The sequence below is a fragment of the Bradyrhizobium sp. KZN70725 genome, from assembly GCF_055264925.1.
This window is the reverse complement of sequence record NZ_JBUYWT010000017.1, coordinates 54,513-109,827: the sequence shown is the minus strand read 5'-3', so window position 1 is coordinate 109,827 and position 55,315 is coordinate 54,513. Positions and strand designations below refer to the sequence as shown.

General features: G+C 65.3%; 57 protein-coding genes and 1 pseudogene (2 of these 58 only partly in view). 33 read left to right on the top strand and 25 right to left on the bottom strand.

The genetic code is table 11. The features are described 5' to 3' along the window. Positions 1–1,420, top strand: the 3' portion of a protein-coding gene (locus ACZBJS_RS18660) for an ABC transporter ATP-binding protein (RefSeq protein WP_316398469.1). 113 nt of this gene lie to the left of the window's left edge; 1,420 of the gene's 1,533 nt are visible here — the last part of the coding sequence; the start codon falls outside the window, past its left edge; it ends in the stop codon at positions 1,418–1,420. A 13-nt stretch (positions 1,421–1,433) separates the two neighbouring features. Here ACZBJS_RS18660 and ACZBJS_RS18655 read toward each other — a convergent pair whose 3' ends face one another. From ACZBJS_RS18655 to ACZBJS_RS18645, 3 genes are all read right to left on the bottom strand, one after another. Beyond that, positions 1,434–2,585: a mechanosensitive ion channel family protein gene (locus ACZBJS_RS18655; RefSeq protein ID WP_253640429.1), complete on the bottom strand. Its 1,152-nt coding sequence runs from the start codon at positions 2,583–2,585 to the stop codon at positions 1,434–1,436. Positions 2,586–2,726: 141 nt separating this feature from the next. Further along, positions 2,727–3,665 carry an allantoinase PuuE gene (gene puuE, locus ACZBJS_RS18650; RefSeq protein WP_057015251.1) on the bottom strand — a complete coding sequence of 313 codons (939 nt, stop codon included), beginning with the start codon at positions 3,663–3,665 and terminating at the stop codon, positions 2,727–2,729. A gap of 1 nt (position 3,666) precedes the next feature. Beyond that, the gene (locus tag ACZBJS_RS18645) at positions 3,667–4,080 is read right to left on the bottom strand and encodes a DUF3830 family protein (RefSeq protein ID WP_016843084.1); all 414 of its coding nucleotides are present in this window, start codon (positions 4,078–4,080) and stop codon (positions 3,667–3,669) included. A 196-nt stretch (positions 4,081–4,276) separates the two neighbouring features. On the opposite strand from ACZBJS_RS18645, the gene ACZBJS_RS18640 reads away from it, so the two are divergent. The 4 genes from ACZBJS_RS18640 to ACZBJS_RS18625 all read left to right on the top strand — a co-directional run bounded on the left by ACZBJS_RS18640 (position 4,277) and on the right by ACZBJS_RS18625 (position 8,497). Next, positions 4,277–5,011 (top strand): SDR family NAD(P)-dependent oxidoreductase, encoded by a 735-nt coding sequence (locus tag ACZBJS_RS18640; RefSeq protein WP_316398471.1) that lies wholly within the window; start codon positions 4,277–4,279, stop codon positions 5,009–5,011. Between the two features lie 1,124 nt (positions 5,012–6,135). After that, positions 6,136–6,984 carry an Npun_R2479 family HD domain-containing metalloprotein gene (locus tag ACZBJS_RS18635; RefSeq protein WP_076824479.1) on the top strand — a complete coding sequence of 283 codons (849 nt, stop codon included), beginning with the start codon at positions 6,136–6,138 and terminating at the stop codon, positions 6,982–6,984. A gap of 227 nt (positions 6,985–7,211) precedes the next feature. Beyond that, positions 7,212–8,213, top strand: a complete 1,002-nt coding sequence (gene trpS, locus ACZBJS_RS18630; protein ID WP_463438972.1) for a tryptophan--tRNA ligase — start codon at positions 7,212–7,214, stop codon at positions 8,211–8,213. An 83-nt stretch (positions 8,214–8,296) separates the two neighbouring features. Further along, positions 8,297–8,497, top strand: coding sequence for a hypothetical protein (locus tag ACZBJS_RS18625; protein WP_057015248.1), 201 nt, complete (start codon positions 8,297–8,299; stop codon positions 8,495–8,497). A gap of 12 nt (positions 8,498–8,509) precedes the next feature. Here the strand turns inward: ACZBJS_RS18625 and ACZBJS_RS18620 are convergent, their stop codons facing one another. The 3 genes from ACZBJS_RS18620 to ACZBJS_RS18610 all read right to left on the bottom strand — a co-directional run bounded on the left by ACZBJS_RS18620 (position 8,510) and on the right by ACZBJS_RS18610 (position 10,770). Next, entirely contained in the window at positions 8,510–9,379 is an 870-nt protein-coding gene (locus ACZBJS_RS18620) for an aldose 1-epimerase family protein (RefSeq protein WP_463438971.1), read from the bottom strand. Positions 9,380–9,490: 111 nt separating this feature from the next. Beyond that, on the bottom strand, positions 9,491–10,258 hold the full coding sequence (locus ACZBJS_RS18615; protein ID WP_076824424.1) for an enoyl-CoA hydratase-related protein: 768 nt from the start codon (positions 10,256–10,258) through the stop codon (positions 9,491–9,493). 77 nt (positions 10,259–10,335) lie between these two features. After that, on the bottom strand, positions 10,336–10,770 hold the full coding sequence (locus ACZBJS_RS18610; RefSeq protein WP_057015246.1) for a MarR family winged helix-turn-helix transcriptional regulator: 435 nt from the start codon (positions 10,768–10,770) through the stop codon (positions 10,336–10,338). Between the two features lie 310 nt (positions 10,771–11,080). Here ACZBJS_RS18610 and ACZBJS_RS18605 point away from each other — a divergent pair, with 310 nt between their 5' ends. The 8 genes from ACZBJS_RS18605 (at position 11,081) to ACZBJS_RS18570 (ending at position 19,560) form a co-directional block, all read left to right on the top strand. Next, a complete protein-coding gene (locus ACZBJS_RS18605) occupies positions 11,081–11,980 on the top strand; it encodes a CHAD domain-containing protein (RefSeq protein ID WP_253587520.1) in 900 nt (299 codons plus the stop codon). Between the two features lie 165 nt (positions 11,981–12,145). Beyond that, positions 12,146–12,418, top strand: coding sequence for a helix-turn-helix domain-containing protein (locus ACZBJS_RS18600; protein WP_050421592.1), 273 nt, complete (start codon positions 12,146–12,148; stop codon positions 12,416–12,418). After that, complete coding sequence (gene hyfB / locus ACZBJS_RS18595) at positions 12,415–14,430, top strand: hydrogenase 4 subunit B (RefSeq protein WP_463438970.1); 2,016 nt, start codon at positions 12,415–12,417, stop codon at positions 14,428–14,430. Before ACZBJS_RS18600 ends, hyfB begins: the two co-directional genes overlap by 4 nt. Continuing rightward, positions 14,421–15,377, top strand: a complete 957-nt coding sequence (locus ACZBJS_RS18590) for a respiratory chain complex I subunit 1 family protein (RefSeq protein WP_229192883.1) — start codon at positions 14,421–14,423, stop codon at positions 15,375–15,377. Before hyfB ends, ACZBJS_RS18590 begins: the two co-directional genes overlap by 10 nt. Beyond that, a complete protein-coding gene (locus ACZBJS_RS18585; protein WP_016843065.1) occupies positions 15,377–16,039 on the top strand; it encodes a hydrogenase-4 component E in 663 nt (220 codons plus the stop codon). Before ACZBJS_RS18590 ends, ACZBJS_RS18585 begins: the two co-directional genes overlap by 1 nt. Beyond that, positions 16,036–17,484 (top strand): hydrogenase 4 subunit F, encoded by a 1,449-nt coding sequence (locus ACZBJS_RS18580; protein WP_456815775.1) that lies wholly within the window; start codon positions 16,036–16,038, stop codon positions 17,482–17,484. The genes ACZBJS_RS18585 and ACZBJS_RS18580 overlap by 4 nt, the downstream gene beginning before the upstream one ends. An 18-nt stretch (positions 17,485–17,502) precedes the next feature. Further along, positions 17,503–19,014 (top strand): hydrogenase large subunit, encoded by a 1,512-nt coding sequence (locus tag ACZBJS_RS18575; protein WP_463438969.1) that lies wholly within the window; start codon positions 17,503–17,505, stop codon positions 19,012–19,014. A gap of 12 nt (positions 19,015–19,026) precedes the next feature. Then, positions 19,027–19,560 (top strand): NADH-quinone oxidoreductase subunit B family protein, encoded by a 534-nt coding sequence (locus tag ACZBJS_RS18570; RefSeq protein WP_057015240.1) that lies wholly within the window; start codon positions 19,027–19,029, stop codon positions 19,558–19,560. Between the two features lie 210 nt (positions 19,561–19,770). On the opposite strand, the gene ACZBJS_RS18565 is transcribed toward ACZBJS_RS18570, so the two are convergent. Both ACZBJS_RS18565 and ACZBJS_RS18560 read right to left on the bottom strand, forming a co-directional pair. Continuing rightward, the gene (locus ACZBJS_RS18565; RefSeq protein WP_463438968.1) at positions 19,771–20,796 is read right to left on the bottom strand and encodes a fatty acid desaturase family protein; all 1,026 of its coding nucleotides are present in this window, start codon (positions 20,794–20,796) and stop codon (positions 19,771–19,773) included. Beyond that, positions 20,793–21,509 carry a TetR/AcrR family transcriptional regulator C-terminal domain-containing protein gene (locus ACZBJS_RS18560; RefSeq protein ID WP_141343068.1) on the bottom strand — a complete coding sequence of 239 codons (717 nt, stop codon included), beginning with the start codon at positions 21,507–21,509 and terminating at the stop codon, positions 20,793–20,795. Before ACZBJS_RS18560 ends, ACZBJS_RS18565 begins: the two co-directional genes overlap by 4 nt. A 345-nt stretch (positions 21,510–21,854) precedes the next feature. Between ACZBJS_RS18560 and rpsF the strand changes: the two genes are divergently transcribed. The 4 genes from rpsF (at position 21,855) to rplI (ending at position 24,317) form a co-directional block, all read left to right on the top strand. Beyond that, positions 21,855–22,322: a 30S ribosomal protein S6 gene (gene rpsF, locus ACZBJS_RS18555; RefSeq protein WP_026192679.1), complete on the top strand. Its 468-nt coding sequence runs from the start codon at positions 21,855–21,857 to the stop codon at positions 22,320–22,322. Positions 22,323–22,328: 6 nt separating this feature from the next. Further along, complete coding sequence (gene rpsR / locus ACZBJS_RS18550) at positions 22,329–22,568, top strand: 30S ribosomal protein S18 (protein ID WP_016844287.1); 240 nt, start codon at positions 22,329–22,331, stop codon at positions 22,566–22,568. A 126-nt stretch (positions 22,569–22,694) separates the two neighbouring features. Then, positions 22,695–23,663, top strand: coding sequence for a hypothetical protein (locus ACZBJS_RS18545; protein ID WP_229193298.1), 969 nt, complete (start codon positions 22,695–22,697; stop codon positions 23,661–23,663). 51 nt (positions 23,664–23,714) lie between these two features. Then, the gene (rplI, locus tag ACZBJS_RS18540) at positions 23,715–24,317 is read left to right on the top strand and encodes a 50S ribosomal protein L9 (protein ID WP_057019875.1); all 603 of its coding nucleotides are present in this window, start codon (positions 23,715–23,717) and stop codon (positions 24,315–24,317) included. 49 nt (positions 24,318–24,366) lie between these two features. Here the strand turns inward: rplI and ACZBJS_RS18535 are convergent, their stop codons facing one another. The 3 genes from ACZBJS_RS18535 to ACZBJS_RS18525 all read right to left on the bottom strand — a co-directional run bounded on the left by ACZBJS_RS18535 (position 24,367) and on the right by ACZBJS_RS18525 (position 26,479). After that, entirely contained in the window at positions 24,367–24,828 is a 462-nt protein-coding gene (locus tag ACZBJS_RS18535; protein WP_028344793.1) for a PaaI family thioesterase, read from the bottom strand. Further along, entirely contained in the window at positions 24,825–25,430 is a 606-nt protein-coding gene (locus ACZBJS_RS18530) for a TetR/AcrR family transcriptional regulator (protein ID WP_057019874.1), read from the bottom strand. Before ACZBJS_RS18530 ends, ACZBJS_RS18535 begins: the two co-directional genes overlap by 4 nt. A gap of 89 nt (positions 25,431–25,519) precedes the next feature. Then, positions 25,520–26,479 (bottom strand): hypothetical protein, encoded by a 960-nt coding sequence (locus ACZBJS_RS18525; protein WP_316399297.1) that lies wholly within the window; start codon positions 26,477–26,479, stop codon positions 25,520–25,522. Positions 26,480–26,737: 258 nt separating this feature from the next. Between ACZBJS_RS18525 and ACZBJS_RS18520 the strand changes: the two genes are divergently transcribed. Continuing rightward, a complete protein-coding gene (locus ACZBJS_RS18520) occupies positions 26,738–27,991 on the top strand; it encodes a class I SAM-dependent methyltransferase (RefSeq protein ID WP_316399296.1) in 1,254 nt (417 codons plus the stop codon). A 20-nt stretch (positions 27,992–28,011) separates the two neighbouring features. Here ACZBJS_RS18520 and ACZBJS_RS18515 read toward each other — a convergent pair whose 3' ends face one another. Continuing rightward, entirely contained in the window at positions 28,012–28,182 is a 171-nt protein-coding gene (locus tag ACZBJS_RS18515) for a hypothetical protein (protein WP_194295401.1), read from the bottom strand. A gap of 184 nt (positions 28,183–28,366) precedes the next feature. On the opposite strand from ACZBJS_RS18515, the gene ACZBJS_RS18510 reads away from it, so the two are divergent. The 13 genes from ACZBJS_RS18510 to ACZBJS_RS18450 all read left to right on the top strand — a co-directional run bounded on the left by ACZBJS_RS18510 (position 28,367) and on the right by ACZBJS_RS18450 (position 42,629). Then, positions 28,367–28,489, top strand: coding sequence for a hypothetical protein (locus ACZBJS_RS18510; RefSeq protein ID WP_256520498.1), 123 nt, complete (start codon positions 28,367–28,369; stop codon positions 28,487–28,489). Between the two features lie 292 nt (positions 28,490–28,781). Then, complete coding sequence (locus ACZBJS_RS18505) at positions 28,782–30,284, top strand: replicative DNA helicase (RefSeq protein ID WP_057019871.1); 1,503 nt, start codon at positions 28,782–28,784, stop codon at positions 30,282–30,284. A gap of 48 nt (positions 30,285–30,332) precedes the next feature. Beyond that, the gene (gene alr / locus ACZBJS_RS18500; RefSeq protein ID WP_456784724.1) at positions 30,333–31,637 is read left to right on the top strand and encodes an alanine racemase; all 1,305 of its coding nucleotides are present in this window, start codon (positions 30,333–30,335) and stop codon (positions 31,635–31,637) included. Between the two features lie 30 nt (positions 31,638–31,667). Continuing rightward, the gene (locus tag ACZBJS_RS18495; protein ID WP_057020052.1) at positions 31,668–32,438 is read left to right on the top strand and encodes an exodeoxyribonuclease III; all 771 of its coding nucleotides are present in this window, start codon (positions 31,668–31,670) and stop codon (positions 32,436–32,438) included. Between the two features lie 358 nt (positions 32,439–32,796). Beyond that, entirely contained in the window at positions 32,797–33,522 is a 726-nt protein-coding gene (locus ACZBJS_RS18490; protein WP_463438967.1) for a sulfite exporter TauE/SafE family protein, read from the top strand. Positions 33,523–33,964: 442 nt separating this feature from the next. Next, on the top strand, positions 33,965–34,252 hold the full coding sequence (locus ACZBJS_RS18485; RefSeq protein ID WP_057019868.1) for a hypothetical protein: 288 nt from the start codon (positions 33,965–33,967) through the stop codon (positions 34,250–34,252). Positions 34,253–34,424: 172 nt separating this feature from the next. After that, positions 34,425–35,039: a hypothetical protein gene (locus ACZBJS_RS18480; RefSeq protein WP_141343103.1), complete on the top strand. Its 615-nt coding sequence runs from the start codon at positions 34,425–34,427 to the stop codon at positions 35,037–35,039. A gap of 99 nt (positions 35,040–35,138) precedes the next feature. Then, a complete protein-coding gene (gene radA / locus ACZBJS_RS18475; RefSeq protein WP_168856962.1) occupies positions 35,139–36,608 on the top strand; it encodes a DNA repair protein RadA in 1,470 nt (489 codons plus the stop codon). Positions 36,609–36,813: 205 nt separating this feature from the next. Beyond that, positions 36,814–37,449 (top strand): CvpA family protein, encoded by a 636-nt coding sequence (locus tag ACZBJS_RS18470; protein ID WP_026192677.1) that lies wholly within the window; start codon positions 36,814–36,816, stop codon positions 37,447–37,449. A 25-nt stretch (positions 37,450–37,474) separates the two neighbouring features. Continuing rightward, entirely contained in the window at positions 37,475–39,025 is a 1,551-nt protein-coding gene (gene purF, locus ACZBJS_RS18465; RefSeq protein ID WP_430641119.1) for an amidophosphoribosyltransferase, read from the top strand. A gap of 154 nt (positions 39,026–39,179) precedes the next feature. Next, complete coding sequence (locus ACZBJS_RS18460; protein WP_057019864.1) at positions 39,180–39,920, top strand: SDR family NAD(P)-dependent oxidoreductase; 741 nt, start codon at positions 39,180–39,182, stop codon at positions 39,918–39,920. A 193-nt stretch (positions 39,921–40,113) separates the two neighbouring features. Beyond that, positions 40,114–41,253, top strand: coding sequence for an NHL repeat-containing protein (locus ACZBJS_RS18455; protein ID WP_463438966.1), 1,140 nt, complete (start codon positions 40,114–40,116; stop codon positions 41,251–41,253). A 149-nt stretch (positions 41,254–41,402) separates the two neighbouring features. Next, positions 41,403–42,629: an ABC transporter substrate-binding protein gene (locus ACZBJS_RS18450; RefSeq protein ID WP_463438965.1), complete on the top strand. Its 1,227-nt coding sequence runs from the start codon at positions 41,403–41,405 to the stop codon at positions 42,627–42,629. Between the two features lie 48 nt (positions 42,630–42,677). Here ACZBJS_RS18450 and ACZBJS_RS18445 read toward each other — a convergent pair. The 4 genes and pseudogenes from ACZBJS_RS18445 to ACZBJS_RS18430 all read right to left on the bottom strand — a co-directional run bounded on the left by ACZBJS_RS18445 (position 42,678) and on the right by ACZBJS_RS18430 (position 45,483). Then, a pseudogene (locus tag ACZBJS_RS18445) lies at positions 42,678–43,246 on the bottom strand (DUF2147 domain-containing protein). A 51-nt stretch (positions 43,247–43,297) separates the two neighbouring features. Next, positions 43,298–43,960, bottom strand: a complete 663-nt coding sequence (locus ACZBJS_RS18440) for a DUF3313 domain-containing protein (protein ID WP_463438964.1) — start codon at positions 43,958–43,960, stop codon at positions 43,298–43,300. A 387-nt stretch (positions 43,961–44,347) separates the two neighbouring features. Further along, entirely contained in the window at positions 44,348–45,022 is a 675-nt protein-coding gene (locus ACZBJS_RS18435; RefSeq protein ID WP_283061833.1) for a TetR/AcrR family transcriptional regulator, read from the bottom strand. A gap of 158 nt (positions 45,023–45,180) precedes the next feature. After that, a complete protein-coding gene (locus tag ACZBJS_RS18430) occupies positions 45,181–45,483 on the bottom strand; it encodes a hypothetical protein (RefSeq protein WP_463438963.1) in 303 nt (100 codons plus the stop codon). Positions 45,484–45,633: 150 nt separating this feature from the next. Between ACZBJS_RS18430 and ACZBJS_RS18425 the strand changes: the two genes are divergently transcribed. Further along, positions 45,634–46,026: a nuclear transport factor 2 family protein gene (locus ACZBJS_RS18425; RefSeq protein WP_141343241.1), complete on the top strand. Its 393-nt coding sequence runs from the start codon at positions 45,634–45,636 to the stop codon at positions 46,024–46,026. Positions 46,027–46,059: 33 nt separating this feature from the next. Here the strand turns inward: ACZBJS_RS18425 and ACZBJS_RS18420 are convergent, their stop codons facing one another. The 9 genes from ACZBJS_RS18420 to ACZBJS_RS18380 form a co-directional block, all read right to left on the bottom strand. After that, positions 46,060–47,307 (bottom strand): MFS transporter, encoded by a 1,248-nt coding sequence (locus ACZBJS_RS18420; RefSeq protein WP_057019856.1) that lies wholly within the window; start codon positions 47,305–47,307, stop codon positions 46,060–46,062. Then, positions 47,304–48,689 (bottom strand): ribosome biogenesis GTPase Der, encoded by a 1,386-nt coding sequence (der, locus tag ACZBJS_RS18415; RefSeq protein WP_463438962.1) that lies wholly within the window; start codon positions 48,687–48,689, stop codon positions 47,304–47,306. Before der ends, ACZBJS_RS18420 begins: the two co-directional genes overlap by 4 nt. A gap of 152 nt (positions 48,690–48,841) precedes the next feature. Then, entirely contained in the window at positions 48,842–49,399 is a 558-nt protein-coding gene (locus ACZBJS_RS18410) for a hypothetical protein (RefSeq protein ID WP_076831906.1), read from the bottom strand. Between the two features lie 37 nt (positions 49,400–49,436). After that, complete coding sequence (locus tag ACZBJS_RS18405; RefSeq protein WP_028335134.1) at positions 49,437–50,093, bottom strand: tetratricopeptide repeat protein; 657 nt, start codon at positions 50,091–50,093, stop codon at positions 49,437–49,439. A gap of 268 nt (positions 50,094–50,361) precedes the next feature. Next, positions 50,362–51,960 (bottom strand): class I adenylate-forming enzyme family protein, encoded by a 1,599-nt coding sequence (locus ACZBJS_RS18400; protein ID WP_316396185.1) that lies wholly within the window; start codon positions 51,958–51,960, stop codon positions 50,362–50,364. Positions 51,961–51,970: 10 nt separating this feature from the next. Next, entirely contained in the window at positions 51,971–52,792 is an 822-nt protein-coding gene (gene panB, locus ACZBJS_RS18395; RefSeq protein ID WP_018271260.1) for a 3-methyl-2-oxobutanoate hydroxymethyltransferase, read from the bottom strand. Positions 52,793–52,794: 2 nt separating this feature from the next. Next, entirely contained in the window at positions 52,795–53,379 is a 585-nt protein-coding gene (locus tag ACZBJS_RS18390) for an NnrU family protein (RefSeq protein ID WP_057019851.1), read from the bottom strand. Between the two features lie 193 nt (positions 53,380–53,572). Beyond that, on the bottom strand, positions 53,573–54,184 hold the full coding sequence (locus tag ACZBJS_RS18385) for a hypothetical protein (RefSeq protein ID WP_463438961.1): 612 nt from the start codon (positions 54,182–54,184) through the stop codon (positions 53,573–53,575). A 99-nt stretch (positions 54,185–54,283) separates the two neighbouring features. Then, positions 54,284–54,970 (bottom strand): TetR/AcrR family transcriptional regulator, encoded by a 687-nt coding sequence (locus tag ACZBJS_RS18380; RefSeq protein ID WP_168855622.1) that lies wholly within the window; start codon positions 54,968–54,970, stop codon positions 54,284–54,286. A gap of 79 nt (positions 54,971–55,049) precedes the next feature. On the opposite strand from ACZBJS_RS18380, the gene ACZBJS_RS18375 reads away from it, so the two are divergent. Beyond that, positions 55,050–55,315, top strand: partial view of an FAD-dependent oxidoreductase gene (locus ACZBJS_RS18375; protein ID WP_456785639.1) — the 5' portion only. The gene runs 880 nt beyond the window's last position; the window shows 266 of its 1,146 coding nt (coding positions 1–266); the start codon lies at positions 55,050–55,052; its stop codon lies beyond the right edge, outside the window.

Below are 55,315 nucleotides of genomic sequence, written 5' to 3'. Positions count from 1 at the left end.
TCCCGGCTCGTTCCACGCGCTGCTCGGTGAGAATGGCGCGGGCAAGAGCACGCTCGTCAAATGCATCATGGGCTATTACCACGCCACCGAAGGCGACATCCTCGTCGGCGGCCGCCAGCAGGCCATTGCCAATCCGAAGGACGCGCATGCGCTCGGGCTCGGCATGGTCTACCAGCACTTTACACTAGTGCCGGCGATGACGGTCGCCGAGAATTTGGTGCTGGCGCGCGACGACGTGCCTGCCGTGGTCGACTGGCGCAAGGAGAAGAAGGAGCTGGAGGCCTTCCTGGCGCGGATGCCGTTCAAGGTGCCGCTCGATGCAAAGGTCTCCGACATCTCCGCCGGCGAACGGCAGAAATGCGAGATCCTTAAGCAGCTGTACCTGAAGCGCCGCTTCCTGATCCTGGACGAGCCGACCTCGGTGCTGACGCCGGGCGAAGCCGACGAGGTGCTCGGCATGCTGCGCGCGATGGTGGTCGCGGGCGAGCTCACCATCCTGATGATCACGCACAAGTTCCGCGAGGTGATGGCCTTTGCCGACGAGGTGACCATCCTGCGTCGCGGCAAGCTTGCCGGCAGCGGCCGGGTCGCCGAGCTGACGCCGGACGAGATGGCCCGCACCATGATCGGCGCCGAACAGCTGACGGTACAACCGCCGCGCACCGGCGAGACCGGAGCGGCCCGGCTCGAGCTCGACAAGCTCACCGCGCTTGACGATGCCGGCGCGATTGCCGTGCACGGCGTATCGCTGACCGTGAAAAGCGGCGAGATCGTCGGCATCGCCGGCGTCTCCGGCAACGGCCAGCGCCAGCTCGTGGAGGTCCTGGCCGGCCAGCGCGAGGCCGAGAGCGGCGTGATCCGCGTCCAGGGCGAGACCTATGCGGCGAGCCGCGCGGAGATGCGGCGCCACAGGATGTCGCTGTTGCCGGAAGAGCCGCTGAAGAACGCCTGCGTCGGCGGCATGAGCGTCGCCGACAACATCGCATTCCGCGAGTTCGATCGCGCCCCGTTCGCGCGCGGCGGCTGGTGGCTGAACCGTGCCGCCTTCCGCAACGACGCCGAGCGCAAGATCAACCGCTACAAGATCAAGACCCGCACGCCGGAGACGCCGATCGCGGCGCTGTCGGGCGGCAATGTGCAGCGCGCGGTGCTGGCGCGCGAGCTTTCGGGCGACGTCGAGGTGCTGATCGCCGCCAATCCCTGCTTCGGGCTCGACTTCGCGGCGGTGGCGCAGATCCACGCCGAGATCATGGCCGCCCGCAACCGGGGCGCGGCGGTGCTGTTGGTCAGCGAGGACCTCGACGAGCTGCTGGAGCTGTCGGACCGGCTGGTCGTGATGTTCCACGGCGCGTTCGTGCATGAGGCCCGCGCCAGCGAGGCCGATCTCACCGAGATCGGCCGGCACATGGCAGGGCACTAGAGCGGATCACGGATCAGCTGCGCGCCGGCGCCGCCGCGCGCTGCCGTGCCGGCGCTCCGCGCAGGAACGCCCGGCCGAAATCATCGACCGCGGGCGCCAGGATCGCCCGATCGCGCGGCAGCGCGTCTGGCATCTCGTCACGGATGAACGCCAGCAGCTTCTCGCGGATCTCGCAACGCAGGTCCCAGGATTGCGGTGCATTCCGTGCACTGATCAGCGCGCGCAGCTCGATGGTGCGCGGGTGGGTGTCGATCACCTGCAGATTGACCACCGCGCCGTCCCAGAGCCGCGACTCCTTCGCCGCCTGCTCCAGCCTTTTGCGGATCGCCGGCACGTCGGCGCTATAATCAACATGCAGCGCAATCGCACCGATCAGGGATTGCGCGTCGCGCGTCCAGTTCTGGAACGGGCGCTCGATGAAATAGGACAGCGGTACCACCATGCGCCGCCAGTCCCACAGCCGGATCACGACATAGGTTGAGGCGATATCCTCGACCCAGCCCCATTCGTTTTCGATGATGACCGCGTCCTCGATCCGGATCGGCTGGGTGACGGCGATCTGCACGCCGGCGATCAGATTGCTCAGCAACGGCCTTGCGGCAAGACCGACGATCAGGCCGGCGGCGCCGGCGGAGGCGAACAGGCTGACGCCGTATTGCCTGACCGAGTCGAACGTCATCAGCGCGGTGGAGACCGCGATGATGACGATCAGCGTGTCGGTGACCCGCTTGAAGACGCGCACCTGGGTGACGTGCTTGCGTGCCAGGAAATTCTCGGCAACGTCGAGGCGAAATTTATCGAGATATCTAGCCGACGCCATGTCGACGGCGCGGATCGAGATCCAGCCGATCAGCGCGATGACGGCGACGCCGAAGAAATGGCTGAGTGTCAGCCGCAGCAGATCGTTGAGCGGCGCCAATGGCAACACCAGCGCGACGGCGGCAAGACACAGCGCCAGCCGTGACGGACCGGCTGTCCGGTCAAGCAGCATCGGCGCGACGGAATTCTTTGGTCCCACCATGCGATGGACGATGCGTTGCGCGATGGAGTGAACGATGAGCGCAACGGCGATCGCAGCCGTGATCAGGACGAGGCCGACCACCCAATCCGGAACCCAGCGAAATGTGTGTTCCAATCCGGTTACGATCTCCTGGACGTCTTGCATGAAACCCGCCTGCTCCCGCATTGCAGGCTGCTAACGCGTGGAATCCGGGATCGCTTCTGACGTCTGTGCAACGCAGCAATTCACCCGATGCAATTCGAATGCGCAGGATGTTGCGTCAATTCGGCTGGAGTGGCACCGGCGCTAGCCGATCTCAAACGCTTCCGCGGCGAGATGCTTCATATTGGCGTGCCAATGCTCGGCGATCTGAAGCCGGGTCGGCGCCCAGACGTGCTCGTGCTTCTGGATGTAGTCGAGAAAGCGCATCAGCGCGGCGGCGCGGCCGGGACGCCCGACGACGCGGCAATGCAGACCGATCGACATCATCTTCGGTGAGGTTGCGCCCTCGGCATAGAGCACGTCGAAACTGTCCTTCAGGTAGGTGTAGAACTCCTCGCCGCCGCCGAAGCCCTGCGCGTTGATGAAGCGCATGTCGTTGGCATCGAGCGTATAGGGGATCACGAGATGCGGCTCGGTGCCGGCTGCCTTGATCCAGTACGGCAGATCGTCGGCATAGGAATCGCAGAGATAGCGCAGGCCGCCCGCCTCCATTAGAAGCCGCAGCGTGTTGATCGAGGAGCGGCCGGTGTACCAGCCGAGCGGCCGCGCGCCGGTCGCCTCGGCATGCACGGCAATGGCGCGGGCGATCTCCTCGCGCTCCTCGTCCTCCGACATGTCCTTGTGCTCGACCCAGCGCAGGCTGTGGCTCGCGATGTCCCAGCCCGCCTCCTGCATCGCGGCGACGACGTCCGGATTGCGCTTCAGCGCCATCGCGACGCCGAACACCGTGGCCGGCAGCTTCCGCTCGGTGAATATCCGCCACAGCCGCCAGAAGCCGGCGCGCGCGCCATATTCGAACATCGTCTCGATATTGGCGTGCCGCCGGCCGACCCAGGGCTGCGCGCCGAGCACGTCGGACAGAAACGCTTCCGAGGCGCGATCACCGTGCAGGATGTTGTTCTCCCCGCCCTCCTCGAAATTGACCACGAATTGCACGGCGATGCGCGCCGCGTCGGGCCATTTCGGATCGGGCGGATTGCGGCCGTAGCCGCGGAGATCGCGCGGATAGCGGGCCTCGGTCACATCAGATTTCCTCGAAGCGGATGTTCTGCGCGCCCTTCCACAACACGGTCTTGCCGAACGCGGTGAGGTTCTCCAGCCCCGAGGTCAGCGTGATGAAGTGATTGCCGGCGAGCTGGCCCATCTTGCTGGCGAAGTGCACGCCGCCATAGGCGAGCAGGATCTCGGTCTCGCTGATGCCGCCCGGATAGAGGATGATCTGGCCCGGCGCCGGATAGCTGGTGTGGTTCTCGTAGGACACGCCGAAGTCGAGATCGCCGAGCGGCATCCAGACGCCCTCGCCGCTCCAGCGCACGTGGATCGCCTGGCTCTCGAACGGCATCGCCTTGCGGAACGCGGCGACCGTCTTCGGCGCGAGCTGCTCCTCGAAACGGGCGTCAAAGGTGAACTCGCCGGCGCGGACAATCAGTTTGCTCATCGATCTCTCGTGGGTGCGCAAAGAAGTGATGTCCCAACCATTGCCGCCGGCCCGGGCCGGACGCAAGGCCGATTCCGGCCCCGGAAGCCGGTTTTTCGCCGCGCAGCGGCCTTCAACGCAGATTTGAGCAGAGTTGCGTTGCGCCGCGCCTTCCCGTTTGCGAGCCTGCGAGGGGACGTCGAACAGGGTGACCTTGATGACAACAAGCAGTCTGCACGGACATGTGGCGCTGGTGACCGGCGGATCGCGCGGCATCGGCGCGGCCATCGTCAAGATGCTGGCGGATGCCGGCGCCGCCGTCGGCATCAATTATCGCGAGCGCTCAGCCGAGGCGGAGACGCTGGCGAAGGGCATCATTGCCGCCGGCGGCCGCGCCGTCGCGATCGCCGCCGACGTCTCGGAAGCTGCCGCCGTCACCGCGCTGGTCCAGCGCGCCAAATCCGAGCTCGGCCCGGTCGACATCCTCGTCAACAATGCCGGGATCGCGATCGTCAGGGGTGTCGACGACCTCACCGAGGAGGATTTCGACCGCACCATCACGGTCAATCTCAAATCGGCGTTTCTCTGCACGCAAGCGGTGCTGCCGATGATGCGCACCCGGAAATGGGGCCGCATCGTCAACATCTCCTCCGGCGCGGCGCGCGGCGCCGGCTCGATCGGGCCGCACTACAACGCATCCAAGGCGGCGATGGAGGGGATGACCCGCGGCTATGCCGCGCGCCTCGTCAAGGAGGGCATCACCGTCAACGCCGTCGCGCCCTCGCTGATCGAGACCGACATGATGAGGGGACAGAGCGAGCTGGTCAGCCGCATCCCGGTCGGCCGTTTCGGCACCGCCGAGGAGGTCGCGCAAGCCGTGATGCTGCTGGTCAACAATCCCTACATGACCGGACAGACCATCGCGATGAGCGGCGGCATGGCGTTCAACTAGGGCACGTACCATAAACACAGTGGCGTCATGCGATGAAGCTTACGTCCGCGTTGTCCTTATAGCGGTCATTTGTGCAGCATCGGAACATGTCGCGATGGGCCAACTCCGGACTCTTGCATCGCAAGTGTCCCGCAAAATGACGGGCCAATTCAAATGTCCGTCCGGAGTGGTGCCTGCTACTTGCAGCCGCGGCAAATCGTAAGCTTGCCCTTTAGTTTGTCATCGTCCCCGGGATCGACCGATTGCTGCCGAGAGACACGATCCGCTTCTTGATCGAGCTTGGGCTGCTTTGCCCGGTGTGACCTGACGGGTCGCGTCGTCCGGCTTGACGTGTCGTCGTCGATGCCGACGCTAAAACCATCGTAATCGGGGACCGGTCTAGCCGACGGCGGCGACCTGTCGATCACTTGTGCTGGCGAAGCGCTGCCTGACTCTACCGGCGTGTGTTCGACAGTGGCAGATCGCGGGGCAGTGGAGCGTGGCAAAGAATCTTCAGCGGCCCGGGGCGGTACCGAACTCTTAGCGGTCGCCGTCGGCGGCCAGACGCTGTTGGTTGCGCCCGGAGATGCCGATCTCTCATCCGGCGGCGGCGGCGCAAGCGAAAGCGGAGGGGAAAGCGAGGTCTGACATCTCGCGCTGTCTTGTGACCAAACTCCCGCCGCCAACAAACCAAGGGCCAACAGTGTTGCGTTCTTCATTACTCGTCCTGCAAATCACTTGGAATGAAAGCATTGATCGCGTGACTCCTATCGCCACGCTTCGGCAAGAATTTCCACATCTGACATGGCGATCAAAAATTGACGGAAGTTGGGAGCCATGGGCGGATACATGCGCGCTTCGGTCCACCCTCGTTCTGGCCCCACTGCCCGCTTCGGGTCCAATCGCGACCGCTTGGCCCGGTCTCGGTAAGATCCGGTATGCACCTCACAGCGGACCGTTGGCGGTCGGCTGCATTGATCGCGATGGGCCATCCGCGGTGGTTCAGCCCTGCCTCATCCCGGGTAGCCCCCAAAACCAGGGCTCGACAGGCCTCCGGGCCACCAGGCTCCGGCCCAATTCGCGGGACCAACAACCCGGTGACGAAATACCCAAACCGGCATAGCATCCGCGCATTGGAGGCGATCATGTTCAACCCAACTCAAATTGTCATCCAAGCGTTTGTCGATCAGCTTAAGGGTACATACGGCCAAATCTACGGAATCCTCGAGCCCGCCTATCCGGACATCATCGGTTTCGTTGGGCGCCTCGCGTTGGAGAATATTGCCAATAGCGATGCGGCCTACCACGACATGAACCACACCATCATGGTGACGCTGGTCGGACAGAACATTTTACTCGGGAAGCATACGAGCGAAGGCGGCGTCAGGCCGCGCGACTGGCTCCATTTCATGATTTCGCTCTTATGCCACGACATCGGCTATGTACGCGGTGTATGTCGAGGCGACCGGGACGGACTTTATGTTTGTAACGAAAACGGTGATCGCGTCCGGATATCTGCTGGAGCCACGGACGCATCCTTGACCCCCTATCATGTGACACGATCCAAGCTCTTTGTCCGCGAGCGTTTCGGCAAGGTGAGCTTGACCTCCATCGACACAAAGGAAATCGAGGCGAACATCGAGCACACGCGCTTTCCGGTACCGGGGGAAGAGGAGCATACCAGTACGGCGGATTATCCCGGCCTGCTTCGTGCCGCGGATTTGATCGGCCAATTGGCCGACATTGACTATTTGCGGAAGACGTCAGCCTTGTTTGCCGAATTTCGGGAGACTGGCGCAAGCGAGAAACTCGGATATCAGACCCCCGATGATCTACGTGCAGCGTACCCTGCTTTCTTCTGGAAGGCCGTCTGCCCCTATATCGGCGACGCACTTCGATATCTGCGGGTCACGCAGGAAGGTAAGCAATGGATCGCCAACCTTTACGCGCACGTGTTCTCGGAGGAGCACAGGGGAGCGATTACTCGAGCATAACCGGGTGGAAGAATAACTGGCTATGCCGTCTTGACCGGCTCGTTCGATTGCCTTACGCCTCACGCCATGAACCGCTCGATCCTGATCGCCAATCTCTGGTGGCTCGCCGACTGACAGGCGGGCCGAACGCGTTCATGCATTTCGGGGCCGCCGCATTGGGCGGCCTTTTTCTTTCACCTCATCCAGCCCGCATGCGGTGTCCCCATTCAAACGAATGGAGATAAGCCGTGACCAAACCGATCATCCTCACCGGCGACCGCACCACCGGGCCGCTGCATCTCGGCCATTACGTCGGCTCGCTCAGAAGCCGTCTCGCGTTTCAGGACAGCCATGAGCAGTTCCTGCTGCTCGCCGACATGCAGGCGCTGACCGACAACGCGCACGACATCGGCAAGGTCCGCGGCAACGTCATCGAGGTCGCACTGGATTATCTCGCCGTCGGAATCGATCCCGAACGAACCTCGATCTGCCTGCAGTCGCAGCTTCCGGCGCTCGCGGAATTGTCGATGCTCTATCTCAACCTCGTCACCGTCGCGCGGCTGGAGCGCAATCCCACCATCAAGGACGAGATCCGCGCCCGCGGATTCGGACGCGACATCCCGGCGGGCTTCCTGTGCTACCCGGTGGCGCAGGCCGCCGACATCACCGCGTTTCGGGCCACCGTCGTGCCGGTCGGCGAGGACCAGGCTCCCCTGATCGAGCAGACCAACGAGATCATCAGGCGCGTTAACGCGCTCGCCGGCCGTGCGCTCCTGCAGGAGGCGGTGGCCGTCATACCGCGCGCGGGACGGCTGCCGGGCGTCGACGGGCGCGCGAAGATGAGCAAATCCGCCGGCAATGCGATTGCGCTCTCGGCCTCGCCCGGTGACATCACGGCCGCGGTGCGCGCGATGTTCACCGATCCCGACCATCTGCGTGTCGGCGACCCCGGCAAGATCGAGGGCAATGTCGTCTTCAGCTATCTCGACGCGTTCGATGACGACCAGCACGCCGTCGAGAAATTGAAGGCGCGCTATCGGCGCGGCGGTCTCGGCGACGCAGCGGTCAAGCGGCGGCTGGAGGACATCCTGCAAGCCCTGATCGCGCCGATCCGGGCCCGACGCGCCGAGCTGGCAGGCGATCGCGACCATGTCGCTGACGTGATTAGGCGCGGAACCCTGAAAGCCCGGGAGATCACCGAGCGCACCAAGCGCGATGTGATGGCGGGACTCGGCTTGTTCCAGCTCTGAATGCGCCGTCATCAAACCATGGCAGGAACTGTGCTTGCCTGTAACGGTTGTCCGCTTGGCGAAAACCGGATTTGGAGCCTGTCGTGATCGATCCGAAAACGCTTCTCGAACGCGCCGCGCAATTGACCGATCAGGCCAAGGGCGAGGAAGATGCCGGCATCCGCGAGCGGCTGCTGCGCATGGCCGAACATTACCGCGACCTGGCCGCGCATGAGGCCTGGGCGAACGAGAACCCGCCATCGGTCGGCGCGATCACCAGTGCGCTCAGCCCCCGCACCCATTGACCTGTTCTTTCGTCAGCTCACGCGAATGCGATAGCCCAGTGACTGCCGCGCACCCGGCGCGATGTGCATGAGGCCGGGCTTGCCGGCGAACTCGCCATCGAATTCGACAGGGCTGGCGAAACCGTACCACGGCTCGATGCAGAGGAACGCCGCGCCACCGACCTTCGACCAGATGCCAAGTTCGCGAAAGCCGCGCCAGGACAGCTCGATCGCGGGTCCCTGCGTAGCAGCAAAGCGAACCGACGCGCTCGCAACCTGATCGAGGATCATGGCATCGTCATCGAACAATTGCTCGGACAACGCCAGCACCCCGCCCCTGATCGAACTTGGCTCGGATCGCTGCCGCATCAGTCCCTCCGTCAGCCGCCGGATCGGCGCCGGCTCATCCTTCGCGAAGGTCAGCGCGTACGCCTCCTTTGCCAATCCCGGAAGCAGCGGCCAGTTGAAGGCAGGATGACCGCCGAGCGAGGCCGACAGCGTCTCGGCGCCGGTGTTGACGATGTCGAAGGCGACATCGAGATCGGCGCCATCAACGGTATAGGTGACCTCGAGCCTGAACGCGAAGGGATAGCGCGCACGCGTCTCCGTATCGTCGGTGAGCGCAAGCTTGCAGGATCGGGGCCCCTGCTCCACCCAGGCAAAGCGGCGATCCCGCGCGAAGCCGTGCTGCGTCATCGGATAGGTCTTGCCGTTGTGGCGCAGCGTATCGTTCTTCAAGCGGCCGACGATCGGGAACAGGATGGGGGCATGGCGCGGCCATTGCGGGCCGGCCTGCCACAACAGTTCGGTCCCGTCGGCATTTCTGAGCGACGACAATTCGGCGCCCTGCGCCGAAATGGTCGCGGCGATTCCTTCGCCGCGCAGCGTGTGACTGTCGCTCATGCCTCGCCTCGCCGGGTTGCGCTATGCCCCGACAGGAGATGTTCGAAGCCGGCGAGGCCGTCAACCCCAAAGCAATAGCGCCGCCCACGCGTGGCGGCCCACGCTCCGGGCCTAACCGGTAATCTTGGAGAAATCGGGCTGGCGACGCTCGGCAAAGGCGGCAAAGGCCTCGCGTGCTTCCGCACTCATCAGTCGCTCCTGGAAGATCTCGCCCTCGCGCGCCATTTGCGCGCTGATCCTGGCGGGGTCGCGCATCAGCGCCTTGGTGTGCTGGAGCGAGCCGAACGGCCGCTTCGCCAGCGCGTCCGCCGCCGCGCGTGCCTTGGCGCGCAGGTCCGCGAGCGGCACAACCGCGTTGGCGAGGCCGATCGAGACCGCCGTCTCCGCCTCGACCGGTTCGCCGAGCGCGAACATCGCATAGGCCCGCGCATAGCCGATGCGCTGCGGCAGCAGATAGGTCGAGGCCGCCTCCGGCACCAGCGCCAGATTGACGAACGGCGTGATCAGCCGCGCAGTCGGCGCGAGGTAGACGAGGTCGCAATGCAGCAGCATGGTGGTGCCGATGCCGACCGCATTGCCCTGCACGGCGGCAACCAGCGGCCGCGTCGCCTTGGCAAGTCCGGCGAGGAAGCGCGTCACGTGGCGCTCGCCCTGCACGCCGCGCGACACCGCCGCGAAGTCGGCGAGATCGTTGCCGGCGGTAAAGCTGTCGCCGTCGCCCTGCAGCAGCACGGCGCGGATCGCGGAATCGCCCTCCGCGCGCTCGAGCGCATCGGCCATCGCGCCATACATCGCGTTGGTGATCGCATTCTTCTTGTCCGGGCGCGCCATCGTCACGGTGAGGACACCGCCGTCCAGCGCTACGACCACTTCACTCATGCTTCACTCCTGTTGCTCGCTTCCTGCTTGACGCGTCTTCTTCACGCGAACCGGTAGCCACTTCGCTTGAAGACGCTCTAGCTGTCCTTGCCTTTCGGAAACTTGTCTTGCAGGCTGGTCAGCCAGCGCGACACCACGTCGATCTCCGCGTCCGAGAACCCGTCCATCAGACGGTTGTTGATCGCCCTGGTCCGCGTCGCGGCGCGTTTGCCGAACTCCTGCCCCGCCGCGGTCAGATGGAGCCGCTGGCTGCGGCCGTCCTCGCCATCGCGGCGGCGCTTCACGAGGCCTGCACGTTCCATCCGGTCGGCGAGCCCGCTCATCGCCGACGGCACGATGTCGAGCGCCTGCGAGACGTCGCCGATCAGCGCGCCGTCATTGCGCCCGAGAAAGAACAGCACGCCGGCCTGGGCCGACGTCAGATCGTGCGTGGCCGTCTCCTGCTCGATGGCGCGTTGCAACCGGCGATAGGCCACGGTCAGAAGAAAGATCAGCCGGTGTTCCGCTTTCATGCCGTCCGTTATATATTTCGCACGCGAAATATCAAGATACTTCGTGCACGAAATATCTGGTGCTGCGGCGAAGTCCGCTGGCTGGTTTTGCGGCGTGCTCGAAACCATGGTGTTCCCTCAAAAGCCCGGCCTGCATATCGACTGGAATGAGCTCCCGCCAACGGGTTGATTGCGACATTTTGATCCTGTCGCTGGATCGTCGCACTGCGGCCCGGCAGAAAATCCTTGATCGACATCGATCAAACGGGAAATCTTCCCACCCGGGAGCCGCCCGGTTGCGTTGCGGCACCGGCGGGGTCACGAGAGTGTCATGACGTTAGCGGCAAGTCCGGCCAAGGAGCGTGTTGTCCGCCCAAAGCGGCCGCGCCATCTAAGCGAAGCCATGCGCTGTGAGACCGCGTTTCGCCTGATCCTGTCCGAATGCCTCGAGGAAGTCGCCACCAATCACGAGGCCATAAGTTCCGGCGATTCCGCCGCGCTGCACCAGACCCGTATCGCGCTGACGCGGCTGAAGGCGGCGATCGCCTTCTATGGGCCGATGGTGGCGGACACCGAATGGACGCGACTGAAATCCGAGTTGAGATGGCTGAGCGCCCATCTCGGCGCCACGCGCGACCTCGACGTCGCGATCGAGAACAGCAAGGGCCTGCCTGAAGAAGGCATGCTCCAGACGGCGCGAACCGACGCGTTCGAGGCGCTCAAGGAGGCGTTGCAAAGCGATCGATACTGGCGATGGTTCGACGGCATGTGGGACTGGGTCGGCAGCGGCCCCTGGACCACGCGGCAGGACCCTCGCGCCGCGCAGCGGCGAGCCGTGCCGGTCGCGGTGTTTCACGCGCGGCGGCTGGCGCGGTGGCATGGCAAGCTGTGCCAGAAGAGTCGCGGGCTGCAAGGCATGGGCAAGAACAAGCGCCACCGCGTCCGTCTCGCCAGCAAGCGGCTGCGTTACGCGATCGAGTTCTCGGAGGGCGGTTTGCCCCCCGACGAATACGCGTCATGGCGGATCATCCTGAAGCATCTGCGCAAGGGACAGCAATTGCTCGGCGAATTGAACGATGACGAGGTCCGTCGCGGGCTGCTCGAGAGCGTCGATGCACCCGCGCAACGCGCCCACGAGCGCAAGGCCAGGCACCAGCGCGTGCACGAACGGAAGCGCAAGAGCCGGCTGCTGCGCCACGCCGCGGCGGTCTATCGAAAAATCTCCGACTGAACGCGCGTCAGCGCAACTCCGTCGGCGCGCGGATACCGCTCGCGTTGAGGACTGCGCCTAGGAATGATGTATAAAACATCACTTATTGCCCTTGTGCCATCATTACTTGATGTGCATAAATAACATTCAAATAGACGCGACTCTCAGATCGACGGCCATCAATCGATGATCACCGCGGCGCAGCTACGAGCGGCCAGAGCCTTGCTCGGCATCGACCAACGGCAGCTCGCCGAACTGTCCGGACTTTCGGTGCCAACCATCCAGCGGATGGAGGCGAGCGAAGGTACCATTCGCGGCAACGTCGACTCGCTCGTGAAACTGATCGATGCGCTCGGCGCAGCCGGCGTCGAGGTCATCAATGAGGGCGCCGTCAGCAGTGGCGGCGGCCGCGGGGTGCGATTGAAGGCCGGATCGGGCTCACCGAAGGTGCAGACATGATCCCGGCGGTCACTCAGCAGATCTGGTGTGTAGCCGCCCTGCTGGGAACGACCGCTCTCGCGATTACAACGAGCAGATCGCGCCAATCGACAGCCATCGTCTACGGCGCGACTTTCGCGATTTCGCTGATCGCGCTGGCCGGGGCCATGATTTCGCTCATCTCCCGTACCAGCGCGACGGAACTGGCCCTGCCGATCGGGTTGCCCTGGCTGGGATCGCATTTCCGCCTCGATGCGCTCGCCGCATTCTTTCTCGTCGTGGTCAATCTCGGCGGTGCGGCCGCAAGTCTCTATGGCCTCGGTTACGGCAGCCACGAATCCGCGCCACAGCGCATCCTCCCCTTTTTCCCGGCGTTCCTGGCCGGCATGAATCTCGTCGTGCTCGCCGACGATGCGTTCACCTACCTCTTGTGCTGGGAATTCATGTCGCTCGCCTCGTGGGCGCTCGTCATGGCGCATCACCGTGACGCGGATAATGCCCGCGCAGGCTACGTCTATCTCGTGATGGCAAGCTTCGGAACGCTGGCTCTGTTGCTTGCCTTCGGCCTGCTGGCGGGAGCCGGCGGCAGCTACAGCTTTGCGGCCATCCGCGCTGCCCAGCACACTCCGTCCGAAGCCGCACTGGTGCTCGCGCTGATGCTGCTCGGCGCCGGGTCGAAAGCCGGCCTGATCCCGTTGCACGTGTGGCTGCCGCTGGCTCATCCCGCCGCGCCGAGCCATGTCTCGGCGCTGATGAGCGGCGTGATGACGAAGGTCGCGATCTACGGATTCATCCGGGTCGTGTTCGATCTGCTCGGGCCGCCAAGCTGGTCGGCGGGTGTCGCGGTTCTCATCCTCGGCGGCGCCACGGCCGTCATGGGGATCCTCTACGCGCTGATGGAGAAGGATCTCAAGCGCCTGCTCGCCTACAGCACGATCGAGAACATCGGCGTCATCTTCGCAAGCCTCGGCCTTGCGCTGGCATTTCAGGCGAACGGCCTTGGCCTCGCGGCCGCCCTCGCCTTCACGGCCGCATTGTTCCACGTGCTCAACCATTCGTTCTTCAAGAGCCTGTTGTTCTTCGGGGCCGGCGCGGTGCTGACGTCGACCGGCGAACGCGACATGGAGAAGCTGGGCGGCCTGATCCACCGTATGCCGCTCACGAGCTTCGTCTTTCTGGTCGGCTGCGTCGCGATCTCGGCGCTGCCGCCGTTCAACGGGTTCGTGTCGGAGTGGCTGATGTTTCAGGCCGTCCTGCAGAGCCCCGACCTGCCGCAATGGCTGCTGAAGATCATGGTGCCCGCGATCGGCGCCTTGCTGGCGCTGGCCGCGGCGCTGGCCGCTGCATGCTTCGTCAAGGCCTTCGGCATCACGTTCCTCGGCCGCGCGCGGAGCCCGGCCGCGGAAGCCGCCGGCGAAGTCGATCGCTATTCGCTCGCCGCGATGTTCAGCCTTGCCGTGCTCTGCTTCCTCGCCGGCATTCTGCCCGGCCTGGTGATCGACGCGCTTTCGCCGGTTGCGCAGACCGTGATCGGCCACCGGATGCCGCTTCAGGCGGACGATCCCTGGCTCTCGATCGTTCCGATCGAGGAGAGCCGCAGTTCCTACAACGGATTGCTCGTCTTTGCTTTCATCACCGCCGCGGCGTCGCTCGCGGCGTACTTTATCCATCGCTTTGCGTCGCGCGCGATCCGGCACGGACCGGCCTGGGGTTGCGGCTTCTCCGACCCGACACCGGCGGCGCAGTATTCCGGCGTGAGCTTTGTGCAGCCGATCCGCCGCGTGTTCGGCACGCTGGTTTTCCAAGCCCGCGAGCATGTCGACATGCCCGCGCCGGGCGAACTGCGGCCGGCCCGCCTCAGGGTCGATATGCACGACCTGGTCTGGGAGCGGCTCTACACACCCGTGACTGAACTCGTGTGGTTCTTCGCCGATCGGCTGAACCAGCTCCAGTTCCTGACCATCCGCCGCTACCTCAGCCTGGTGTTCGCAACCCTCGTCACATTGCTGCTGGCGCTCGCGATATGGTCGTGATCTCGGACATCCTCGTTCAGCTCGGCCAGATGGCGCTCGTGCTGCTGCTCGCGCCGCTCCTGACCGGCGTCGTGCGCAAGATCAAGGCGCGGCTGTTGCGGCGAAAAGGACCGTCGATCGTCCAGCCCTACCGCGACCTGCTGCGGCTGCTGCGCAAGGAGGTCGTGCTCGCCGAAAACGCGTCCTGGCTGTTCCGTGTCACGCCCTATGTGACGTTCGCGGCCATCTGGGTCGCGGCGGCGCTGGTCCCGACATTCGCGACCGGCCTGCAATTCAACTGGAGCGCCGACCTGATCGCGATCGTCGCCCTGCTCGGCAGCGCGCGCTTCTTTCTCGCGCTTGCCGGCATGGACGTCGGCACCAGCTTCGGCGGCATCGGCTCCAGCCGCGAGGTGATGATTGCCGCGCTCGCCGAGCCGGCCATGCTGTTGATGGTGTTCTGCGTCGCGCTGATTGCCGGCTCGACGCAGCTGTCGACGGTCGCGACCTTCATGGCGTCGTCGGAAGTCGGACTGCGCGTCTCTCTCGGCATGGCGATGATCGCCCTCATCATGGTGGCGCTCGCCGAAAACGCGCGCATCCCGGTCGACAACCCGGCGACGCATCTGGAGCTGACCATGGTGCACGAGGCGATGATCCTCGAATATTCCGGGCGTCACCTCGCCATGATCGAGTTCGGCGCCTTCCTCAAGCTGCTGCTCTACATCTCGCTGATCATCTGCGTGTTCTTCCCGTGGCAGATCACCACCGAAGGCGCGGGGCCGCTGTCCTATCTCGTCAGCGTCGCCGTCTACATCCTCAAGCTTGCGGTCGCGAGCTTCCTCCTTGCCGTGTTCGAGACCGCGACGGCCAAGATGCGGGTGTTCCGCGTCCCCGAATTCCTCGGCGCGGCGCTGATGCTCGGCCTGCTCGGCACGCTGCTTCGGTTCGTGTCACGGGGCTTCTGATGCACAACCTCGCCTTCGACATCGCCCATCTGCTCGCCGGCGGGCTCGTGCTGATCAGCTTCATGATGCTGTACCAGGATCGCCTGTATGCGCTGCTGAACATCTTCGCACTTCATGCCGTGGTGCTCGCAGCTTCCGTCGCCTGGCAGGCCTTCATCCAGAATGCGCCGCATCTCTACGTGACCGCGGCGATCGCACTGGTCTTCAAGGCGATCGTCATCCCGGTGGCGTTGCATCGGATCATCAAGCAGCTCGGCATTCATCGCGATATCGAGACCGCGGTGAGCATCGGTCCGACCATGCTTGCGGGCATGGGGCTCGTCGCCCTGTCCATGGTGCTGATGCTGCGCGTGACCGGCGCGGCCGATCCGCTGGCGCGGGAAGACCTTGCCTTCGCACTGTCGGTGGTGCTGCTGGGATTGCTCGTCATGGTGACGCGGCGCAACGCCGTCAGCCAGGTCGTCGGCTTCATGTCGCTGGAAAACGGCCTGGTGCTGGCCGCGACCGGCGCCAAGGGCATGCCGCTCGTCGTGGAGATCAGCGTCGCCTTCTCGATCCTGATCGCATTCATCGTGATCGGCGTGTTTTTGTTCCGCATTCGCGAGCGGTTCGACACCGTCGACGTCGGTGCGCTCGATGAATTCAGGGGGGAGCGCCGATGACTGCCGCGTCGGATGCCGTCACCTGGGTCCTGTTGATACCGATCACCGCAGCGGCGGTGCTCGCCGCGCTGCCCGGTTACCGGCTGACCGCGGGCCTCAATGTCCTGGCCAGTCTCGGCACCTTGCTGGCCGCGCTTTCGCTGCTCGTGGTCGAGCGCCCGCAACCCGGCCAGTACCTGCTGATCGACGATCTCAACATCGTCTTCATCGTGCTCAACACCTTCGTGGGATTCACCACGAGCGTGTTCAGCGCAAGCTATATCGCCCATGAGCTCGAAACCGGACGGCTGACGCCGGGCTATCTGCGATTCTACCATGCCATGTATCAGGTGATGATGTTCGGCATGAACCTCGCATTCGTGTCGAACAATATCGGCCTGATCTGGGTCGCGGTCGAGGTCGCTACGCTCACCACCGTGCTGATGGTCGGCATCTACCGGACCCATGCGGCGCTGGAAGCGGCCTGGAAGTACTTCATCCTCGGCAGCGTCGGCATCGCGCTGGCGCTGTTCGGCACGATCCTGGTGTACATGGCCGCACTGCCGGTGGTCGGCGAGGGTCAGGATGCCATGGTGTGGACGGTGTTGATCAGCCGTGCGGCGACGTTCGACCCGGCATTGCTCAACGTCGCCTTCATCTTCCTGCTGCTCGGATACGGCACCAAGGTCGGCCTGGCGCCGCTGCACGCCTGGCTTCCGGATGCGCATGCCGAGGGCCCGACCCCGATCTCCGCCGTGCTCTCCGGCCTGCTGCTCAACGTCGCGCTCTACGCAGTGCTCCGCTTCAAGATCCTGCTCGCCGCCAATCCGGATGCGATATCGCCGGGCCCGCTGATGGTGACGATGGGGCTGACCTCGCTGTTGTTCGCGGCCTTCATGCTTTACCGCCGCCGCGACATCAAGCGGCTGTTCGCCTACTCCTCGATCGAGCATATGGGCATCATCGTGTTTGCGTTCGGCATGGGTGGCCCGCTCGCCAACTTTGCCGGCCTGCTGCACATGGTGATGCACAGCCTCACCAAGTCGGGAATCTTCTACGCGGTCGGCCACATTGCGCAGGTGAAGGGCACGCAGCGGATCGCCAACATTCGCGGCCTGACCGAGTCGCATCCGGCACTCGGCTGGAGTCTCGTGATCGGCGTGGTCGCGATCGCCGGCCTGCCGCCGCTCGGTATCTTCATGAGCGAATTTCTCATCGTCAGCTCCACCTTCGCGCGCCAGCCGCTGCTCGCCATCCCGCTGGTGTTCGGCCTGCTGCTCGCCTTCGGCGCGCTGATCCTGCGCCTGACCAGCCTTGCGTTCGGCGAGCCGCGCGGCAATGCCGCGCCGGCGGATGCGTCCTATTTGCCGATGTTCGCGCATTTCGCACTGGTGCTGACTGCGGGCATCTACCTTCCGGGACCGCTGGTCGTCTGGTTCCAGCACGTCGCCAACCTGCTGGGTTAGCGCGAGGGAGAGCAGGATATGCCGAGGTTGATCGATCTGATCCGGGCGGGCCACAGGATCGAACGACATCATCCATGGCCGCGCGCCGTGGTCGACGGCGATACCTGGCGCACTGCCGCTCACGCGCTTGCGGATGGCGGCCTGAGCCTGCTCGGGCTGTGGGGCGAGCCCTCGCGCGTGCACATGGCCGTCCTCGACGACCGCACGTCCGATATCGGCGTGATCAGCCTGGATTGTCCCGATCGCCAATTTCCTTCGGTTGCGGCCCATCATCCGCCGGCGCTTCGATTGGAGCGCACCCTGCACGACCTCTTCGGATTGCAGGCGACAGACACACCGGATTCCCGTCCCTGGCTTGATCACGGCCGTTGGCAAACGCGCTTCCCGCTCGGCGAACATCTCGATGCATCGGCGGACGCAGCGCCTTATCAATTCCTTCCGGCCGAGGGGGACAGCCTGCATCAGATCGCAGTCGGTCCGGTGCATGCCGGCATCATCGAGCCCGGGCATTTCCGCTTTACCGCGAGCGGAGAGACGGTCGTCCGCCTCGAGCAGCGGCTCGGCTACACCCACAAGGGTGTCGAAGGGCTGATGACGGGCAGCACGATCGAGCAGGCCGCGCGGCTCGCCGGCCGGGTCTCCGGCGACAGCACAGTCGCCTATGGGCTGGCGTTCGCGCAAGCCGTCGAGGCCGCGCAGCGGATTGCCGTGCCGCCGCGCGCATTGCTGTTGCGCGCGCTGATGGCCGAGCTCGAGCGGCTGGCCAATCATCTCGGCGATATCGGCGCGATCTGCAACGATGCGTCGTTTGCGCTGATGCAGGCGCATTGCGCCGTGCTACGCGAATCCGTGCTGCGCGCGGCCGACGCTGCATTCGGCCACCGCCTGATGCGCGACCTCATCGTTCCCGGCGGCGTCGCGCGCGATATCGCCGGCCATGGAGCCGACGCGATCCGGGCCGCGCTCGACCAGATCCGCCGGCATTTCCCTGCGCTGGTCGAGCTCTATGACAACACTGCCTCGTTGCAGGACCGCACCGTCAGCACCGGCATCGTTGCTCCAACGCTCGCCCGGCAATTCGCCGCCGGGGGCTATGTCGGGCGCGCGAGCGGCCGCGATCATGATGCCCGACGCAAGCCCGGCTATCTCCCCTATGATGGCCTCCGCTTCGAAGTCCCCGTCCTGAGCGACGGCGACGTCAACGCCCGGGTCTGGATCCGGATCCGCGAGGTTGAGCAGAGTCTCGCGCTGGCGTACCAGATCCTGATCGGCCTCGAGGCCGGCCCGGTGCAAGTGCCACTGCACAATACGGCGGAGCCTTGCGAAGGCATGGCGCTCGTCGAAGGTTTCCGCGGCGACATCCTGGCCTGGCTGCGCCTGAACGGCGATCGGATCGAGCGATGCCATCTGCGCGATCCGTCGTGGTTTCAGTGGCCGCTGCTCGAGGCGGCCATCGAAGGCAACATCGTGGCGGACTTCCCACTCTGCAATAAGTCGTTCAACTGCTCCTATTCCGGGCAGGATCTCTGAGGGCTTGAGGCGATGCGCAAACTTCTGTTCCAGAGCCTGTTTCGCCAGCCATTGACGGAGCAGGCGCCGCGCCCGGACGACGCTGCGCTCGCGGAGCTCGCGGCCATGGTCGGCCGCACCGCACGACGACGCCTCGGCCGCAGCCTCTCGATCCGCGAGGTTGATGCAGGCTCCTGCAACGGATGCGAGCTGGAAATACACGCGTTAAGCAATGCGTATTACGACGTAGAACGATTTGGAATCCGGTTCGTCGCCTCGCCCCGTCACGCCGACGTGCTGCTGGTCACGGGTCCGGTCACCAAGAATATGCGCGAGGCGCTGGAGCGCACATACCGTGCGACGCCAGATCCCAAATGGGTTGTCGCTGCGGGCGATTGCGCCAGGGATGGCGGATGCTTCGCCGGCAGCTATGCCGTGGTTGGCGGAGTCTCCGCGGTTGTTCCGGTCGATCTCCATATTCCGGGTTGCCCGCCTTCGCCGATCGCCATCCTGCGGGGCCTCGTGACCTTGCTCGAGGCGGTCGACGCCGGGGTCGCGGCAAGGTGAAGGCACGGAAAGAAACGAGCACCTCCGCCCGCACCGTGGGCGAGGCGTGCTAGTGTCCCGAATCCGAAGTTCGCATCATTTGCCGCACCTTCGGAGCGAACTTCGGATTCGATAAGGACACTAGCAAACTTATGATTCTAGTGTGCTTTATGAATGCGAAGTTCGTGAAAGTGGCTGCCGCGAAATCGCACGAACTTCGCATTCAGCACACTAGAACCCGCCGGCATTCTGGTCGGCGTTAACCTCGGCGCCGGCCCTCGCCCGGCGTGCGCTGTTGACCAGCTGGCCCGGACGATCCTCGTTGGCGGGCCTGGCGGTCGCCAGCCGCAGCACGGCGGCGTAGCCCGGCTGCACTTCCGTCCGGCCGGCATAGCGGCTTTCGCTGAGGATGCGGTGGACGCGCGGCAGGTTGTAGCAGGGCACGTAGAACAGCAGGTGATGCTCGAGGTGATAGTTCACGTAGTACGGCGCGATGAAGAGACGCTCGAGGACATTGGCCCGCGTGGTGCGGGTGTTGCGCAGGGGATCGGAGCTGTCGGGCACGACGGCGTGTTCGGCAATGTTGCGGATGCGCGTGATCACCATCATCCAGGTCAGCAGCGGCACCAGCCACAACAGCGGATAGGCCCACCACACACCGGCGGCGGCGAGGCCCGCGAACAGCAAGGCGTTGGTGACGCATTGCGGCCCGAGCTTCTGCCAGAAGTTGTCGGCGCGCCGCGACAACGGCCACTCCTTCGGCCCGATCGCATTGAGCAATTGCGCCTTGCGCTGCTGGTAGCCGGTCTGCCCGGTGATATCGCGGAAGAACTTCCGGCGGTAGCTCAGCTTCGTGATCGGAAACGGCGCCGACAGCACGAGATCGGGATCATCCTCCTGCTGCGTCCGCGCATGATGCTGCAGATGATAGCGGCGATAGCCGCGGGTCTCCGCGAAGATCGGATAGGCGCAGAACCACTGGCTCAGCGTCAGGTTGGTCCTCTCGTCCGCCGACAGACAGCCGTGCGCCCCGTCATGCATCAGGATCGCAAGCCCGAGCTGGCGCGAGCCGATGATCGCAACGGCGAGCAGATAGGTCAGCGGATTGGGCCACCACGCGACCAGCGCGATCGCGCCCAGGATCAGCGCCCAGGCATGCACGATCAGGGCTGCGCCCTTCCACGTCGTGCGCTCGCGCACCGCAACCAATTCGTCCTCGGTGAGGAAATCGCGGGCTCGCATGCGAAGCGCGGTCATGTGCCTGTCTCGCCGTCCGTTGAGGATGAAGTGTCGTGATCGCCGACCAGGCGCAGCCGCGTCCCGTCATTGGCCGACGTCGAAGTTGATGTCGCCTGCTCGCCGAGCGCGCGCAGCAATTCGCGGCACATCTCGTCGGCAGCGCGGCCCATCGCAAAACCTTCGACGATCACGCCGATCGCGATCGCCCAGAACCGCCGCGAGCTCTCCTCGGGCGCGCGCAGCGAGCGCCAGCCGTGCCGCTCGACCTGGCCCGCATAGGCGCGCGCGCCCTCGCTGTGCAGACGCTCGATGGTGCGCTCGACGAGGGGGGCGAGGTCCTGCCGGCGCCGCGTGAGGGTCAAGGCCTCCGCGAAAAAGGCGACCGTGTCGGTCGCGGTCACGGTCTCGGCCAAAGCGTGGGTGTAGTCCCGCGGGGTGTGCGCATTCAGGGCGGCCTGCTCGGTCGCGCGCGCGAGATAGAGCATGTCGCGGCTGGCGGCTTCGACGAACAGCGCTTCCTTGGTGCGGAAGTAATAGGTGATCTGGCTCGGAAAGGCGTCCGCGGCCGCGGCGATATCGGAGATCGATGTGCCCGAGAGCCCGCGTTCCTTGAACAGGCGGCTGGCGGCATCGAGCAGCAGCGAGCGCATCTTGCGGCCCGCCGACCGCGTCGCGCGGACCGCGTGCTTCGGATCGGGCGCAGACATGCCGCTGGCGGTCTCCGAACCCATATCTCGTCCTCCCAAAGATATTTGTATGACATACAAACAAAGAAATCAACGGGAAAACGCAGAGGTTGCGTCGGTTGCGTCAAACGGCCTGGAGGGCTACGAGCCTCGCGCATCCGGGGGCCGAGAACCCTTGCTTTCGCGGCCAAAATCCGTATAAGCGCGCCATTCGTGGGCTCCGGCCGGGAGCTGAACGGACGGTCTCAGCAAATTCACCCGTTGATTTTGATGTGGCAGGGCCAGTCGGCCCGTCGTCCCGTGCTCCCGCCTTCTGAGCAGCTCGAGTCCTTTCCGAAGGTCTCGAAGGGCTTGTCGCCGGAAACCGCGCCAACACAGGAAAGGACAACCATGCCTCTTTACGAGCATGTTTTTCTCGCGCGTCAGGATGCGAGCACCCAGCAGGTGGATGAACTGACGGCCCAGATGACGGGCATCGTCGAACAGGGCGGCGGCAAGGTCACCAAGACCGAGAGCTGGGGCGTGCGCTCCCTCACCTACCGCATGAACAAGAACCGCAAGGCGCATTTCGTGCTGATGAACATCGACGCACCGTCGGCTGTCGTCACCGAGATCGAGCGCCAGGAGCGGATCAACGAAGACGTCATCCGTTACCTCACCGTGCGCGTTGAAGAGCACGAGGAAGGCCCGTCCGCGATGATGCGCAAGGCCGACCGCGATCGCGAGCGCGATGACCGTGGTGGTGGCTTCCGTGGCGACCGCGAAGGCGGCTTCCGTGGTGACCGCGATGGTGGCGGTTTCCGTGGCGACCGTGGCCCGCGCCGTCCGCGCGAAGAAGAAGCTGCGACCGAGGAGTAATGAATCATGGCTGATGCTGGTGCCCGCCGTCCGTTTTTCCGTCGTCGCAAGTCCTGCCCGTTCACGGGCGCGAATGCGCCGAAGATCGACTACAAGGATTCCAAACTGCTGATGCGTTACGTCTCCGAGCGCGGCAAGATCGTGCCGAGCCGCATCACGGCCGTGTCCGCCAAGAAGCAGCGTGAGCTCGCCCGCGCCATCAAGCGCGCGCGTTTCCTCGGCCTGCTGCCTTACGTCATTCGCTAATTGACAACGGCCGGCGGCCCGCGCCGCCGGCCGCTCATTCTCATAAGGCTTCCGGGTCGTCCGGTCGCCGATGGTTGGGGTTCTCGATGCAGGACCCCTAACCGCTCGAAGGGGGCGGGACAGCTGATGATCGGAATATTCACAGTTGCACTCGCAGCCGGCGCCGCGTCGGCGCTGATGTTCGCCTCGATCAGTTCGGGCGCGGCGATCTCGATATTGCTGTTCTATCTCGCACCGCTGCCGATCATGGTGGCGGCGCTCGGCTGGGGCCCCCTCGCCGCCGCTATTGGTGGAGTGGGTGCGGCATCCGTGCTCGGCACGCTCTTCGGCCTTCCCTACAGCATCGCGTTTGCCATGATGGTCGCCGTGCCCGGCTGGTGGCTCGGCCACCTCGCCCTGCTCGGACGGCCGGTCGCGGGCGAAGCCGGCGACAGCGCCAAGCAGCAGCAGCCGGCGATTGAATGGTACCCCGTCGGCCGCATCCTGCTCTGGATTGCAGCCTTCGCCATCGTTACCACGACCGCCGCGCTGCTCACGCTCGGCACCGATACCGACACGATCACCGGCACGTTGCGGCGCGGCCTGCTCAAGATGCTCAGCGCCGGCGAAGCGCAGCCCAGCGGTGACATCGAACGGCTGGTCGACGCGTTGGTGATCTTCGCGCCGCTCGCGGCGACCGTCATCGCCATGGTGACGCTGACGCTGAACCTTTGGCTCGCCGGCAAGATCACGCAAACCTCCGGGCGGTTGAACCGGCCGTGGCCGGATTTCCGCACCACGGCGCTTCCCGCCGTGACGTTGGTCGCGCTGCTGGCGGCTGTCGCCGTCAGCTTCATCGGCGGCATGCTTGCGCTGCTGGCGCAGATCGTCACCGCGGCACTCGTAATCGCCTATGCGCTGGTCGGCTTCGCCGTTCTGCACACCTTGACGCTGTCGCTCACCAATCGCGGCTTCTGGCTCGGTGGCATCTATGCGGTCGTCGTCATGTTCGGCTGGCCGATCGTGGCGATGTTCGCGCTCGGCATCGCCGACGCCGTGTTCGGGCTGCGCCAGCGCTATCTGCAGACAAGACCGCCGCCTTTGCCCGCGGCTTGAGATTCGATCCAACCACTTAAACCCGTACTTTGCATCTAAAGGAGAACGAAAATGGAAGTCATTCTGCTCGAACGCGTTGCCAAGCTTGGCCAAATGGGCGAAGTCGTGCGCGTCAAGGACGGGTTCGCCCGCAACTTCTTGCTGAAGCGCGGCAAGGCGCTGCGCGCCACCGAGGCGAACCGCGCCAAGTATGATGGCATGAAGGCCGAGCTCGAGGCCAACAACATCCAGGCCAAGGGCGAAGCCGCCAAGGTCGCCGAGAAGATCGACGGCCGCGACATCGTCATCATCCGCCAGGCCTCCGAATCCGGCCAGCTGTTCGGCTCGGTGACGGTGCGCGACATCGTCGCCGCGCTGGCTGCCGACGGCGTGACGGTGTCGCGCCCGCAGGTCTGGCTCGACTCGCCGATCAAGGTGATCGGCGCGCAGAAGGTGACGATCGCCGTCCACCCCGAGGTCGAGACCAGCGTCACCGTGACGGTCGCCCGCTCCGCCGAAGAGGCCGAGCGGATCAAGCGCGGCGAGGACATCTCGACCCGCCAGGAAGACCAGGACGCTGCCGCCGAGGCGCTCGCCGCCGCCGGCGAATTCTTCGATCCGGAAGCCCAGCACGACGAGGAAGCCGCGCCGGCTCCGGCCGCCGAAGAGAAGTAAGCTTCTCTCCATCGTCCAACCGACTAAACGCTACGAAGCCCGGCCTCGATCAGGCCGGGCTTTGGATTCGTGCCGCCGCCTTGTCGTCGAGCATGGCGATCGACGCCAATGCGGTCGCGGTGTGCTTCTCCTTGCCGTCGATGACGCAGAACACGTCGGCTGCAACGACGGCGACCTGACGTCCCGGCTTGATCACGCGCGCCCGGCAGATCAGACGATCGCCCGAGGCCGGCGACAGCAGGTTCAGCTTGTATTCCGCCGTCAGCGCCGGCTGGCCGCGCGACGTCGCCGCTGCGATCGTGGTGGCGTTGTCGACCAGAAACGCCGTCACTCCGCCGTGAAACAGGCCATGCTGCTGCAACAGCTCCGGCCGGCGGTCGACCGCGAGCGTGCAGGTGCCGCGCGACAGCTCGGCTACCTCGGCACCGACAAGACCCATGAAGCCCTGCCGGCCGACATTGTCGCGAATTCGCGTCGCGATCGGTGCAAAGTCCGGATCGGTCTCGCTCATGAAGTCTCTCCTGTTCGTTCTGGCGCACCCGGCGCCACCACCGCGCGGACCGCGCAGGCGATCAGCGTCTCGACCTGTTCGCGCGGATCGCCGGTATGGCGGCCCGATAGCCAGGCGCGGCAGAAGATCTGCGCCGGCCCGACGATCTGGCTGAAGAACAGCACGGCGCTCATCGGCAGCAATTCGCCGCGCGCGAGCAGTGGCGCGCGCCAGCGCTCGATGCCGTCGGTGAGCCGCGAATTCTCGCTGCGCTGCGCGCCGCGCACCTCCTCGCCCCACTCGCTGCGCGAAATCTCGAACAGGAAGCGCGCCTCGCGCCGGTTGCTCACGACCCAATCGAGATGGGCGTGGATCAGCCGCTCAACGCCCTCGCCCGCCCCGCAGCTGGCGTCGACCGAGCTGATGATGGCGGCGTGATAGGCCTGCAGGATTTCCAGGAACAGGGTGCCGGCGAGCGCCTTCTTCGAGGTGAAGAAGTGGAAGAAGCTGCCGTTGGACGCGCGGGCGCGGGAGCGAATCTCGGCCACCGTCGCGCCCTCAAATCCGTCGCGGTCGAACACCGCCAGTCCCGCTGCCAGCAGATCTTCGCGCGCCGTGCTCAAGTCGTCCTCCTGACTAGATTAACACTCTAGAGCACTGCTCTAATGATGGTCAAACAAATACGCCGGACCTTGCGGCCCGGCGTTGGCGATTACTTCGAGGTCGGAGCTTCCGGCGGGCCGGAGCCTGGCGTCGTGGGCGGTGGCGGCGGCGGCGCCGTCGCAGTCACCGGCGGCGCGGCTGGCGCCGGAGCGGGAGATGCGGCTGCTGCCGGCTCGGACGCCGCAGGCGCAGCCGCGGCAGGCGCCGGTGTGACCTGCGGAACCGGATCGGATCGCACGGCAGCCGGCTCGCCGCCGCCATTGCTCTTGGGCGCGTCGACCTTTGCCGTGTCGGGCTCGGCGGCAGGCTTCGCCGGCTTCTCGGCTTCACCCTTGTCATCATGCCGGGTGGATGTCTTGGGGTCTGTCTTGGGCTCGTCGCTGGTCGCCGCGCCCTTGGGCGCCTCCTCGGACTTCGGCTCCTCGACGGGCTTACCGCGACGGCCGTGCTTCTGACGCGACGGCTTGCCCTCGCCCAAGGCCTGCGGCGTCTGGCCGTCGTCCGGCTTCGCGCCCTCCGGCGCCTCGCTCGGGCGGGCCATCCGCTTGCCGCGGTGAGCTGGACGTCCTTCGGGATTCAAGCCATCGCCATCGGGTTTGGCCCCTTCCTGCGGCGCGGCATCCTGGTGCCGTCGGCGGGCCGGACGCTCGGACGGCTGCTCCGGGGACTGGTTCGCCTCCTGCCTGCCTTCCCTACCGCCCTTAGTCCCCTTGGGCTGATCCTTGGCCTGGTAGCGCGAGTCGTTGGCACCATTCGAAATCAGATAGGACGCAAGCACGCCGGCCATGTCGCTGGACGTCGTATAGTGCTGGCGCAGGAAGCCCGGCAGCGAACCGGCCGGCACCGATTTCAGCAGGCCGCGCGGGCTCTTGTGGCAAGCTGCGCAGGTGCTTGCGAAGATCTGGGAGGGGCTCTTGCCGGCCTCGAGGTTTTGCGCCTGCGCCGATACGGCTGACAGGCAGCCAATCAGAAGCGCCACCGTCGCCAGACTGAGGGCTCGGCTCAACATTCCTTAAGTCTCCAGATTCCGGAAAAATCGCCGCCAGCGCCTGATGGATCGGCCGCGGCGGTCACCTTTTAGCCGATTATCGCGCGAATGGAAGCGCGCCCATGACGCATCCACGCAATTGTCACATTTTGGAATATCGGCTTTGACCACAACGCTATAGCGCGATCTAATTCCCTGCCTATCTTGAGGTTGGGGACACATTGGAGTGATCAACTCCGGTGGTGTCGGTGTGCAGCTTGCCGTTCCGTTGGTGTTTCGATGGACCGATTGTTGCGATACTTCTTGGGGCGCTTCATCCGCCGCGGTTCGATCACGTTCACGACCGCGAGCGGCGCTCGGTTCATCTGCGGTGACGGCACGGGTGTACCGGTCGCCGTGCGCTTTATGACGCGAGGGGCGGAACTCCGCATCCTAGTCGATCCCGAGCTTTATCTCGGCGAAGCCTTCATGGACGGCACGTTCGTGGTGGAGCAAGGCACCGTCGCCGACGTGCTGGCGGTCCTGATGGGTCAGGCAGCCATGCTGCCGAACTTTGCCAGGCTGCAGGCCTGGGTACGCTTCCTCGGACGCCGCGCCCAGCAGATCAATGTGCGCGGCCGATCCAGAAGCAATGTCGCCCGTCATTACGATCTCGACGGCCGCCTCTATTCCCTCTTCCTCGACGCGGACAAGCAATACAGCTGCGCCTATTTCGAGACGCCGGACGCGACGCTGGACGATGCCCAGCTCGCCAAGAAGCGTCACCTCGCCGCAAAACTCCTGATCAAGCCCGGGCACCGCATCCTCGACATCGGTTCCGGCTGGGGTGGCCTTGGGCTCTATCTCGCCGAGATGAGCGGCGCCGACGTCACCGGCGTCACGCTGTCGACCGAGCAGCTGCAAATTTCCAACGCCCGGGCGGCGGAGCGGAACCTGGCGCAATCGGCGCGCTTCCTGCTGCAGGACTATCGCGACATCCCCGGGCCGTTCGACCGCATCGTCTCGGTCGGCATGTTCGAGCATGTCGGGGTCGCCTACTATGAAACCTTCTTCGCGCGCTGCGCCGAACTGCTGAGCGACGACGGTGTCATGGTGCTGCACTCGATCGGCCGCTCGACCGGCCCCGACGTCACCAGCCCCTGGATCCGGAAATACATCTTCCCCGGCGGCTACATTCCGGCGCTGTCCGAGGTCATGCCGGCGATCGAGAAGGCCGGATTGCTGATCTGCGACATGGAGATCCTCCGCCTGCACTATGCCGAGACGCTGAAGGCATGGCGCGAGCGCTTCATGGCGCGGCGCGAGGAGGCCGTGCGGCTCTACGACGAGACCTTTGCCCGGATGTGGGAATTCTACCTGGCTGCGTCGGAGATGTCGTTCCGCGTGCAGAACATGATGAACTTCCAGCTCCAGCTCACCAAGCGCCAGGGCATCGTCCCGATAACCCGCGACTATATCGGCGGCGAAGAAGCCCGCCTGCGGCTGAAGGAGGCCGGCGCGGCCAAGCCCCGGCTGCAACTCGCCGGCGAATAGGTCTGAAGGAACGGGTGCTGCTAGTTGCGCAGGCTGTAGGCCGACCCGCAATGGCCAAAGGTCGGCGCCGGACGCGCCAGATGGGCCGCGGCGGCCGAAATCAAGCTGGCATCGCAGGGAACATTGCGGACCTCGGGACGCGCCGCCTGCTCCATGGCATCGACAAGCGCCGCCAGCCAGCGGCGATCCATGCCATCTGCCCGGCCAAGCCTTGATCGCGCTGTCTGAAACTCTCGAGCCATCGCCGCCGTATCTTGCCTGAGCGTAGACAACCTGGAATCCGCCGGGTCGTTCCCGCGAACCTGCCGCAAAAAAAGTGCGGCGCATGTGATCTGCTTCACAGAGGTCTGTCCCGGACTGTCGTAGTGGTCCGGAATGACCCGAGAAACACACCAGACGATGTTGGACCCGCAGCGCGATATCGCGACTGACTACGCCCTGATCGCCACTGGCGTGGTGGCCGCCTTGATCGCGCTGGCCTTCCTCATCCTGGTCTGAGAAATCGACGCCAACAGCCGCCTCGCCTCTCCATGGGTCCGCTCGCCTGGCAAAAGGTTCAGGCGGCGTCCAATTTTTGCCAACGACCGTGCTGATCGGCCGGCTCCCGCCCGGTTTCGGACAAAACCCCAGTCAAGCGGAATGCATCCGGCTGTTTCGGATTCACACCTCGCGTTGTGTGAATCGTGCATAAGAAACATCCGTCCTTTCGCTTCGTGCCGGGCTGGCGCTTCATCGCCGCCCCACAGCCGAAAATCTCAGTAACGACGAAATCAGAAGAATAAGCTCGTCCATGGCCTTGATTGATTCGAACGTCCACAAGCTCGCGCCCGACGCCGCATCCCCGGCCTACCGAAGTGCGCCGCACAACATCGAAGCGGAACAGGGCCTGCTGGGCGCGATCCTGGTCAATAACGACGCCTTCTACCGGGTCTCCGATTTCCTGGAGCCGAAGCACTTCTTCGAAACCATCCATCAGCAAATCTATGAGACCGCCGGAAGCCTGATCCGGATGGGCAAGGTCGCGAACCCCGTGACCCTGAAGACGTTCCTGCCGGCCGAGCTCGACATCGGCGGCATGACGGTCGGCCAGTACCTCGCCCGGCTTGCCGCCGAAGCGACCACCATCATCAACGCGCAGGACTACGGACGCACCGTTTACGATCTCAGCCTGCGCCGCAACCTGATCCAGATCGGCGAGGACATCGTCAACGTCGCCTATGACGCGCCGGTCGACTTCGCGCCGCGCGCCCAGATCGAGGATGCCGAGCGGCAGCTCTACGGCCTTGCTGAAACCGGCCGCTATGACGGCGGCTTCCAGCGCTTCGCGCAGGCACTGACGATCGCCGTCGACATGGCGGCGAAGGCGTTCCAGCGCGACGGCAAGCTGTCGGGCATTTCGACCGGTCTGCGCGACCTCGACGCCAAGATGGGCGGCCTGCAGCCGTCCGACCTCATCATCCTCGCCGGCCGTCCCGGCATGGGCAAGACATCGCTCGCCACCAACATCGCCTACAACATCGCCAAAGCCTATGTGCCGGAAGTCCAGGCGGACGGCACCACCAAGGCAGTCAATGGCGGCTGTGTCGGCTTCTTCTCCTGCGAAATGAGCGGCGAACAGCTCGCCACCCGTATTCTCGCCGAGCGCACCGGCATCCCCTCGAGCTCGATCCGTCGCGGCGGCATCTCCGAGCTCGATTTCGAGAAGATCCGCGACTGTTCGATCGAGCTGCAATCGCTGCCGTTCTACGTCGACGAAACCGGCGGTCTCTCGATCTCGCAGCTCACCGCGCGGGCGCGACGGCTCAAGCGCCAGAAGGGCCTCGACCTGATCGTGATCGACTATATCCAGCTGCTGCAGGGCTCGGGCAAACGCGGCAACGACAACCGCGTGCAGGAAATCACCGAGATCACCACCAACCTGAAGGCACTTGCCAAGGAACTGAACGTTCCGATCATCGCGCTGTCGCAGCTGTCGCGTCAGGTCGAAAACCGCGACGACAAGCGGCCGCAGCTGTCCGACCTGCGTGAATCCGGCTCGATCGAGCAGGACGCCGACGTCGTGATCTTCGTCTATCGCGAGGAATACTACCTCGCCAACAAGGAGCCGCGCGCGGGCACGCCGGAATATGAGAAGTGGCAGATGGACATGGACCTTGCCCACGGCAAGGCCGAAGTCATCATCGGCAAGCAGCGACACGGCCCGACCGGCACGGTCGATCTGCACTTCGAGGCCAGCGTCACGCGCTTCGGCGACCTCGCACCCGACGGTCAGGTTCCGGATCACGGCCACTGAGATCCGGACTCGGTTGAACGACGCAGGGCACCCGCGTACAACTGAGCCATGAACATCGTGACTGACGCGAAATCGCAGCTGACATCCGAGGCCAGTTTGCTGGCGGCCCACCCGACCGCCAGCGGTATCCTCACCATCGACCTCGACGCCATCATCGCCAACTGGCGCAAGCTCGAGAAGACCGCGGTGCCGGCCGAATGCGCCGCCGTGGTCAAGGCCAACGCCTATGGCTGCGGCGCCGAGCAGGTTGCGCGGGCGCTGGCCAAGGCCGGCTGCAAGACCTTCTTCGTCGCCAGCGTCGAGGAGGCCGCCGCGGTGCGCGCGGCCGCTCCCGAGGCGACGGTGTATTCGCTCGGCGGTTTTTTCCAGAACACCGGCGACGCCTACGCCAGGATCGACTGCAAGCCGGTGATCGGCGATCTCAACGAGCTCGCCGAATGGGACGTGTTCTGCCGCCGCTCCGGCTGGTCCGGCGGCGCCGGCATCCATATCGACACCGGCATGAACCGGCTGGGGCTCACGGTCAGCGAGGCACAGGGCATCATCCCGCGGATCAATGCCGGCGATCACGGCATCACGCTGGTCATGAGCCACCTCGCCTCCGCCGAATTGCTCAACAATCCCGCCAACGCCAAGCAGCTTGCGAGCTTCCGCGAGATCGCGAGCCTGTTCACTGGCGTGCCGGCCTCGCTGGCGAATTCTTCCGGCGTGTTTCTCGGCGCGCAATTCCAGTTCGAGATGGTGCGGCCGGGCTGCGCGCTCTATGGCGTCAATCCGACGCCGGAGGCCGACAACCCGATGCAGCAGGTGGTCGATCTCAAGGCGCGCGTCGTGCAGATCCGCAACATCGATCGCGGCGAGACCGTCGGCTATGGCGGCACCTGGACCGCGCGCCGGCCGACCCGGCTTGCGATCGTCGCCGCCGGCTATGCCGACGGCTATTTCCGCGCCGCCAGCGCCAATGACGGCACCCGCGGCGCCGAGGTCGTGGTCGCCGGCAAGCGCTGCCCGATCGCCGGCCGCGTCTCGATGGACCTGATCGCGGTCGATGTCACCGACCTCGACAAGAATGCCGTGCGGCGCGGCCACATGGTGACGCTGATCGGCGAAGGCATCACGGTCGACGAGGTCGCGCATCATTTCGGCACCATCGGCTACGAGGTGCTGACCAGCCTCGGCCGCCGCTTCGTGCGCATCTACAAGGGCGGCGATGCCGTCGCCGCGAGAAGCGACGCGGTCGCCGAGACGAGCGAGCCGGCTGCCACGCCCGCAGCACCGCCAGCCTTGCCAACAGCAGCGCCCGCTGCGCCGCCGCCACTGCCGGCCGCCGAGCCAACAGCGACGTCCACCTGACATGATCAAGGTTCGCGATTGCCGGTGCGCATGAAGATCGCGACCTTCAACATCAACAACGTCAACCGCCGCCTGCCCAACCTGTTGCGCTGGCTGAAATCGGCCAGGCCCGACATCGTCAGTCTGCAGGAGCTGAAGGCCAGCGACGCCGAGTTTCCCGCGGCCGCGATCGAGCAGGCCGGCTACGGCGCGGTGTGGCAGGGACAGAAGACCTGGAACGGCGTCGCCATCCTCGCGCGCAAGGCCGAGCCGGTGCTGATCCGCACCGCCCTGCCCGGCGATGCCGGCGATCACGAAGCGCGCTACATCGAGGCCGCGGTGCGCGGCATCGTCGTCACCAGCCTCTATCTGCCGAACGGCAATCCGCAGCCCGGGCCGAAATTCGATTACAAGCTCGCCTGGTTCAAGCGGCTGCGCGCCCATGCCGCCAAGCTGCTCAAGCAGGACGTCCCGGTGGTGCTCGCCGGCGACTACAATGTCGCGCCGACGCCGTTCGACATCTACCCAACGCGGTCCTGGGACAAGGATGCGCTGATCCAGCCGAAGAGCCGCGCCGCCTTCAAGGCGCTGGTCGATCAGGGCTGGTGCGATGCGATCCGCGCCCTGCATCCGGACGCGCCGATGTTCACCTTCTGGGACTACAAGCGCCAGCGCTGGCCACGCGATGCAGGCCTGCGGCTCGATCATCTCCTGCTCAGCCCCGCAGTGGCGCCGCGCCTCGTGAAAGCCGGCGTCGACCGCGCCATCCGCGGCGAGGACGGCGCCAGCGATCACGCGCCGGCGTGGGTGGTGTTGAGGTGACGGGTTTGCGTGTCGCGCTCGCGCCACAATCACTCTGTCGTCCCTGCGAAAGCAGGGACCCATACTCCGCGGCCGATGTTGTGAACGGGACTTTGTCGTTCCGGCGGCGCGCAAAAATCCGCATTCGTGGTTATGGGTCCCTGCGTTCGCAGGGACGACATAAAATGTGTTGCGCGGTCTATGAGTCATACTACCGCATTCTCGCGACATGATTTGTCCAAGTCTTGCTGCGCTGCGCACGATGGCGTGTCGATGGCTCGGCGGCGCCCTTGCGCCGTCTCGAACCATGAGGTCACACTGAGCCCCTCCCGGGACACGCATTCAGCATGGCTCGGGATCACCTCACCGGAGCGCGCAGGTGGGCTTTCTCTTCGTCCTCATCGTCGGCCTGGTCGCCGGCACCATTTCCGGCATCGTCGGCACCGGCTCGTCGATCATGCTGATGCCGGTGCTGGTCTATCAGTACGGGCCGAAGCAGGCGGTGCCGATCATGGCCGTCGCCGCCGTGATGGCCAATCTGTCGCGAATCCTCGCCTGGTGGCGCGAGGTCGACTGGCGTGCCTGCATCGCCTACTCGATCACCGGCATCCCGGCCGCCGCGCTCGGCGCGCGCACCCTGCTCGCGCTGCCCTCGCATGCGGTCGATATAGCGATCGGCGTATTCCTGATCGCGATGGCGCCGGTGCGGCACTGGCTGGCGCGGCACAGGCTGAAGGCCAATCTCTGGCATCTCGCAATCGGCGGTGCGCTCATCGGCTACCTCACCGGCATCGTGGCCTCGACCGGCCCGCTCAGCGTGCCGCTGTTCCTGTTCTACGGTCTCAGCAAGGGCGCGTTCCTCGCCACCGAGGCGGCGAGCTCGCTCGGGCTCTATGTCAGCAAGTCGGTGACGTTCGAGCGCTTCGGCGCACTGACGCCGGACATCGCACTGAAGGGCCTGATCGCCGGCGCCTCGCTGATGGCCGGCGCCTTCATCGCCAAGCGCTTCGTGCTGCAGCTGAAGCCGGAGTCGTTCCGCCTGATCATGGACGGCATCATGCTGGCGGCGGGCACGGCGCTATTGTGGTCTGCAATGACGCAGTAAAATTCCGACATCGACCAGGCCCTGGGCAAACGGATTTCACCGTGACGAACACCAACATCCTCCCGATGGTGTCGTAATTCTACGGGGCTTTGCGCATCGGGTGGCGCGTACCCCGAAAGAGTTTTGTTGAGCGCTCACCTTCCGTTGTTATCCGGATTGCCATCGTCCGGCCGCTGCGTTTATGACAATCTCATTACTTGCACTTGATCGTTTGCGGAAAAGAACTTTGCTCCAGCAGGCATCACAGGGTTGATCGACGACCCGGATGCGAGTCCCGAGAGTTCAGGCGACACGAGTTCAGCGAAACATGGCGTGCAGATCGGGCGCAGAGCCCGGCGCCTGATGTCGCCGATGTCGGCCTGACGAATGCGGGATCGCAAGTCGAAGCATTGGGAGTCGCGGGTCGTCAAAGCCCACGACAGGCGGGAAAGGCAGGCGCGCGATGCGCAAGATGATGATCACGACTGCGGCGATTGTGACGTTCGCTGTTGCCGGCTCGGCGTTCTGGCCGACGGCAAGGCCCGATGTCGCGCAGTTCGGAGACAGCGTCTACGAGACGATCTGGGTCTGGCGCATTCCGGCCTACGCCAACAATCCGTCGTGGCGGGTTCGCTGGAGCTGGAGCGATCCGTTGCGCGCGCAGGCGAGATGCTGCCGCGCTCTGCCGACGAGTCTGACGCCGCGCGAGAATCCGCCGCTGCTGCTGTCGAGGCGGGACATCCACGTTTGACCGCGCGTACAAACGAGAGCAGTTCCCTTGCGCGAAGCGCATTTGATTCAAATTCGCGCTGTAGTTGAACTTACTTTTTATCCTTAACCAGAAACCTGATCTTTGATTTACATCTGCAAGATGCGGTTTACCTTGTCTCCGCGAGCACAGCGGATTCAGGGACAACAACAACATGCGCCAACCAAGCCTCACCCTGTGGTTGACCGTTGTTCTGGCGACGCAGGGATTGAGCGTCGCGGCAGACGATACAAGACCGGGGCAACCGGGTGCCGTTGCCGCTGCTGACCGCGTTGCATGTTCCCTGCAGCCAAAAAGTGAGGAACCGTCCGATCCGTCGTCGACCTCGGCAATTCCTCACGCCGAAAAATTCGTCGCGCGGGAACATTTCAAGGAGGACATCGCCTCGAGCGCGCCGGTCAGGATTTCCTGGTTAGGCGCGACCTTCGCGCAGCGCTTCACGAACAAGATCGAGGACGATAGCGGCGGCGCATCGTTGCAGACCTTCATCCTGAGCGCAGCCTCGAGCGACAAGGAGATCCTCGCCAAACTGGGTCAGAGCCACGAGAGCAGACTGGCCGACGTCTGGTGCGCGTTGAGGCGACAGCCCAGCGGCAGCAACGGCCCGCTGGAGGTCAACGCCAAGCCGAACGTGTTTTACGTCCGCGACAGCGCCGGAGAGCTTGGTGCCGTCGACGTGCTGTGGGGCGGCGTCGGCTGGGAAATCGGCGCCAGCCCGGTCGGCGACAAGCCGCGCTGGCCGGGCGGAACGCGGGTGTTCTCGCGCTGAGCCGGCCCCGCCATCTGGCGCTTCGTCTTCTTCGATGGATCGTGCGCGGCGGCCGAACCGTGTTATGCATCGTGCTCGATAGCGCGACTCACCTGCTCCATGGCCAAATCCACCCTCTCCTTCGTCTGCCAGAACTGCGGCGCGGCGTATAATCGCTGGCAGGGCAAGTGCGATTCCTGCGGCGAGTGGAACACGCTGGCCGAGGAAGACACCACGGGCTCGGTGCCGGTCTCGATCCGCAGCAAGCGCAAGGGACGGACGTTTGCGCTGGAATCGCTGTCCGGCAAGACCCAGGACGCGCCGCGGCTGTCCTCCGGGATGGCCGAGCTCGACCGCGTCACCGGCGGCGGCTTCGTCCGCGGCTCGGTGCTTTTGGTCGGCGGCGATCCCGGCATCGGAAAATCGACGCTGCTGACCCAGGCGACCAGCATGATGGCGCGCGCCGGCCACCGCGCAGTCTATATCTCCGGCGAAGAGGCGGTCGCCCAGGTGCGGCTGCGCGCCGAACGGCTCGGCCTCGCGGACGCGCCGGTGCAGCTGGCTTCGGAAACCTCGGTCGAGGACATCGTCGCGACGCTGTCGGAAGGCGCAGTGCCGCGCCTGATCGTGATCGACTCGATCCAGACCATGTGGACCGACACGGTGGAATCCGCGCCCGGCACGGTGACCCAGGTCCGCGCCTCGGCGCAGGCCCTCATTCGTTTTGCCAAGAAGACGGGTGCCGCGATCATCCTGGTCGGCCATGTGACAAAGGACGGCCAGATCGCCGGTCCCCGCGTGGTCGAGCACATGGTCGATGCGGTGCTGTCGTTCGAGGGCGAAGGCTCGCAGCAGTTCCGCATTCTGCGCTCGGTGAAGAACCGTTTTGGCGCGACCGACGAGATCGGCGTATTCGAGATGACCGGCCTCGGCCTGCGCGAGGTCACCAACCCCTCGGAATTGTTCCTCTCCGAGCGCGAGCTCGGCAGCCCCGGCACGGCGGTGTTCGCCGGCATCGAGGGCACCCGTCCGGTCCTGGTCGAGTTGCAGGCGCTGGTGGCGCCGACCTCGCTCGGCACGCCGCGCCGCGCCGTGGTCGGCTGGGACCCGAGCCGGCTGTCGATGGTGCTCGCGGTGCTCGAAGCGCATTGCGGCGTCAAATTGTCCGGACATGACGTCTATCTCAACGTCGCCGGCGGCCTGCGCATCCAGGAACCGGCCGCGGACCTTGCCGCGGCGGCCGCGCTGGTCTCCTCGCTGGTGAACGCGCCGCTGCCGACGGATGCGGTCTATTTCGGCGAGATTTCGCTATCGGGCGCGATCCGCCCTGTGGCGCAGACCCCGGCCCGGCTCAAGGAGGCCCTCAAGCTCGGCTTCGCCCGCGCCATCCTGCCCGAATCGGCCCGCGGCGAGAGCGGCGGCGATTCAGGGCTCACCCTCAACAGCGTCGGCAACCTCACCACGCTGGTCGCCGAAATTGCGGCACGCGGAACGCCCCGGGGCGGCCGGCGCGACCAGGACGGCTCCGGAGGCCCTGATGCGGCTGAGAAAAATGCCACACCGGCCCGATTCCCTCGCGAGACCAGCTAAAGCGGGCGTGACGTATCAGCCCCCCGCCGCTATACATCCGCCGCGCGGGACAGGTGGCGCTCTGGCCTTGCCGGATGCCCCCAATGCGCCTCAGTTAGGACGGCACCGACTTCGCCGATTCGCGAGAGCACTTAGCAGCGTAAGCCCTTAACAACGTAAGCCCTTAACAGCGTACCGAAAACGTACCAGCGGACCTGACCAGCCGATGCCCATAACGATACTTGATCTCGTCCTGCTCGGCGTGATGCTGATTTCGGGCCTGCTCGCGATGGTGCGCGGCTTCATGCGCGAGATCCTGTCGATCGCGGCCTGGGGCGCCGCCGCGCTGGTCACGCTGTATGCGTTTTCGAAGCTTCTGCCGACCGCCAAGACCTATTTCAACAACGACACGGTCGCCGCCGTGGTCGTGGTGGCCGGCGTCTTCATCGGCACGCTGATCGTGGTCTCGATCGTCACGGTGCGGATCTCGGACATGATCCTGGATTCCCGGATCGGCGCGCTCGACCGCACCCTCGGCTTCCTGTTCGGGCTCGCCCGCGGCCTCCTGATCGTGGTCGTGGCGTTCATGTTCTTCACCTGGCTGGTTCCGGACAAGCAGCGGCCCGATTGGGTGACCGGGGCGAAGTCCCGGGTGGTGCTGCAGGGAACCGGGGATTGGCTGATGTCGCTCTTGCCTGACGACCCCGAGAACACCATCTTAAAGAAGTTCAAGAAGAATAAGCCAGACGACGATTCTGCGGCCGATACCAATGATCAGGCGACGCCGGCGTCGGGCGATGGCTATAGCAAACCTGCGCGTGACAGCTTGAAGAAGCTGATCGAGAAACCCGCGGGCCGATAAACTATTTGGGCCCTTACGAGAGGCGATGAACGAGATGCAGACCCCTTCGGATCATACCGACCAGATGGATCTCGACCTCGGCCCGATCGAACTGCAAGACGACCCTAAAAACGACCCTCTCAGATACCACCCCGACCTCGATGGCGACACGCTCCGCGAGGAATGCGGCGTGTTCGGCATCTTCGGCCATCCCGAGGCCGCCGCGATCACCGCACTCGGCCTGCACGCCCTGCAACACCGCGGCCAGGAAGCCGCCGGCATCGTCTCCTTCGACGGCAGCCGCTTCCACAGTGAACGCCGCCTCGGCCTGGTCGGCGACGCCTTCTCCCGCCGCGAGGTGATCGAGCGCCTGCCGGGCAACGCCGCGGTCGGCCATGTCCGCTACTCCACCACCGGCGGCACCATCCTGCGCAACGTGCAGCCACTGTTCGCCGAGCTCAGCGCCGGCGGATTTGCGGTCGGCCACAACGGCAACCTCACCAATGGCCTGACCTTGCGCCGCGAGCTGGTCAAGGGCGGCGCCATGATGCAGTCGACCACCGACACTGAGGTGATCCTGCATCTCGTGGCGCAGTCCAAGCGCACCCGCTTCATCGACCGCTTCATCGAGGCGCTGCGCACCATTGAGGGCGCCTATGCGCTGGTCGCGCTGACCAACAAGAAGCTGGTCGGCGCGCGCGACCCGCTCGGCATCCGCCCGCTGGTGCTCGGCGATCTCGACGGCTGTCCGATCCTGACCTCGGAGACCTGCGCGCTCGACATGATCGGCGCGAAATACGTCCGCGACATCGAGCCCGGCGAGATCATCGTGTTCGACGAGCGAGGGGCTCACAGCCACAAGCCGTTCCCGCCGAAGCCGGCCCGGCCCTGCATCTTCGAATACATCTATTTCGCGCGCCCGGACTCGATCGTCGGCGGCCGTTCGGTCTACGACGTGCGCAAGGCATTTGGCGCCCAGCTGGCGCGCGAGAGCCATCCCGAGGTCGACGTCGTGGTGCCGGTGCCGGATTCCGGCGTGCCCGCCGCGGTCGGCTACAGCCAGTATTCCGGCGTGCCGTTCGAGCTCGGCATCATCCGCAACCACTATGTCGGCCGCACCTTCATCCAGCCGACCCAGAGCGTGCGCGAGCTCGGCGTGCGCATGAAGCATTCGGCCAACCGCGCCGCGATCGAAGGCAAGCGCATCATCCTGATCGACGACAGTCTGGTTCGCGGCACCACCTCGAAGAAGATCGTGCGCATGATGCGCGATGCGGGCGCCCGCGAGGTGCATTTCCGCCTCGCCTCGCCGCCGATCCTCTATCCCGACTATTACGGCATCGACCTGCCGGACCGCGGCGGCCTGCTCGCCGCGACCCATTCGCTCGAGGAGATGCGCGACATCATCGGCGCCGACTCGCTCGCCTTCCTGTCGATCGACGGCATGTACCGCGCGATGGGCCATGAGGGGCGCGACCCGGCAAATCCGAGATTCGCCGACCATTGCTTCACCGGCGCCTACCCGACACACCTCACCGACCAGAGCGAAACCGAGGCCCCGCCGCGCCAGCTCTCGCTGCTGGCGGAGGCGAGCTAGCCACATCCGCGCTGTCGTCCCTGAAAGCAGGGACCCATAACCACCGGCCTATCTGGCTGGGCAGCGTTAGACACAAGCACCGTTTTCCATTACCGCCGTCACGGCGTATGGGTCCCTGCTTTCGCAGGGACGACGATTTGTTAGAGTCCCTTCCATGACAAAACCCCTCGCCTCCCGTATCGCCCTCGTGACCGGCGCCTCGCGCGGCATCGGCCATGCGACCGCGGTCGCACTGGCCAAGGCCGGCGCGCATGTCGTGGCGGTGGCGCGCACGCAAGGCGGGCTGGAAGAGCTCGACGACGAGATCCGCACGGCCGGCGGCAGCGCCACCCTGGTGCCGCTCTCGCTCACCGATTACGACGGCATCGCGCGGCTCGGCCTTGCGCTGCATGAGCGCCACGGCAAGCTCGATATCCTGGTCGGCAATGCCGGCACCGCAGGGCCGTCGTCGCCGCTCGGCCATATCGAGCTGAAGCCATGGAACGACGTGTTCGCGATCAACGTCACCGCCAATTTCCAGCTGATCCGCTGCATGGACCCGCTGCTGCGGCAATCCGACGCCGGCCGCGCGGTGTTCGTGACGTCGGGCGTGGCCCACAAGGCCAACGCCTATCTCGGCCCCTATGCGGCCTCGAAGGCCGCGCTGGAGGCACTGGTGCGCTCCTGGGCCAACGAGACCGCCAACACAAAGCTCCGCGTCAACCTGTTCAGCCCCGGCCCGATCCGCACCCGGATGCGCGCGCAGGTGTTTCCCGGCGAAGACCCGATGACGCTGGATACGCCCGACATGGCCGCCGAATTCATCGTGCCGATGTGTTCGCCCGCATGGACCGAGACCGGCAAGCTCTACGACTACAAGGCGCGCACGCTGCGCAGCTTCCAGCCGCCGGCGTGAGCGCGGCTCTCTCTCCCGTAGCCCGGATGGAGCGAAGCGCAATCCGGGATAATCTCTACGCCGAGAAACCGGCCCCGGATTTCGCTTCGCTCCATCCGGGCTACGCACCTCCTTGCGATTGACTCGCTCGCGTCCCCACGATTGACTGCCCTTCCCAGCGGGACGCCCGCCAAGAAAAATTTCGGGAGGCAACATGACGCCGACGTTCAATCGCGCGCGCTTCATTCTGTCCGGATTGTTTCTCTCCGCCTGCATCGCATCATCAGCCCTTTTTGCTCAGCCAGCGCCCGCCAGGGCCAGTGACGTCCCGACGTTTGCGGTCGATGCGTCCTGGCCGAAGCAACTTCCCAACAACTGGATCCTCGGCCAGGTCGGCGGCATCACGGTGGATTGGCAGGGCCACATCTGGGTGATCCACCGGCCGCGCTCGCTGACCGACGACGAGAAGGGCGCGAGCCTCAATCCGCCGCGCTCGAAATGCTGCGTCTCGGCGCCGCCGGTGCTCGAATTCGACGCTGACGGCAATCTACTGCGGTCCTGGGGCGGTCCGGGTGACGGCTATGAGTGGGTTGGCCGCGAGCACGGCATCGAGGTCGACGAGCGCGGCTTCGTCTGGATCGGCGGCAACGCCGACAATGACAATGCGATCCTCAAGTTCACCCTCGACGGCAAGTTCGTCTCGCAGATCGGCTCGATCGCACCGAGCAAGGGCAGCAACGACACCACCCAGCTCGGCAAGCCCGCCGAGACCGCGATCGACAAGGAGGCCAACGAGATCTACGTCGCCGACGGTTACGGCAACCGGCGCGTCATCGTGTTCGATGCCACCACCGGCGCCTACAAGCGGCACTGGGGCGCCTATGGCAACAAGCCCGACGACGCCAAGCAGCCACCCTACGATCCGAAGGCGCAGGTCGCGCAGCAGTTCGGCAATCCCGTGCACTGCGTGAAGATCGCCGATGACGGACTGGTCTATGTCTGCGACCGCATCAACAACCGCATCCAGGTGTTCAGGAAGGACGGCAGCTTCGTGAAGGAGTTCTTCTTCGAGAAGAGCACGCTCGGCAACGGCGCGGTGTGGGACATCGCGCTGTGGCCCGATCCCAAGCAGACCTACCTGCTCTCCGCCGACGGCGAGAACAACGAGATCCGCATCATCAGGCGTGACGACGGCGCGGTGGTCGGCAGCTTCGGCCGCAACGGCCGCAACGCCGGGCAGTTCCACTGGGTGCACGCGCTCGCGGTCGACGCCAGGGGCAACATCTATACCGCCGAGGTCGACACCGGAAAAAGGATCCAGAAATTCAAGCTGACGTCCGACGAGCTCAAGTAAGGGTTTCACCGGATGACGCTTCGACGCAGGCCTACCCGGCTTTAGGCGGATTGCCGCCTCCCCCGGGAAAGGGTAAGCGGGAACTTGAGCGACCGGCAAAAAGGCTCCGCAAGAGGGCTGTCCGGGCTTTAGACAGTGGAGGGAATTTCATGACAACGACGTTTGCGCGGCGCTGCGCCGCGCTTCTTGCTTGCGCCGCACTCGGCTTCTCAACTTCTGCGTTCGCGCAGGACAAGACCGTCAAGATCGGCGTGCTCAACGATATGTCGAGCCTCTATGCCGACATCGGCGGCCCGAACTCCGTGGTCGCGATCAAGATGGCCGTGGAGGATTCCGGCCTGCTCAAGAAGGGCTGGAAGATCGACGTCCTCAGTGGCGACCACCAGAACAAGCCCGACGTCGGCGTCAACATCGCTCGGCAATGGGTCGACAACGAGAAGGTCGATGCGATCGCCGACACGCCGAACTCCGGCGTGGCGCTTGCGGTCAACAATCTCGTCAAGGAAAAGAACATCGTCCTGCTGAATTCGGGCGCGGCGACCGCCGACCTCACCGGCAAGGCCTGCACGCCGAACACGATTTCATATACTTACGACACCTACATGCTGGCCAACGGCACCGGCAAGGCCCTGACGAAGGCCGGCGGCGACACCTGGTTCTTCCTGACGGCCGACTATGCATTCGGCCACGCGCTTGAGCGTGACACCACCGCGGTCGTCAACGCCAATGGCGGCAAGGTGCTCGGAAGCGTCAAGCATCCGATCAACACCGCCGATTTCTCGTCGTTCCTGTTGCAGGCACAATCGTCCAAGGCCAAGGTGGTCGGCCTCGCCAATGCCGGCGGCGACACCACCAACGCGATCAAGCAGGCGGCCGAATTCGGCATCGTTTCCGGCGGCCAAAAGCTCGCGGCGCTGCTGCTGTTCATCAACGACGTGCATTCGCTCGGGTTGAAGACCGCGCAAGGCCTGACGTTCACGGAATCCTTCTATTGGGACATGAACGATCAGACCCGCGCCTGGTCGAAGCGGTTCGCCGCCCTCGCCAGCAAGAACGCGATGCCGTCGATGACCCAGGCCGGCAACTACGCGATGGTGCTGCACTATCTCAAGGCGATGGAAGCGCTCGGCGGCAATCCGCATGACGGCGCCAAGGTCGTCGCCAAGATGAAGGAATTGCCGACCGACGATCCGCTGTTCGGCAAGGGCCCGCTGCGCGCCGACGGCCGGCGCCTGATTCCGGCCTATCTGTTCGAGGTGAAGAAGCCCGAAGAGTCCAAATATCCCTGGGACTATTACAAGCTGATCGCCACGATCGCGCCGGAAGACGCCGCGAAGCCGCTTGAGGCCAGCGACTGTCCGCTGCTGAAGAAGTAAGCGAAGTCCGTAGGGTGGGTTAGCGAAGCGCAACCCACCCTACACGCATCACTTCGCGGCGGACTTCCGCGCCGGCGGCGGCAACGACGCCCATTCCCTGTCGGCGCGCGGGCCGCCGACATCGCCGGTCAGGCCGACGAGCTGGCCCGGCTGCACGTCCAGCGTCTGCGTCCAGGTCTGGGTCTGGCACATCAGCTTGAGCAGGCATCCCTTGAGCTTCAGCCAGGTCGGACTTGTCGCGCCACAGCGAGACCGCATAGGACTTGCCGTCCTCGGCGTTGTAGATGTTCGCCGTCGAACCTGCCCTCCGGCGTCAGCTTCAATCCGAGGATCAGCTGATGGCCGAGCAGCGCACGCGTCCGCTTGTCGGGTTCGGGATTGAAGCTGTCGCGGAGCGGCTGGCCGTGTGAATCGAGCGGATCCTTCATCCACACGATGAAGCCGCAGATGCGGTCATGCGCAGGGTCGCAGCGCTCGAGGCGGATGCGTGCGCGGCCGTCTTCGGTCAGCCAGGTGCCGCTGGGATCGGCTGGGGCAATCGTCTCGGCGCGGCCGGTCGAGCTCATCAGCAAGGCAGCGACGAGGCTGCGCAGAAACATGCGAACCAGAAAGTTCATGGTAAAGGACCTTTCAGCGTCGGGATGGTTTGCGGACGCGCGCGGCGCGCCTCACTTCAATTGCGCCATGAAGGCATCGGCACCCTTGTCGATGCCGGCGGTGGCCGCGGCGAGATCGCCGACGCTGGCCTTGATGTCGTAGGCGTTGGGATATTGCTTGCTGACATGGGCGCCGAGCAGGCGCGAGGTCGAGCTGTCGAACATCTCGACGGCATAGATCACGGAGCCCGTCATCGTGCCCTCGCCGTCGCGCGCGGCCTGCACGCCGTTGTAGACCGCGCCCGCCAGATCGAAGCGCGACAGCGTGCCGAGCACCGGCGTGTTGGCGACCGCGCCGGTCAGCGTCAGCCGCAGGCGGAACGTGTTCGGCCCGCGCGTGTTCACCAGCGTGAAGCGGCCGCGCAGTTTGTCGGCGAAGCGGGTCTGCATGTAGGCGGCGAGCGTCTGCTTGTCCTTCTCGGACATGTCGCCGAACTGATGATCCGCGCCGCGATAGATCACGACCGGATCGATCATCACCTTGTTGTAGCTGCGCCAGTCGACCGGCGGCGCATAGCGATACGGCACACGCCCCGAAGAATCGGACGTGTCCGGCGTCATGTAGGCCGACGATGCCACCTCCGAATAGGCCACCGGCGTGACGGCGGCACATCCTCCCGCGAGGACGCAAAGCGCCATCGCTCCCAGACCGCGCGCGGCGATCGAGCTCTCCATTCCAATCTCCTCATCCGACCTGGGCGGAAAAGCAGCTCGGCCGCAGCCGCGTCCGGGGCTGAAAGTACGGCTGCGGCCGTCACTGGTTTGACTCGCCGTCGCGGCACCGCCAGACCTTGCCTCAGTGCGATCAACCATAAAACCGACCAGTTGGTTTGTAAAATTGCAATCGCAGGAAACGCGTCGGAAAAATGCGGCGGTCGAAATGTCGTGTTAGCTGGCGAGGCGGCTTCGCGAATGGCGGCCGCGCGTTGTCACAAACCCGCGACATCTCGTGTGGTACGGCAGAAATCGCCGGGGGATTTCAGGGGCCCGGTGCCGATCCAACGCCGCCAAGCGATCCATATTCCGCTTGGGCGGCGTTGCGCTTTCGGCAGCGCCGGAAATTCAGCCGCGCTTGCGCTCCGATGCCGGCTTTGCCGCGCGCGCGCCGGCCGGAGGCGAAGATGCCGTACGCGCCGCCGTTGTCTTGGCTGGCTTTGCTGCCTCCGTCGCGCCCTGCTCCATCGCGGTCCACTTGCTGTCGTCGAGCAAGCGCTCGAACAGACGATCGCGCTCGGCCTCGGTCAGCGACAACATGCCGAACAACGAACTGAGCAGCAGCCCCCGCGCCGCCGCCCAGCGCAGCAGCGCGAGATCCGGATCCCTCGCCTCGGCCTTCATCAGCGCGACCTTCTTGATGTCGACATCGCGCGGCATCGCCATCAATTCGGGGTTCTCGTTCATCGCCGCCAGCAGTGCGAACGCCCCTGCCCGCGGCGTTGAGATCGCCTCCCGGAGCGTCGCGATCTGCGCCGACAGCTCGGGCTGGTCCGTGGTCCCGCGTACCTTTTCGATGTAGCGGTTCGAGAATTCCTCGAAATGCGCCATCTGCTGCTCGAGCAAGGCGCGCAGCACCGCTTCCTTGGTACGGAACTGATGCATCACGCCGCCCTTGCTGAGACCGCTCTCGCGCGCAATCGCGTCCAGCGTCAGGCGCCCCGGACCATCGCGCGTCACGATGGTGATCGCGGCGTCGAGTGCGGCGTTGCGGGAGCGTTCCGAACGGGAAGGATTATCCATGGTGTACTCAGGAAGGAGTCGCTTGAGATCACAGTATCTCAGCGGCTTCGGTCAATCTCAAGCGCTGCGAGGCAGCGCGAACGGCGTCCCCGGAATGGCGGTGTCGCCCTCGGAAGACGCGTCAATCTCGGGAATCGGTCTTCGACCTATCCGATCGCTCACGCGCACAAGCGAACCTTTTGCAGCAGGCCATGAAGGAAGCCGTAGGCCATTCGGCCGACGACCCGTTCCCCTCGACCGCGTGCGCGTGCGACGGCCTGCGCGTCGGCATAACTCGCCGCGACGATCGTCCCGTGCCTGCCGCCATCGAGTTTCAGGTCGGTCAGGTAGACAAGGCCGCGCGACGTCAGCAGCGCCGCCTGCGCGGCGCTGAAGCGGGTCAATTCATCGCAGATATCAACGGCCTCGTCGGTCACCATGCTGCTCCTGGCAGCGCGCCCCGGAGCGAGGCGCGTCTTCATCCGTATCAGCTCCTATACAAACCAACCGGATGGTTTGTAAATGGACAATATGACGCAATCCGCCCGGTGCGGCCGGACACATCATCGTGTCGGATCGGCGCGCTCGCATTCGTCCTCGAAGCATCAGCCAGCATTCGGAGCACGCGAGCGATGACACAGCAGAAACAGAAAGCGGAAACCGAAATCAGGGCGCTCATCGACGCCTGGACGGACGCCGTCCGCCGACGCGACTATCCCGGCATCTTCGCCCATCACGATCAGGACATCGTGATGTTCGACGTTCCGCCGCCATTGCAGTCACGCGGATTGGATGAATACCGGAAGACGTGGGACTTGTTCTTCAGGTATCACCGCCCATCCTACGCCTTCGATGTCGAGGAGATCGCGATCACGGCCGGCGATGATGTGGCCTTCGCGGTCGCGGTGATGCGGTGCGGGCCACCTGATGCCACGTTCCAGTTCAGGCTGACGATCGGATTGCGCAAGGTCGACGGCGAGTGGCGCGTCACGCACGAGCACCATTCGGTGCCGGCGACGGAATAGAGCGTCTCGTGGTGGATCCGTCGGCGGCCCGCCCTACGCTCTCTTTGCCGCCGTCGTGCGCCAGGCGATGGCGAGCGCGAGCAGCAGCAGCGCGCCGGCCAGATAGAACGGCGCGCCGGGCATCTTCACCGGCACGGTATCGCCGATGAAATACGCAAACGTCAGCGTGAACAGGAACGGGCCGATCAATTCCGACATGCTCTGCACGCTTGAAGTCGCGCCCTGCAACTGGCCCTGTTGATCGGCGGCGACGAGCTGCGTCGTCAGCGCCTGCGTCGCAGCGCCCGAGAGGCCCCACAGCGCCATCACGGGAATGCCGATCCAGAACAGCTGGCCGGTCGGCGCGGCGCCGAAGATCACGAAGCCCAAGGCGCCGCAGACGAGGCCGAGGAACAGCGCGTTGCGCTCGCCGAGGCGCTGCACGATCGGGCCGATCGCCGCGCCCTGCACGATCATGCCGCAGAGCCCGACCAGCGCCAGCGTCGCGCCGACGGTGCCGGTGTCCCAGCCATAGCGATAGGTGGCGTAGAGCACGAACACTGAGGGCAGCACGACATGCGCGAGCTGGCCGAAGAACGTCGCCAGCGACAGGCCGGCGAGCGTCCGGTTCGAGCGCAGGAAATGCAGCGCGCCGATCGGATTGGCGCTCTTCCATTTGAACGGCGCGCGCCGCTCCACGGGCAGCGATTCCGGCAGGATGAACAGGCCATACAGCCCGTTGACGAAGCTCAAACCCGCCGCCGCCCAGAACGGCAGCCGCGGATCGATCTCGCCGAGCAGGCCGCCGAGCGCCGGTCCGAGGATGAAGCCGGCGCCGAAGGCGACGCCAATCTTGCCGAACATCGCGGCGCGCTGCTCCGGCGCGGTGACGTCGGCGATATAGGCGAACACGGTCGAGATGCTCGACGAGGTGATGCCCGAGATCGCCCGCCCGATGAACAGCCAGATCAGGTTCGGCGCCAGCGCCATCAGCACATAGTCGGCGGCGAGGCCGAAATTCGACAGCAGAACCACCGGCCGGCGGCCGAAGCGATCGGACAGCGCGCCGAGGATCGGCGAGCAGACGAACTGCATCAAGGCCCAGATCGAGCCGAACACGCCGAAGATGCGCGCCGCATTTGCGGTGTCGTTGTTGACGAAGCCCTCGATCAGCTTGGGCAGGATCGGGATGATGATCCCGAGCGCGAGCATGTCGAGCAGCAACGTGATGAAGATGAAGATCACCGCGCCGCTGCGCGGTTGCGCTACAGCAACCGTGTCACCCTCCGACCTTTCGCTCACGACGGCCGTTTGCGCTTGTGGGCGAACGGATTGGCCTTCTCGCGCAGCGTGATCCGGATCGGCGTGCCCGGCAGATCGAAGGTCTCGCGCAGCGAGTTGATGAGGTAGCGCAGATAGGATCGCGGGATCGCGTCGGCGCGCGAGCAGAACAGCACGAAGCTCGGCGGGCGCGCCTTCACTTGCGTGATGTAGTTCAGCTTCAGCCTGCGGCCCGAAACCGCCGGCGGCGGGTTGGCCTGGATCGCCTGCTCGAACCAGCGATTGAGCGCCGAGGTCGGCAAGCGCCGGTTCCAGACCGCGTAGGCCTCCTGGATCGCCGTCATCAGGCGGTCGATGCCTTCGCCCATCAGGCCGGAGACGGCGACGATCGGCGCGCCCTTGACCTGCGGCAGCCAGTGGTCGGCATCGGTGCGCAGTTGCGAGATCTGGTTGGGCTTGCGCTCGACCAGGTCCCATTTGTTGACCGCGAGCACGATGGCGCGGCCTTCGCGCTCGACCAGGTCGGCGATGCGCAGGTCCTGCTCCTCGAACTTGTTCTGCGCGTCCATCATCATCACGACGACTTCGGCAAAGCGCACCGCGCGCAACGCGTCGGCCACCGAGAGCTTCTCCAGTTTCTCCTCGATCCGCGAGCGGCGGCGCAGGCCGGCGGTGTCGAACACCCGGAACTGGCGGCCCTGCCAGGTGATCTCGACCGCAATGGAATCGCGCGTGGTGCCGGCCTCGGGGCTGGTCAGCAGCCGCTCCTCGCCCAGCAGATGGTTGATCAGCGTCGACTTGCCGGCATTCGGCCGGCCGACGATGGCGACACGGATCGGGCGCTGCGCGGCCTCCTCCTCCGAGATGTCCTCATCGTCCTCAAGCTCGTCGTCTTCCTCCTCCGGTGTCTCCGGCACCAGCGCGCTCAGCGCCTCGTGGAGGTCGCCCATGCCCTCGCCATGCTCGGCCGAGATCTGGACGGGATCGCCGAGCCCGAGCGCGTAGGACTCCATCGCGCCGATCTCGCCATGCTTGCCCTCGGCCTTGTTGGCGACCAGCACCACCGGCTTGTTGGCCTTTCGCGCGAAGTCGGCGAAGGCACGGTCGGTCGGCGTCAGGCCGACGCGGGCGTCGATCACGAACATCAAGGCGTCGGCGAGCTCGATCGCGGTTTCGGTCTGCTCCTGCATCCGCGCCGTCAGCGAACCCTTGGCGCCTTCGTCCAGGCCCGCGGTGTCGATGATGGTGAAGTCGAGGTCGTAGAGCCTGGCCTGACCCTCGCGACGGTCACGCGTCACGCCGGGCTCGTCGTCGACGAGCGCGAGCTTCTGGCCGACCAGCCGGTTGAACAGCGTCGACTTTCCGACATTGGGCCGGCCGACAATGGCGATGGTAAAAGACATGGATCACCAGGCGCCGCGTTGCGGCGCGCGTCAATGAATTGAAGCAGGAGCCTAAAGCGCGATGAGATCGGATTGAATCGTCATCGCGCCTTAGATTCTTGTTTTAGCATGATCTTTTCGGAAAACCGCTTCGCACTTTTCCGGATCATGCTCTACCGGCTAAATCCGCCGCTCGGTAGCGGTGCGGGGAAGGCGCCGCCGGATTGTTGCGTGGTCTGGGTCTGCTGGGCCGGCGCCGCGGGCTGTGCCTGCTGGTCGTCGGCGGGCGGCGCGGTGGTGCGGCGGCGGACGATCTTCTTCGGCTTCGGCTCCGGCGGCAGCGCGGCGGGCGCGCCCTCCTCGGCTGCGGCATCGGGAGCAGCCGCCTGATCCGCGGCCGGCGCCGCCCTGCCCTTGGCGTGCTTCTTCGCGCCCTTCGGCGGCTCGGGCGGCGGGGCCGGCTGGGCGGCAGCGGCTGCCGCGGCGTTCTGCTGATCGAGCTGTTCCTGCTGCGAGCCCTTGTACAATTCCTTCGGCACACCCTGCTCGAGGCCGGGCACGCCTTCGGGGAATACCGGCTTGCGGTCGCCGGCCAGCTTCTTCTTGGTGTCAAGGAAGTCGAGCAGGTCGCTCGGATCGAAATTGGACATGCCGCCACCGCCGCACCCCGCCAGCACGCTGCAAAGCGCTGTCAGAACTGCGGCTGCGATCAGGCGTTGCGAGCGGCGCATGGTCGATCTCTCACTCAAACTCGGGTTTCGCGCCAAGTCAGCTCTTCGCGACCGGCGGCAACAAGGCCTGCAGCGCTTCGGCACGCGAGCGCAGGCTCGGCGGCGTCTCACCGTCATTGGCAATCTGGTCGAGCCACTGCCGCGCGGCGGTGGCATCGTTGGCGCGCCAGGCCGACAGCGCCAGCAGCTCGCGGGCGGAGTGACGGAACGTCGAGTCCTTCGCCGTTGCCGTGGCCTCGAGCCGTTGCAGCATATTCGGATAGGTGGTGGTTTCCATCGCGAGCTGCGCGGCGCGGATCCGCGCCAGGTCCTGCTCGGGACCGCCGACGCTGCGGTCGGCTGCGATCTCGTCATAGAGCTTCGCGGCAGCCGGCTGATCGCGGGTCGCGACCTCGGCGGCCATGCGCAGCCGCGCCAGATTGCGGTAGCCGGACGGTGCCTTGGTGATGAGAGCGGCGAACGCAGCCTCGGCCTCGGCGTGCTTGTTCTGATCGGACAATTCGACGGCACGGTCGAACGCCGCACCGGCCTCGGCGGCCTTCTTGGCCTCAAGATACTGGTAGCCGCGCCAGCCACCGACGCCCGCAACGATCAGGATCGCCAGGGCGATGATAAAGAGCGAGTACTTGTCCCACAGCTTCTTGAGCTGATCGCGACGGACTTCCTCGTCGACTTCGTCAAATAATTCAGACACTTAAGGCTATCCCATCCCCTCGGGACCGCTGCTATCGGTGGGGCCCAGCCCTACCCGATCCCCACATCGCGGCGGCGTTACCCTAATGGTGTGGCGGAGGCAAGGCAAAGCGAGGCGGATCAAAGCGTTAACGGGGGACGTTTGCGACTTGCCGCAACAGGCCCCCAGCCCGCGCTGCACGTGCCGACCTAAGAGCGAGCTTCGCTCGTCTCGACCCCCGCAAGCGGGAGAGGTCGACCGAATTCGCGGATGGTACGTCCACGCCTCGCTAGGTGCCTATCGCGGACAGGCTCTCCCTGATCTGGCGCTTGATCACCTTGCCGTTGGCGTTGCGCGGCAGCGGCTCTGATGTCAGCGCCATGGTCTCCGGCACCTTGTAGTCGGAGAGCCGCTCGGCGCACCAGGCGCGCAGGCTCTCTGCATTCACGTCCGTGCGGGTCACGATCACGGCGTGCACGCGCTCGCCGAGCACCGGGCACGGCTTGGCGATGATCGCGCTCTCGACCACGGCGGGATGGCCGGCCAGAACAGACTCGACCTCGGCGGAATAGATCTTCAGGCCGCCGCGGTTGATCATGTCCTTCTGGCGATCGAACACACGGACGAAGTTTGCCGCGTCGATCGAGCCGAGATCGCCGGAATGCCAGAAGCCGGCCGTAAAACTCTCCGCTGTCGCCTTCGGATTGTTCCAGTAACCCTTGATGACCGAGGCGCTGCGGATCCAGAGCTCGCCGATCTCGCCGCGCGGCAGTTCGCGGCCGTCAGCGCCCATCACGATGATCTCGGCACCGGGGCACGGCAAACCGACGCTGTCGATATGGGCGGCGGTCAGTTCGCCCGGCATCAGCGTCGAGGGCGACGTGGTCTCGGTCGCGCCGTAGCAATTCGCAAGCTTCAGCCCGGGAATCTTGGCGTCGAGTTTTTCGATGGTTGCGACCGGCATCGGCGCGCCGCCGAAGCCGCCGATCCGCCAGCTCGACAGATCGTAGCTGTCGAAATCCGGCTGCATCAGGCAGAGATTGTACATCGCCGGCACCATCACCGTGTAGCTGACGCGCTCGCGCGCCGCGACCTTCAGATATTCCGAGGCCTTGAACTCCGGCATAATGATCAGCGCGCCGGCGCAGCGTGCCATGGTGGTGATGTTGGCGACCGCGCCGGTAACATGCGCGAGCGGCACCGCGGCGATCGAGCGATCCGACTTGGTCAGCTTCAGGCACGACACGAACACCATCGAGGAGTGGATGATGTTGCAATGGGCGAGCATGGCGCCCTTGGGCCGGCCCGTGGTGCCCGATGTGTAGAGGATCATCGCGGTGTCCTCTTCCCTCACCTGTGCCGGCGCCCGGGCCGCAACGTTGTCGACGAGACCGGCGAATTGCGACGCGCCGTCGTCGCTGACCGAGATGCGATGCTTGAGGCCGGGAACATCGGCCGCATCAGGGATGCGGTCGGCGAGCGTGGCCTCATGGACCAGAAGCGTCGCGCCGCAATCGTTCAGCACATAGGCGATCTCGGGCTTCTGCTGGCGCGTCGAGAGCAGCACCGTGACCAACCCGGCATGCGCGGCGGCGAACATCGTCAGCACGAATTCGATGCGGTTGCCGAGCAGGATCGCGACGCGGTCGCCGGGCGCAAGGCCGAGTCTTGCAAAGCCCGCCGCGACCTTTGCCGATTTCTCCGCGACCTCGCGCCAGCTCAGGCGCGTCGCGCCGCAGACCAGCGCCTCGCCGTCGCCGTTCTGCGCAACGGCGTCCGCGATCATCGCCCAAAGGCTGCCGGGCCGCTCCGGGAAAGCCGGCACGACGCGGTCGCCGAACCGCGGCTCGAGCCGCATCGGCGGAATTGCGTGCTGCGACCAGTCCATGCGCGCCCGGTCAGCTCTTCTTCATGCCGTAGACGTGCTCCGGCCCCGGGAAGGCGCGGCTCTTCACGTCGCGCGCATAGCCGGCGATCGCCTCCTCGATCATCGGCCCGAGATTGCCGTAGCGGCGCACGAATTTCGGCGCCCGCGGCGACAGGCCGAGCATGTCCTCCAGCACCAGCACCTGGCCGTCGCAGGCAGCGCTGGCGCCGATGCCGATGGTCGGCACCGCGATCGACTGCGTGATCTTGCGCGCCAGCGGCTCGGCGACCGCCTCGACCACGATCGAGAACGCGCCCGCCTCCGCGATCGCCCTGGCGTCGTTCTCGATCGGCGCCCAGTTCTCTTCCTCGCGGCCCTGCGCGCGGAACGAGCCAAGCGTGTTGATCGACTGCGGCGTCAGACCGATATGGCCCATCACCGGAATGCCGCGCTCGGACAGGAACGCCACCGTCTCCGCCATCCGCGCGCCGCCCTCGAGCTTGACCGCGCCGCACAGCGTCTCCTTCATGATCCGCACCGCGGATTGAAACGCCTGCTCCTTCGAACCCTCATAGGAGCCGAACGGCATGTCCACCACGACGAGCGCAGCTTGCGAGCCGCGCATCACCGCGCGGCCTTGCAGGATCATCATGTCGAGCGTGACCGGCACGGTGGTCTCGAAGCCATGCATGACGTTGCCGAGGGAATCGCCGACCAGGATGGCGTCGCAATGACGGTCGACCAGCGCCGCGGTGTGCGCATGATAGGACGTCAGCATCACGATCGGCTCGCCGTTCTTGCGGGCGCGGAGATCGGGCGCGGTCTTGCGCTTGATGGCGGATTGAACAGACATAGTCAGGCTCCCATGACAGGCACGCCGATCACGACCGGGTGGAACGCAAACGCCAGCGCCAGATAGACGATGACACCGACCGCGATCGCGATCAGGTCGTTGGTTGGGCCGCCCACCGGAATCGGCGGCGCGCCAGCATCCGTGCGGCGCTTCAGCGAGATGCGGTCATAGACCGCCCAGCCGAGAAACGAGCCGAACAGGATGATCGAGCCGAGGTCGCCGTTGGCGAGCAGATGCGCGAACGCCCACAGCTTCACGCCGGCGAGCATCGGATGCTTCAGCGTGGTGTAGATGCGGCCGCGGATATAGGAGGCGACGACGAGGATGACGGCGGGCAGCATCAGCGCGACCGTGATGTGCTTGAGCGCCGTCGGCGGGGTCCAGACGTCGATCCATCCGCTCGCGCGATAATGCGCAAAGCCCCAGATGATCAGCACGAGCCCGGCCGCGGAGGCGAGCGAATAGGCGATCTTGTAGCCGCCCTCGCCCATCGCCTTGATCAGGCCGGCGCGCATCTCGCGCAGGCTTGACAGCACATGGACGCCGAGGAACAGCACGAGACCCAGGATCATGACGAGCAGTCCCACGATGTTCCTCCCCTGATCGAACTAATGCCTTCGCGTATCACCTTCGCCGGGCGGGTGGCAATGCGTCACGACACGACTCCGTCATTCCGGGATGGCCCGCAGGGCCGGACCCGGAATCTCGAGGTTGCCGGGCGCGCAAGCCAATCCCGGGATTCCGGGTTCGCGCTTGCAGCGCGCCCCGGAATGACGTGTCTCACGGCTTGCCGGCCGATTTGGCCAGCTCCCGGTTGTCGACATAGCGGATCATGATCGGCCGGCCGGCCAGCGCGCCGCCCAATCCGCCGGTGAATTTCAGCGGCAGGCAGGCATCCAGCGAGGCGTTGATCGCATTGAGGTAGGTGGTGCGGGTGTCGGCCGGGATGCCCCGCGTCGAAAACGTCAGGCGCGGCGCGCCGATCATCTCGCCCGATCGTTTGAAGCTGAATCGCACCGACATCTGCATGCCCGCGCGCGCGTCGTCCGGCGGTGGCGGCGCCCAGCAGGCGCGCAGCGCGGCGAACAGATCGCCGATGGTATTGAGATCATGATCCGGCTTGCGGTACTTCTCGGCCTGATCCTGCGGTGGCACGGTCAGGATCGTGAGCTGGAGATTTTCGCCGTACGGATAATCCATCTCGGGCAGGCATGGCCCGTGGTTGAACACGCTGCAATAGGACGGGATGCAAGGCCCTTCGTCGAGCACGCTGCAAGGCGTGTGTGCGAAGGGCGCCGGGTTGGTTTGTTGCCGCTGCTGCGCAGAGGCCGCGCTCACGAGCGCAAAGGCCGGCACGGCAAAAGCGAGGCAGATGGCGACGCGTCGGAGCATGCAGGCGGACCCGGATTGCACTCCGGAGAAAATGGGTCCGCGGCCGGACCGCATCAAGCGGGGCGGCGTTCAATTCCTCGCGCTTGTCAATACTAAAACCTAGGTTCGGCCGGTTCGTGTCCCCTTGATACCGGCGAGGATGAGATCGATGCCGGCGAGATAGTCGACACGGTCGTCGTGGTCCCGCATCGCGCCGGCCACGCTGCGTGCAAACGGGTAGTCGCTTGCGTCGAGCGCGGACCAGTCGGTCGCCACCGCATCCAGGAAGCTCGATCGGTCCAGGCCATGCGTCCGCGCGAACTGCGCGTTGGCTGCGTTCTGGCCACCGACGCCAAGGATGTAGTTCAGCAGGACCGAGACGATCGTCCACTGCGTGTCGGCAGCCACGCCAAGCGCGCGAACCTGCTGGCCGATGCATTCCAGAACGCGCACGGTCGGCAACTGCCCGGCAGCACGGATCAGCGCTGTCCCGACCCACGCATGCGCCTCCATTGCGTCGAACATGCCGAGCGCAAGGGCGCGAATGGTGGCCTTCGGCGATCCGCTGACCGCGTGCGCATCCACCATACGCGCGACAATGGCGTCGCAGGCGGCGACCAGCAGATCACTCTTGTTGGCGATATGCCAGTAGATCGCGCCGGGACCGGTCGCGAGCCGTTCGGACAGGGCGCGGAACGTCAGACCGTCCTCGCCGCTTTCGTCCAGGAGCTCGATCGAAGCCTCGATGATGCGATCCCGCGAGAGCGAGTCCTCGCGTCGCTGGCTGCTGCGCGCCTTCTTGACCATGCCGCACCTTGACACGTCTGGAACGGCATTCCAAGTATTGGAACGACGTTCCATAACTCTCAGCCCGGAAGGACTCCGCATGAAATCTCCCGTCACGATCGTCGGTGCCGGCCTCGGCGGCCTGACGCTTGCCCGCGTCCTCCACGTCCACGGGATCGCAGCGATCGTCTACGAAGCGGAGGCCTCCGCAGAGGCACGAACGCAGGGCGGCATGCTCGATATCCATGAGCACAACGGCCAACGCGCGCTGAAGGCCGCAGGCCTGTTTGAGGAGTTCCGCGAGCTGATCCACCCCGGCGGCCAGGAAACCCGCGCGCTCGATACCCAAGGCAATGTCCTGCTGCA

Bases quoted from the DNA above. Each gene is read 5' to 3' on its own strand.
- ACZBJS_RS18655 (WP_253640429.1), bottom strand. From the start codon at position 2,585: ATGCAAGACGTCCAGGAGATCGTAACCGGATTGGAACACACATTTCGC.
- ACZBJS_RS18645 (WP_016843084.1), bottom strand. From the start codon at position 4,080: ATGAGCAAACTGATTGTCCGCGCCGGCGAGTTCACCTTTGACGCCCGT.
- ACZBJS_RS18640 (WP_316398471.1), top strand. From the start codon at position 4,277: ATGACAACAAGCAGTCTGCACGGACATGTGGCGCTGGTGACCGGCGGA.
- ACZBJS_RS18635 (WP_076824479.1), top strand. From the start codon at position 6,136: ATGTTCAACCCAACTCAAATTGTCATCCAAGCGTTTGTCGATCAGCTT.
- ACZBJS_RS18620 (WP_463438971.1), bottom strand. From the start codon at position 9,379: ATGAGCGACAGTCACACGCTGCGCGGCGAAGGAATCGCCGCGACCATT.
- ACZBJS_RS18615 (WP_076824424.1), bottom strand. From the start codon at position 10,258: ATGAGTGAAGTGGTCGTAGCGCTGGACGGCGGTGTCCTCACCGTGACG.
- ACZBJS_RS18610 (WP_057015246.1), bottom strand. From the start codon at position 10,770: ATGAAAGCGGAACACCGGCTGATCTTTCTTCTGACCGTGGCCTATCGC.
- ACZBJS_RS18605 (WP_253587520.1), top strand. From the start codon at position 11,081: ATGACGTTAGCGGCAAGTCCGGCCAAGGAGCGTGTTGTCCGCCCAAAG.
- ACZBJS_RS18600 (WP_050421592.1), top strand. From the start codon at position 12,146: ATGATCACCGCGGCGCAGCTACGAGCGGCCAGAGCCTTGCTCGGCATC.
- hyfB (WP_463438970.1), top strand. From the start codon at position 12,415: ATGATCCCGGCGGTCACTCAGCAGATCTGGTGTGTAGCCGCCCTGCTG.
- ACZBJS_RS18590 (WP_229192883.1), top strand. From the start codon at position 14,421: ATGGTCGTGATCTCGGACATCCTCGTTCAGCTCGGCCAGATGGCGCTC.
- ACZBJS_RS18585 (WP_016843065.1), top strand. From the start codon at position 15,377: ATGCACAACCTCGCCTTCGACATCGCCCATCTGCTCGCCGGCGGGCTC.
- ACZBJS_RS18580 (WP_456815775.1), top strand. From the start codon at position 16,036: ATGACTGCCGCGTCGGATGCCGTCACCTGGGTCCTGTTGATACCGATC.
- ACZBJS_RS18575 (WP_463438969.1), top strand. From the start codon at position 17,503: ATGCCGAGGTTGATCGATCTGATCCGGGCGGGCCACAGGATCGAACGA.
- ACZBJS_RS18570 (WP_057015240.1), top strand. From the start codon at position 19,027: ATGCGCAAACTTCTGTTCCAGAGCCTGTTTCGCCAGCCATTGACGGAG.
- ACZBJS_RS18565 (WP_463438968.1), bottom strand. From the start codon at position 20,796: ATGACCGCGCTTCGCATGCGAGCCCGCGATTTCCTCACCGAGGACGAA.
- ACZBJS_RS18560 (WP_141343068.1), bottom strand. From the start codon at position 21,509: ATGGGTTCGGAGACCGCCAGCGGCATGTCTGCGCCCGATCCGAAGCAC.
- rpsF (WP_026192679.1), top strand. From the start codon at position 21,855: ATGCCTCTTTACGAGCATGTTTTTCTCGCGCGTCAGGATGCGAGCACC.
- rpsR (WP_016844287.1), top strand. From the start codon at position 22,329: ATGGCTGATGCTGGTGCCCGCCGTCCGTTTTTCCGTCGTCGCAAGTCC.
- ACZBJS_RS18545 (WP_229193298.1), top strand. From the start codon at position 22,695: ATGATCGGAATATTCACAGTTGCACTCGCAGCCGGCGCCGCGTCGGCG.
- rplI (WP_057019875.1), top strand. From the start codon at position 23,715: ATGGAAGTCATTCTGCTCGAACGCGTTGCCAAGCTTGGCCAAATGGGC.
- ACZBJS_RS18535 (WP_028344793.1), bottom strand. From the start codon at position 24,828: ATGAGCGAGACCGATCCGGACTTTGCACCGATCGCGACGCGAATTCGC.
- ACZBJS_RS18525 (WP_316399297.1), bottom strand. From the start codon at position 26,479: ATGTTGAGCCGAGCCCTCAGTCTGGCGACGGTGGCGCTTCTGATTGGC.
- ACZBJS_RS18520 (WP_316399296.1), top strand. From the start codon at position 26,738: ATGGACCGATTGTTGCGATACTTCTTGGGGCGCTTCATCCGCCGCGGT.
- ACZBJS_RS18515 (WP_194295401.1), bottom strand. From the start codon at position 28,182: ATGGATCGCCGCTGGCTGGCGGCGCTTGTCGATGCCATGGAGCAGGCG.
- ACZBJS_RS18510 (WP_256520498.1), top strand. From the start codon at position 28,367: ATGACCCGAGAAACACACCAGACGATGTTGGACCCGCAGCGCGATATC.
- ACZBJS_RS18505 (WP_057019871.1), top strand. From the start codon at position 28,782: ATGGCCTTGATTGATTCGAACGTCCACAAGCTCGCGCCCGACGCCGCA.
- alr (WP_456784724.1), top strand. From the start codon at position 30,333: ATGAACATCGTGACTGACGCGAAATCGCAGCTGACATCCGAGGCCAGT.
- ACZBJS_RS18495 (WP_057020052.1), top strand. From the start codon at position 31,668: ATGAAGATCGCGACCTTCAACATCAACAACGTCAACCGCCGCCTGCCC.
- ACZBJS_RS18485 (WP_057019868.1), top strand. From the start codon at position 33,965: ATGCGCAAGATGATGATCACGACTGCGGCGATTGTGACGTTCGCTGTT.
- ACZBJS_RS18480 (WP_141343103.1), top strand. From the start codon at position 34,425: ATGCGCCAACCAAGCCTCACCCTGTGGTTGACCGTTGTTCTGGCGACG.
- radA (WP_168856962.1), top strand. From the start codon at position 35,139: ATGGCCAAATCCACCCTCTCCTTCGTCTGCCAGAACTGCGGCGCGGCG.
- ACZBJS_RS18470 (WP_026192677.1), top strand. From the start codon at position 36,814: ATGCCCATAACGATACTTGATCTCGTCCTGCTCGGCGTGATGCTGATT.
- purF (WP_430641119.1), top strand. From the start codon at position 37,475: ATGAACGAGATGCAGACCCCTTCGGATCATACCGACCAGATGGATCTC.
- ACZBJS_RS18460 (WP_057019864.1), top strand. From the start codon at position 39,180: ATGACAAAACCCCTCGCCTCCCGTATCGCCCTCGTGACCGGCGCCTCG.
- ACZBJS_RS18455 (WP_463438966.1), top strand. From the start codon at position 40,114: ATGACGCCGACGTTCAATCGCGCGCGCTTCATTCTGTCCGGATTGTTT.
- ACZBJS_RS18450 (WP_463438965.1), top strand. From the start codon at position 41,403: ATGACAACGACGTTTGCGCGGCGCTGCGCCGCGCTTCTTGCTTGCGCC.
- ACZBJS_RS18440 (WP_463438964.1), bottom strand. From the start codon at position 43,960: ATGGAGAGCTCGATCGCCGCGCGCGGTCTGGGAGCGATGGCGCTTTGC.
- ACZBJS_RS18435 (WP_283061833.1), bottom strand. From the start codon at position 45,022: ATGGATAATCCTTCCCGTTCGGAACGCTCCCGCAACGCCGCACTCGAC.
- ACZBJS_RS18430 (WP_463438963.1), bottom strand. From the start codon at position 45,483: ATGAAGACGCGCCTCGCTCCGGGGCGCGCTGCCAGGAGCAGCATGGTG.
- ACZBJS_RS18425 (WP_141343241.1), top strand. From the start codon at position 45,634: ATGACACAGCAGAAACAGAAAGCGGAAACCGAAATCAGGGCGCTCATC.
- der (WP_463438962.1), bottom strand. From the start codon at position 48,689: ATGTCTTTTACCATCGCCATTGTCGGCCGGCCCAATGTCGGAAAGTCG.
- ACZBJS_RS18410 (WP_076831906.1), bottom strand. From the start codon at position 49,399: ATGCGCCGCTCGCAACGCCTGATCGCAGCCGCAGTTCTGACAGCGCTT.
- ACZBJS_RS18400 (WP_316396185.1), bottom strand. From the start codon at position 51,960: ATGGACTGGTCGCAGCACGCAATTCCGCCGATGCGGCTCGAGCCGCGG.
- panB (WP_018271260.1), bottom strand. From the start codon at position 52,792: ATGTCTGTTCAATCCGCCATCAAGCGCAAGACCGCGCCCGATCTCCGC.
- ACZBJS_RS18385 (WP_463438961.1), bottom strand. From the start codon at position 54,184: ATGCTCCGACGCGTCGCCATCTGCCTCGCTTTTGCCGTGCCGGCCTTT.
- ACZBJS_RS18380 (WP_168855622.1), bottom strand. From the start codon at position 54,970: ATGGTCAAGAAGGCGCGCAGCAGCCAGCGACGCGAGGACTCGCTCTCG.